The sequence below is a fragment of the Bacteroides sp. ET225 genome (assembly GCF_024733745.1).
In the GTDB taxonomy this organism is placed as follows: domain Bacteria; phylum Bacteroidota; class Bacteroidia; order Bacteroidales; family Bacteroidaceae; genus Phocaeicola; species Phocaeicola excrementipullorum.
This window is the reverse complement of sequence record NZ_JANRHN010000011.1, coordinates 1-57671: the sequence shown is the minus strand read 5'-3', so window position 1 is coordinate 57671 and position 57671 is coordinate 1. Positions and strand designations below refer to the sequence as shown.

Genomic DNA, 57671 nt, shown 5'->3' with positions numbered 1-57671 from the left:
AGGGCGTTTTTCCTTTCCGCGAACTGATCATCTTTGGCTGCATTATGCATCCGTCGGGTCTGGAAGAAACACAGCGGCAAGTTATCAAGAAATTCTTTAACGTGCAAGCGGGAGCACGATTTTATAAGTTGTAAATCCATGCGCGGCATTGCGCCGTGGAAAGGCTTGGTTGGGGGGAAAATCCGGGATTTGTGCCGTTTTGCGTGATGCATTTGAGTATTTGTACATTTGAGTAAAAAGTCTTTATTCTGAATATCAATAAGTTGTCTGATAGCTCATGTACATCACGAAAAAGTGGGCGAATTCATCCCTGGTGTTAATTTTGCGCCAAAATAATTATGTTGTGATATATGATAAAAAAGTATTTCTTAAGATTTACGTTGTCGGGAGTTATTTTGATGCTGGCACCTTCCTTGTCGGCTCAGAACCTGGCCGTGAAGACCAACTTGCTTTACGATGCTACGGCTACCATTAATGCCGGATTTGAAACGGGGCTCAGTCCCAAATGGACGCTTGACGTTTCGGGCAATTATAATGGATGGAACATGAGCAGTTGCGGGTGTCGTAAATGGAAGCACTGGATGGTGCAGCCTGAGGCCCGATATTGGTTCTGCGAACGTTTCAACGGTCATTTCCTGGCTATGCATGCATTGGGAGGGCAATACAATCTCGCTAAAGTACATTTGCCTTTCGGGCTTTATCCGGGACTCCGCAACAACCGTTACGAAGGCTGGTATGCCGGAGCGGGCGTGGGCTATGGTTATCAGTGGGTGCTTAACAAACGCTGGAACCTGGAAGCGGAAATCGGAGTAGGGTACGTTTATACGGACTATAAAACCTATCGTTGCTCTCAATGTCCCAAGCGGACGGATAAAGGGCACAAAAACTATCTGGGCCCTACAAAAGCAGCCCTGACACTCGTATATGTCATTAATTGATTTATCTAAAGAATAAGAAATACCTATGACAAATAGAATTATATTATCCGGAGTCTTATGGATAACGGCACTGGTCGCTGCCGCGCAGGTTTCTTATCTTGACCGCATAACGGTGGAAACAAAGGCGGTCAGGAAGGTTGATGATAACGTAACGGTAGATTTGCTCTGGCAGTTTGCCGGACTGAAGGTGAACACCCAGAATCAGGCAAAGTTTACGCCCGTATTGGTTGCTGCCGACGGAACGGCAGAAGCCGAACTGCCTCCCGTGTTTGTCGAAGGCCGTGTGCGCAGGTGGGTGAAAGAACGCCGTGAACTGTCTGCCGACTGGCTGCCGCGCAACGGAGAAGTAGTCCGTCGGCATAAAGGAAAATACATGCCGTTGGAATACCATGCCGAAATTCCATGGGAGCGTTGGATGCATGGCGCGCGCATCGAAATACGTGAATACGTGACGGGCTGTGCTAACTGTCTGAACGGATATGCCGCGACTACCGTGGTGCCTTCTGTATTGCCCTATCGCATTCCTGATGCATCCGCATTCCGCTTCGCCTCTTTGGTTACACCGGAGGAAGAGGATGTGAAAATGCGCTCCATCACTTTCCGCGGACGTTTCCAGTTCCGTCTTGACAAGTATGATATAGATCCTGCTTATAAAGACAATTACAAGAAGCTTGAAGAGGCGCGCGAGAAGATTGATGAAGTGGCTTCCAATCCCGACCTGAGTATCGTGAGCATTGAAGTGGCGGGATATACCTCGCCTGAAGCTACTGTCGCCTATAATGAACGTTTGGCACGCAATCGTTCGACGAGTCTTGTCAACTACATGAAGAAGCGTTTCCCGCAAGTGCCTGCCCAGAAGTGGTTTGCTTCTTGGCCTAATGAAGACTGGGGCGGATTGCGCGAGGCTGTAGAGAAAGACACTTTGCTTCCCGGGCGCGAACAGATACTGGATGTCATCGGCAAATATCCGGACAATCTTGACCTGCGCGAACAGAAGTTGAAGGAGCTGCGTCCTGCCACCATTTATGAAACGCTCTACCGCAAGCATTACCCGTATTTGCGCCACAACGATTACATCATCCGTTTTGCTGTGCGTTCTTTTACGGTTGAGGAAGCGAGAGCACAGCTCTTGAAGCAGCCGGAACATTTGAGTGCGGCCGAGATCTATCGCGTGGCAATGAGCTATCCGGAAAACTCTCCGGAAAGGATTGAGGCATTCCAGACTGCTGTGCGCCTTTATCCTTCTGACGACAAGGCTTTGCAGAACCTTGCTGTAGCATATCTGCAAGCGGGAGATCCGCTTAAGGCGCTTGCTCTGCTCGACGGAAAGGCACATACGGCTTCCTTGCAGAATATCGTAGGCGTTGCCTTTATCCATGCAAAGCGGTACGAAGAAGCGCGCCTGTGGTTTGAAAAGGCTGCTGGTGCAGGTGCGTCTGATGCACGTGCGAACTTGCAGCTGCTGAACGAATGGTTATCACATACCCGATGAAATGAGATACCGCAGTCTACAATATAGTATACGCATGGTCGTGGCGGCATGGGCAACTCTGTCTGTTGTGGCTTGCAGCAGCAAGGATGCCCTTGAATCCGCTGGCGCAGGGACGGACTTGATCGTCTGCTTTACAGGCTCTGAACGTCTGGACCGGATGTCTGGCGCTTTTACACGGGAGTCTGATGGAGGAGGTATTCCTTTAGAATACCGTCAGGTGAGCATTGAGTTGACTGACGCACACGGGGTGCGGACCTTCTCTACCATAGACGGTACGCTTCCGTCATCGGATATTCTGACATTGCCGGACAATCTCTCGCCGGAAGAAATGCTCGATGAGGGGTTTCGGATTACAGGTGTAGACAATCCTCAGAAACTGACAGTATCCATTAATGGAGGGATAGAAGCTCCTATGAGCCTCACCTCCACACTGGTGAACGCAGGACTTGCCGTTCCGCTTTATGCTGAGGTCACCCGTTTCGACTATACCGAAGACAACGACGGGCATCCCGTATGTGTGCTGATGGTGACGCCGAAGCATCGCATGGCACGGCTTGAATTTGCCGGAGTGAGCATTGAGGGCACAAATCCTTCTTATACCGGCCTGGTATTGCAGGGAGCGTTTCTGAACAATGTGTTGCCGGCCGAACAGCCTACCGTTCCCTTGCATTTCGACGGGTGGAACGAAGGGATGCTTACCGGTCTGCCTATGTCTGGCGGTGCGGCGGATCATTCAACAGGTTTTGCGTTTAATATCTTTCCGACTTATACGCAGACTCCCGAAGGATGGGCTGCGGATGTTGTGGAACGATGGAGGCAGAAAGAGGGTGCTGTAAGCCGTTGGGTACCTTCTTTGACGCTTGTGTTCAAGGCCAAGCGAACGGATACCGGCAAAGAGCAGGTGCTTTATGCAGTGGTAACCAGCTATACCGAGCGTAACGGAGAGCTGATTGACATGTTTGAGCCGGGATGCATTTACCGTTTCGGAACAGTCACGGTGGATGTTGCAAAGAATCTGCTGGTGCGGGTCGAACCGGTTTCGTCCGGGGGGTCGCGCGGCGTTGCGTTATCCGGAACTGACTTATGGATATGCAGGCGGTAACGGCGCATATTGATTATATAAACCAACCAAATATTAACTTAAAAGAACATTTATGAACTTGAAATCGAACAAATTTCTTACATTAGGAGTAGTTGCGCTTCTGTTGGGAGCGTGTCAGAAAAATGAAATGCAGCTTCAGGACGGTGATGTACTGTCGGGTGCCGGAACCCGGATGATGGTATATTTCGGAAATCCGGTGGGCGGCGCTTCACGCGGCGATGTCTTGGCGGATAAAACGCCCGGAAAAGTCGGTGAGAATGTTATGGAGGTGACATACAATAAGGTAGAGTTTACATTGATTGATCAGTACGGGGGACGTGAACGCACGATAACGTTGCAAAACGGTGAGGCGGACAAGGCGAAATTACCCTTAGGCTCTACAGTTGCTGATGCAGATGAGTTAACCGGCCAGATCAACGGAAAAGAGGGGGTCGTATTCGAGGATGTTATTGATCCCAAGAAACTCACCGTGTCTATCAATGGCGGAAAAGCTGCACCTATGGTGTTGACCGCTGAGCGTGTTGCTTCCGGCTATGCTGAACCCCTTTACGCCGAAACTACTGATTTCTCTAAAATAAGTACTGACGGTTCAAAGATAACTGTGGTGCTAAGTCCGGAACACCGCATGGCGCGTTTGGAATTTAGTGATATAAGTTTTAAAAACTATGATTGCGGATCTGACTACGAAGCAGCGGAAGCCAGAGTAATGTCAAGAAAGGAAGAGGGAGGCGATGATTATACCGGATTGGCAAGTTATTGCGATGGTGATTTCTATTTAACTTATACCAACCTTACTCTGAAAGGAATATTTCTGAATAACTTGTTGCTTGAAGAGGGACGGGAAGTGCCGGTGCATTACGATGGATGGACAGAGGAGAGCGGAAACAACTCGGTTGATCCCGGAAAGGTGAAAGCCTCAGCGCCGATATATGTGAATAAATCCTATGAGTATAAATACGAAACAGGAGAAAATGGACTGAAAGGTTCGTCTTACAATCTGAAGAACAATGCACAATACACATTCAGCAATGCTGAAACGTATGGTGCCGACGGATTGAAAATATCCTTCAATGAACCGAACCTGCCGGGTTATATTCCGTATTGGGACGAGAGCAACACTGAATGGGCAAGTACTCAGCAAGATAAGGGCAAAGCATATACCTTTAACATTTTCCCCAGTTATAAGGAAACGGATGAAAGCTATAAGAAATGGGATGCCGACGTACAGGCACGCTATTCGAAGAATGCGGATAACGTCAGCCGATGGGTCCCCAATCTGACTTTCGTGTTCTACGATGCTTCCTATGCCAAGAATTATGACGAAGCTTCGTCCAATGAGGACGAAGACAACCACATTCTTCCTGAGGGTAAGGAGGTAGGACATCAGGTCTTTGCCGTGGTAACAAAATATATCGACAATGCTACCGGAAACAAGATTGACAGCTTCAAACCCGGCTATATTTATCGCTTTACCGGAATGACGATTGATACAAAGAAACATATCGGTACGGATGTAGACGGTCCTCAGAAAGTTGGACTGATCGCCTATGTGAAAGTATTGAAGTGGTCGATCGTGGATGGAACGGTATCTTTTGCCGAATAAGCCTTGCCAGGTCTGTTAAGTGATTTTTCATACAGCTGATAAAAAACAAACCGAAACCGCACAATGAACAAATCTTTCTTTGCGCTATGGACAAAGTTCCTTCCGGTCGTTATTGGACTTCTTCTGACGGGGGCTGTTGCAAGCTGCGTATATGACGATAAAGCGTCAGACTGCGACAATGTGATACTTCGGTTTATATATTATGCCGACGGAGAAGAAAATGTCATTCAGGACTACCTGCATGGCATAGATGTCTATATTTTCGACGGGAAGGGCAAACTGGCAGCCAAAGCTCACCTGACGGAACAGGAGATACGAGCCGGTATGCCTCTGGAGTTGGACTTGCCCGACGGGATTTACCATGCAGTGGCTTTCGGAAATGACTTTGACAATACTTCGCTTGAGAATGTACTCACTCCCGTCGATCTTGAACGTATCTCGATGTATAATCCGAACAGTGAGAAGCAGACAAACGACCGCAATTATTTTGGAAAGCACACTTTTGAAGTGACTTCGAGTGAGGAATATTTCCGTCCGGTAGTGGAGGAGACTGTGGAAATGAAAAGCGCGCACACCGAGTTGCGTATAGGAGTGAAGGGGCTGCCCGGGCCGGAGAATCCGGAGCGGATGCCTTACTATATAGAACTCTCCGGAGCTGTTCCTGCCATGGATATCAATGGGAATCCCACAGGCAGCGGGACCAACGACTATCGGCCAGTGCTGCGATGGAACCCGAATACGGGCACTTACATTTCCGAACTCTCTTTCTTCCGCCGAAACGGACATGGTGAAGACGGGCGGAATCCCGAAGCCGAGCTTGAGCAGACTACGCGGAATATATATGTCCGTGTATATGCTGCGGACGGCACACCGATGACTGAACCCATTTCGTTGTGGGAGTTTTTGAAGAGGAATCTGTCCGGAAAGGAAATCCGTGAAGTGGGTACGCTGCAAGAGCAGCAGCTCGATATGCGAATAGAGTTTTCCTCGCCTGATGAAAAGAACCCGGAAATGCTCACCTATGTGGTGCTTCTTAAATGGAGCATTACGGACGGAAGCATCGGGTTCGGTGATGATTGAGAAAGTAAACAAGGAAAGCTCGCGGGGGTCGGCAATCTGTTGCCGGCCTTCGTTTTTTTTATTCGTCCTGCAGGCTGGATAATTTAGGCTGTCAGGTGCTGGTGGAGTATAAGCGGAGAACAAGCCGGAGTAGATAAAATGGAACGGAAAGAATGTCTTGGGAAAACTTAGAAACTGTTTTGAATTTATCGTGTATGCTTTGGACCAAAAAATGACCCAAAGCACATACGAAAACAAACTTTTTGGAGAAATTCAAAACAGTTTCTAAACGGCTCTTAACGGGTGAAGATAAATAGTCTGGTATTTTAAGCCTTCGCTAATCTAAAAGAGATTCATCTTCTAAGATAAAAGATACTTTTGTTTTAATGTCGGTTGCCGAAGCAGCGATGATAGCTTCAAACTTGCCGGGTTCAGCTATCCATGCGTGACGTTTGTCATCGAAGAAACTTAGTGCTTTTTCGTCGATAGTGAAAGTCACTTCCTGAGTTTCGCCAGGTGTCAGTTTTACTTTGTAGAATCCTTTCAATTCTTTTACAGGGCGGGGGAGAGAAGACTTCTCATCCCGTATGTACAACTGCACTACTTCCGCACCTTCGCGCTTGCCGGTGTTGGTTATCGGTACAGTGACAGTCAATGTTTCTCCGGCCTGCATCTCTTTTTTGTTTATTTTTGCCTTTCCGTACTTAAAGGTGGTATAGCTCATTCCGTGTCCGAAAGGGAAAAGCAGTTTGGCTTTTTCTTTGTCTGTCCAACGGTAGCCTACGAAGATGCTTTCATTGTATTTTTCGTCCCAGATGCCGCTTTCGTCCATACGTTTCACGCCCGGATATTCTCCCAGCTTGTGTGCGCCTACGTCTTCCAGTGATGCCGGAAAAGTAAAGGGGAGCTTGCCTGACGGATTTATTTCGCCTGTCAATATGGAGGCGAGGGAATTGCCGGCTTCCGAGCCTAAGAACCAAGCCTGAATGATGGCAGGAACTTCATCTTTCCACGGCATGGCGACAGCATTGCCCGAAATATTGACTACAATAAGGTTCGGGTTGGCTTTCGCCAGTGCCATAATTACTTCGTCTTGTCCGTAGGAAAGGTTCAGCGCTTTGCGGTCGGCATCTTCGCAATCTTGTCCAGCGCTTTTGTTTAATCCTCCGATAAAAATGACGTAATCGGCATCTTTTGCCACTTTCACGGCTTCTGCTATCAGTTCTTCCGGTGTGCGTTTGTCTGTCAGGTCCTGTCCTGATTTCACTCCATTATATTCTCCGCTGGAGTCGCCGACGTAGCCACGGGCGTATACCACTTCAGCCTTGTTGCCCACTTTGTTGCGGATGCCGTCTAAGGGTGAGATTTCGTGTTTGACTTTCAGTGACGAGCTTCCTCCGCCCACAGTCATCATTTTCAAGGCATTCTCACCGATTACGGCGATTCGTTTCGCTTTGTCCAGATTGATGGGCAGCAGATTGTTTTCGTTTTGCAGCAGTACGATGCCTTCTTCTCCGATTTGGCGGGCAGCATTGAAATGAGCTTCCGAGGCAAACGAACCGTAAGGTCTGTTGCGGTTCATCGTGGTTCGGAACGCAAGTCGTAAGATGCGCCGTACTTTGTCGTCTAACTCTTTCGTGCTTATTTTTCCTTCTTTTATCAGTTTCAGATAAGGGGTTGCAAGGTAATAGTTGTCGTATGCGTTGCTGGCTCCGTTGGTCAGTCCGTTTGTCCAGCTTCCGAACTCCATGTCCAACCCGTTGTGAATGGCTTCTTCTGTGTCATGCACTCCTCCCCAGTCTGATACGACTGCACCGTCGAAATTCCATTCGCCTTTCAGAATGTCGTTCAGCAGGTATTGGTTGTGGCATCCGTGCTGGTTCTTGTACAGGTTGTACGACCCCATAATGGTCCACGCCTTTCCTTCCTGCACGGCGGCTTTGAATGCCGGCAGGTAGATTTCGTATAAGGCACGGTCGTCCACGATCACATTGGTTGTATGGCGGTTCATTTCTTGATTATTGAGCGCGAAATGTTTCACGCATGCAGCTACGCCATTTTGCTGTACACCCTGGACATAAGGAACTACCATTTGGCTTGTCAGGTAAGGGTCTTCGCCCATATATTCGAAGTTGCGTCCATTCAGCGGTGTACGGTAGATGTTGATGCCGGGTCCCAGCAGTACATCCTTCTTGCGATAGCGCGCTTCTTCGCCGATGCTTTTTCCGTAGAGTAAAGACATCTCCGGATTCCATGTGGCAGCCAGACAGGTGAGGGCCGGGAATGCCACACACGAGTCGTTGGTCCATCCTGCCTGTTCCCATTCATCCCAAAGCACTTCGGGGCGGATTCCGTGGGGGCCGTCTGTCATCCAAAACTCCGGAATGCCCAGGCGGGCAACGCCGGGAGAAGAGAACTTGGACTGTGCATGGGTCATGGCTACCTTTTCTTCTACAGTCATGCGACTCAAGGCGTCTTCGATTCTTTCTTCGATGGTTTTTGTTTCGTCTAAGTAAACGGGAATATCCTGTGCGTGCAGCATTGCGTTTCCGAAAGCCAATAGCATCATTCCCGAGATAATTAATTTTTTCATGGTTCTGTTCATTTTTGTGATTGAAGTCCTAAAGAACGGATGTAGCCTTCTTGAGGTACACAGTTCTCGCATTTGCTGTTTTCAATGAAAGCATTCATGATTTGTTTCATTTCCGTCTGGTCGGGGCGTGCGTCACGTATTTCCTTGTAGGTGTTTCGTGCACTTTCTGCAAACCTGACAATCTTGTCCCATCCTTCCGGCCGCTGGATGCTCATAAACGAAGAACCGTCCAGCTTTTTGTAAGGCCAGAAAGTATATCCGATGTTATTTTCCTCCATGACCTTGCAGAAAGCAGCCTGCCATTCGTCGGTGTTATGCCCTATTTCGCCCATATACATCGGAAGGTTCACGCTGTCGCGGAAGCTGATGATTTCCTGAATCGCTTCCTTTGTTGGTTCTCCGCCATATCTGTGGCAGGTGTACATCAGTTTGTCGTCATATCTTGAGTCCTTGAAAGGCTTGAAGTTGCCGTTCCATTGCGGGCCTCCTATCAGTATGATGTGATTCTTGTCCACCTCGCGGATAGCCTGTACGGCCCGTTTGTGCAAAGGCTCCAGTTTGGCGTTCAGTTCATCCATGTTCTTGAAGTAAGGAGCAATCGGTTCGTTTATCAGTTCGTAGCCCAGGATGACGGTTTCATTTTTGTAATAATCGGCAATCTTGCGCCAGATATCGCAGAACAGTTTTTGGCTTGCTTCACTTTCGAACAGCCATGGATAGCCGTAACTGTCATCTATGTTGTCACCTGTTTGTCCTCCCGGTGCATCGTGCATGTCCAGAATCAGGTACAGGTGATTGTCACGGCACCAGTTGACTACACTGTCTATACGGGCAAATCCGTCCTGTGCCGCGGTTAAGCCCATATAGTCTTCATCGGTAAACATCTTATAATGAAAAGGTAGCCGGATAGTGTTCGCTCCCGTAGATGCGATAAACTCGATGTCCTTTCGGGTGATGTAGTTGTCTTTGAACTTTTTCCAGAAATCGGAAGTGAAGTCGGGACCGACTAATTGGCAGAACATTTCGTTGATGAAACGTCCGGAATTGGTTTTGTTGAATCCGAACATGTAACCTTCGGGATTCAGCCAGTTGCCTAAATTGGTGCCCTTGATAAACAGCTTGCTTCCGTCCGGCTGGATAAGGTCTTGCCCGGATATGCGGACAAAATCTTCGGAAGCAGGCGTTTCGTTTTCTTTTGTCTGTGAAGAGTTGGACTGGCAACCGGCCAGCAGTCCGGCAAAGAGCAGTGAATAAAAAGCTTTTCTCATAATTGTTTGTTCTTGTTATATAATGATTTACCTATTGAATGGAGTTTATTTGCCAATGACTTCAAAATCCGCAGACAGGCCTTCTTCACTGTTTGTACCTATCCATAAGGTGAACTCTCCCGGTTCTACTGCACGCTTCATGTCAATGTTCCAGAAAGCCAAATCGCTGACAGGCAAATTGAAGGTGACGGTTTTGGTTTCGCCCGGCTGGAGGAAGATGCGTTCGAAGCCTTTCAGTTCTTTGACCGGACGGGTGACGGAACCAACCTTGTCGCGGATGTATAGCTGCGCGACTTCTGCTCCGGCATATTTTCCTGTATTGGTAACATTCACGCTGGCTGTTAGCGTGCCGTTCATGTCTAATTTTTGGGCCGAAAGTTGCAGCCGGTCGTAAGCGAACGTGGTGTAAGAGAGTCCGTAGCCGAAAGGAAACAGCGGACCGAAACCAGCGTCCATGTAGAAGGAACTGCAGCCTAACGATGTCTGTCCGGCTTCCAGGGGAATGTTGTCAATCAGCGTTTCATTGCCGCTCGGAGCACGTCCGGTGTGGTTATGCGCATAGTAAATCGGCAGCTGGCCTACCATTTTTGGGAAGGTGACCGGAGTCTTTCCGCAAGGAACTTTCTTTCCGAAGAGGAGGTCGGCAATGGCAGGACCACCCATTGTGCCCGGATGGAATGAGTAAAGTACGGCGTCTGATTCTTCAACTTGTCTGCCGATGGTCAGTGGGCGTCCTGCGATGAAAATGGTGACCAGCGGTTTGCCTGTTGCAGCCAACGCCGAAATAAGCTCGGGCTGTGCACCGCGCAGGCTGATGTCTGCCAAGGAATGAGCTTCGCCCGACAGGATTGCCTCTTCACCGACAAAGGCGAGTACGACATCGGCTTTGCGGGCTGCAGATACGGCGCGTGCTATTCCTGTGGTACGTTTGTCGCGGCTGTAGGCCACTCCCGGTTCGTAGAGGATGCGCACTTTGCCGCCATACATCTGTTGCAAGGCTTTCAGAGGTGTTTGCGTGTGTGCTTTTTCTCCGTCGAAGCACCACGTGCCAAGCTGGTCGTAGGGAGCATCTGCCATCGGGCCTACTACAGCAATGGTATGTATCTTTTCGCTGAGGGGTAATACCTGTCTGTCGTTTTTCAGCAAGATGGCCGACTGTTCGGCTGTTTCTTTAGCCTTTGCCAAGTGTTCGGGAGCGTATTTGACCTTTTGGCTGGTGGTGATGTAGGGATTGTCGAACAGTCCTAGCCGGAACTTCAGGCGCAGGATGTTGCGGACGGCATCATCAATGGCCGTTTCCGGCACTTTGTTTTCTTTCACCAGCGTTTCCAGGTGTTCTGCAAAAGTTCCGCTTACCATTTCCATATCTACTCCGGCATTTACGGCTTTCTCTGCCACTTCTTTGCGGTCTTTGCAGAATCCGTGCGGAATCATCTCGGCGGCAGACCCCCAGTCGGTCACTACCATACCGTCGTATTTCCATTCCTTGCGCAATACGTCTTTCAAGATAAAGCTGTTGCCGGTAGACGGGATTCCGTCGTTGTCATTGAAAGAAGTCATAAAGGTGGCACATCCGGCTTTTGCCGCCGCTTCGAAGGGCGGCAAGTACACGTTCCGCAATTGGCGTTCGGGGATAAACGTCGAATTGTAGTCTTTGCCGGCTTCTGATGCCCCATAGCCTGCGAAGTGTTTGGCACAGGCAGCTATCGAAGTAGGAGCGTTCAGCGAGTCGCCTTGGAATCCTTTTACCATTGCTACGCCCATCACAGCGTTTAGGTAGGGATCTTCTCCGCAACTTTCTGCCATTCGTCCCCAGCGTGCATCGCGGGATACGTCTATCATCGGGGCGAAGGTCCAGCGGATGCCGTCGCTTGACGCTTCGACGGCTGCTATATGCGCGCCGTCTTCTACCAGCCGGGGATTGAATGTCGCTGCTTGTCCCAGCGGAATAGGGAATATGGTCTTATACCCGTGAATAACATCGCGCGACATCAGGATAGGGATGCCCAGCCGCGACTCTTCCACAGCAATCTTTTGCACTTTGTTTACCATAACCGGGTCGGTGACGTTTAGGAACGAACCGACTTTCCCTTCTTTTACCAGTCCGGCTATTTCGTCGATGTTTCCGCTCGGACTTATCTGATTCATTTGACCTATTTTCTCTTGCAAGGTCATTTGCTCTAACAGAGCTTCCACTTTTGCCTCTACATTGTCTTTCTCCCTCTGCGGAGAGCAGGCGAGAAAAGGCAGTGCCAGCAGGCAGGCAGAAAACGCTTTCCAATGTTTCATGGCATTCTTTTATTTTTCGGATGTTTTTTATAGAATTACACTACTACAAAGGTAAATTGAAATGCCTTTTCTGCCATAGGGCGGTAAATGAAACAAGTAAACGGATAGAATCTCTAATCGTCTGTTTTCTTGTTTCTTACAGGTAGATGAAAGTATATGAAAGTAAGGTCAGAGAAAGAAAAAGGGAGAGTGTTGCAGCATGTTGAGGGCCGTGCCCTGCTTTCATTGCTGCATCTTTCCCAGCGATTTCACCCGTTCGGCAAATTCTTCTTTCGGGATGATGGCACGGTTGCGCATCTTTAGCCGGTTGTTGTATACGGTTTGTGGAGAGCAGTGCAGAAACTCGGCTATCTTTACGCTGTCGTTGATGCCTAAACGCACCAGGGCGTAGATGCGCAGATCGGTGTTGAGCAATTCTCCTTCTTTCATGACGATGCGTTCTTCGGGACGCAATAAGGTGTTGAAGTCATTCACAAAGTCGGGATAGACATGCAGGAAAATGGCGTCGAAGTTGTGATAGAATTCTTTCAGTTCGTTCTTGACCACAGGCTGGTCTGTCAGTTGTTTTATTTCTTCCAATTGTCCGGTTCTCAGCTTGCGGTTCACGTTTTTGCGGAAGTCGTCCAGCTTGCTGATATAGGAAGAGCAGATGGAGAATACGTAGCCGATGTATTCCTCCTTGATATAATTCGATTCTCGCAGGCGTCCGTTGGCATCGCGCAAGGCCTCGTTAAGCGACAGGAGGCTTTCGTTGGCTTCTTTCAGCTTGAGATGCGCTTCCGACAGCTGTTCCACATGCTCGTTCAGCAGCAGATTGGTTTCGTCCAGTTTTTTCCTTGACTCGGAGATGTGCTTCATTTGTCTGTATATGTATACGATGGCGATGAGCAGGACCAGCGACAGAATGCTTACGGCGATTAGCGACTTCGACAGGTGCCCCTGCTGGATGCGGTTGCGTTTCAGATAGGCTTTGTGTATTTCATCCAGTACCTTCAGGATACCCGACACGCGGATACGGTTATGGAATGCCTGTCCTATCTGGAAACAATAATTTGCATACGTATAAGAACGGTCGATGTCGCCCCATTCAAACAAGACTCTCGATAATTCCTCCAGCGAGGCGATGTCACGGTTTGAAATGCGCACGTCTGCCTGTGCCGAAAGGATGATGTATTTCAGGTAGTTCTCTTTGTCACCTTTCTTCTGATACAGTTGGGCAAGGATATAGGCATTCATTGCATCCCGGTTCTTGTCCAGACGCGAGGCGTCTACGTCTTGCTTCAGTTCGGCTATTATCCCCTCTGTTTCCGCTACGTATTTCAGCTTTCCGCCTTTGTACCACAGATAGTCAGGATGTGTCTGGGTTACTGCGGCATATACCGAGTCGGCATACCGCTTTTCAAGCATATCGTATTCGGGGCGGCTGGAAGCCTCATCTCCAATGTATTGCCCGAAGTGAGAGTAAAGATACATCATCTGTCCGTAATACTCTACCTGCAGTTTCTGCGGAAGTCCGTAGCCTGATATCCCTTGCACTGCGTCTGCTGCTTCTTTCAGCAGTCCGGTAGCTGCCAGCACGTGCGATTTCTTTATTTTCCATTCCGCCACCTGGTCTTTCCAGCCCATTTCTTCAGCTATCTGCATATTGCGGTTGATATAGAAAAACGCAGAGTCTGCATCGTAGGTGAAAAATTCCTGATAGAACTTCCGGTTCAGTTCATATTCTTCTTTTACTGTAGATACAAATTTTCGTTCTTGCCTCAGCTCTTCTATCTGCAGTTTCTTCAGCTTTTCCAGCGATTCTTTTTTGGCGACCAGCGAGTCCAGCCGTTCCAGATGCTTTTGGATCTCGTGGCTGTATTTGGCACTTTTGAGAGGCAATGCTGATATGAGCATCAGCAGGCACACTATGTTTTTCATGCGTTGTTTTTTTGTTTATCGGTTTATGTGCGCAAAGATAGGCATTGTCGGCGAAATGTTTCGGATGTTTGCAGGATAAACTTAGAGCCTGTCGTTTGAATTTTCCAATAAAGTAATATGCCGTCAGGTTCTTTTGCGTTTGTATCCGGTCTGTTTTCCCGATTTTATTTGTCAGACAGCCCGCTGTCTTCCTCATCACACGAGCGGAAATGCCTTAAAAGCTCATCCCAAATCAGCACGCGGTCAATTCAAAACAGTTTCTTAATTGTCGTCCAGCTTTTGCAGGAAACCGGCAAGGTTCTCTCCCTCTTCCAGTCCCAGCTTTTTGCGCAGGCGGTAGCGTGCTATCTCTACGCCTCGTAACGAAATGTTCAGCAGCGGAGCGATTTCTTTCGACATCAGGTTCATCTTGATGTAAGCGCACATCATCTTTTCCTTTTGGTTGAGGTTGGGATAACGGTGGTCCAGCCGTTTGAAGAAATCGTGATGCACCGAGTCGAAAGCGGTTTCAAATGTCTGTATGTCATCGTCATGTTCCAGGTTCGTGTCGATATTTCCTATCAGCCGCAAAGTGCTGCGCCGGATGTTCACCAGGTTCTCTTCCTTCACCGCCTTGGAGATATTCAGTGCTTCTTTCTTGATATCCTGCAAAATCTCGTTCTTGCGCACGATGTTGAGCGTAGTTCGCACCAGTTCATCGGTCTTGTGTTTCAGTTCAGCTTGCAGATTTTCTTCTTCCAGTGACACGATGCGCTGGTCTTTCAGTTGGGTTTCCTTCTCAAACTCTCGTTCCTGGCGTTCCAGCTCGCATTGCTGGCGTTGTATGATGGCCTGCTGCTTGCGGCTGGCATACCTGTATGAGAGATAGAGTATGCCTGCGGAAAGCAAGGCATACACTCCGTACATTGCCCATGAGCGGTACCACGGGGGGAGGATGGTGAAGGTGAAGGCAGCGACGGTTTCTTCAGAAGTGCCTTTTTCAAGCAGGCGTGCCTGAAAGGTGTAGGTGCCTTCGCGCAGGTCGGTATATTCTTTCATATTGTTTTCGCTGTATTCGCTCCAGGGAGTGTCCTCTTTTCCTGTCAGGCGGTATGAATAGAAGTTATGGTCGGAGCAGAGATAATTGTCGGCGCTGCACACGATGCGGATGGAGTTGTTTCCGTAAGGGATGACCAGCGGGCGTTTGTCGTATCGGAAGCTCCTGCCGTAGGCCAGCGAATCGCGTATGCCGGTAAAGAACACTTTCCGCACCTGCAAGTGCAGCGGGCGCGACGGTATTTCTTTATACGGGACATGCAGCAGTGTAAATCCGTCTTCCGTTCCTGCCAGCAGGTGGTTGCTGTCCAGCTTGTTGATATGCGGAAATCCTTCGATCAAGGCATTGCGCAACAGCAGCCCGTTCTCTTCTTCCGAAGCGAGATACAGGTCGTTTCCCCGGACAAACCAGAGGGATTGGTCGGGAGCCTGGTAAACCAGCCGGAATCCCTTTTTCCCTTTCAGCCGTTTTTCCAGCTTCTCGAAAGATTCCAGCTTTCCGTTTTTGGGGTTATACTTGAAAAGGCCGTTGCTGTTTCCTATGACGGGTTGGTTGTCGGTGCGCAAGAAGAACACCCCCTGGTCTTTCGGTATGTCCGGACTGTTGCAGTTGGTTGCCTTGATCACTTGTTTCAGGTCGTCCGACAACGTCAGGCGGTACAGGCCGTCCCCTTTGTTGGCTGCCCATACGGTATGGTCGTTTTCTACATCGATGTTCTTGCACGAATAAGAATACCCTTCTATCTGGCAGTCCGTTTCCCACTTGCCTTTTTCTTTTTTCAGCAGATACAATCCGCTGTAAGTTCCGGCAAGCAGCCGGTCGGGACGGGAAAGGCCGGCCACTGACCACACTCCCCGTATGCCTTTAATGCGGTGTATGCCTTCGGGCGAAAAGACGAAGATGCCTACGTCTGCACAGCAGAACATTTGCCCGCCGTGTATGGAAAGGTTCCATACTTGTCCGCCTACTTGCTCGATGCGCCGGATGTGGAGATTGGCATTGGGACTGGTGTTCAGGTCGGCGGCATACAGTCCTTGGTTTGTTCCCAGATACAGTTTGCCTTGGTACACGCACGAAGCATAGCCTGAACCCAGCACCGGTTTGTTTCCATACAAGGAGAAGACCGGCGAGTTGAGCCGTATGCAGTCTATGCCGTTGTCCAGCCCCAGCCATAGGTTGGAATTGTCATCAAAGGCCATCGACAGTACCGTATTGTTCTGCAGGCCGTTGCCGGTGGACAGGTGTTCCGTCCGGTTTTGCGAAAGGTAGACCAGCAGCACCCCTTCCTGTATGGAGCCTAATGCCAGCGTATCTCCTTTGATGGCGGCGCAAAACAAATGGTTGTTGGCTATGAAACGGTCGGCGGCGGTCTTGTAAGGTGCCAGCGTGTGTCCGTCGTATACATATAATCCTTTGTCGCGGGTCACTATCATCACTTGGTCTTTGAATGGGAGCAGGGCTACCACCTTGAATGCGGCGATGCCTTGTGTTTGTGGAAGCGTCCGGATTCTGTTTCCGTTGATGACATACAGCTCTTTCTCATCGGCTACATACAGCTTGCCGTTTATCAGTGCAGACTGTTGGATGGCATTCGGAGCGTGGATCGTATGTATTGCGTTTCCTTCCGCACAATAGATTGCCCCGTTCGAGAAGAAGTATGTGCGGTTTTCTGCCGAATGGATGTCCCATATCACATTGATGGAAGTGTTGCGGGGAAGCCGGTCCGAAAGGCAGTGATAGTCCAGCCCTCCCAGACGGTTGGGGGTGAAATATCCGAACTGGCTCATGCCTCCGATGTAGATGCACGTATCGTTGCTGATGCAGATGGCGCGTGTCTTGTAGCCGTCCATGGAGTAGCTGTTCCATGTAGATCCGTCAAATTCCAGCAGCCCCTTGTTGTTGGCGAAATACATCCATCCGTTGGGATGCTGCCTGATTTTCCAGTTCTGGCTGCCCGAAGCATACGTGCGGCGCGAGTAGTTGGCGATGTTCCGTTGCCATTCGGCGTGCAGAGGCAGGAAAAACCCGAATAGCAGAAAAAAGATGGCTATATGTATCTTCATAGTTTGCTTTTAGATTTTATAAATGCAAAGTTATAACATTTTTTTCGAAAAACTTTAGAAACTGTTTTGAATTTATCGTGCGCTGATTTGGGACGAGTCCTTGAGATGTTTGCTGCAGATGTGTGCGGATTGCGTTTTCCGGTAATTGAATGCCTGTTTTCATCCGTTTCCGATCTGTGTTCAGTGTGTCGGCTTTTGTATTCCACGGTGTGGAATGTATGTTCAGCATCGTGGAATGTACGTTCCACATTGTGGAATACATGTTCCACATCGTGGAATGTAGAATGAAGCCTGCTGAAGGAAGAAACCGTTCGGCTTGAGAAACAGATTCAATCGGACCGGCAATAAAATAAGGATTCTTTTGCCATATTCTTCTTATGAAAGATAAAGTGCATTATTTCAGCAGGTTGCTGTTCTACTGAGAAAGTGCTGATGTAGTACGGAAAGATCAGGTGTAAGGTTGTGTAGGGGTGAAAAAGAGCGAATGGTTGCTCTGGCGGCTTACTTTTGCTTCCGACTTTTTGTCGCGCATATTCTTAATTTGTTAAACTAATATTTATCGATTATGAAAAATGTACAGTTTCAAAAGGCGGCACGGTGGTTTCTCGCCTGTTGCATCTTGTTTTTAACCGATGTGGGTGTCTGCGCCCAGAACCTGAGGGAAGTACGCGGGCAGGTAGTTGATGCGGCTTCCAACGAGCCGCTGATCGGAGTTTCTGTTTTAGAGAAAGGGACGACGAACGGAAATATTACCGATCTTGACGGTAATTTTATCTTGCAGGCGCATCCCGAAGCTACGCTGGTCTTTTCGTATATCGGGTATATGCCCTGCGAGATGAAGGCTTCTCAAGTGCCTGCTGTCGTTAAGCTTAAAGAAGATTCGCAAACGCTGGACGAAGTGGTCGTGGTAGGATACGGCACGCAGAAGAAGGTGAATCTGAGCGGTGCCGTGACGGCTATCGACGGCGAAGAGATCAGTTCTAAGCCCTCTCCGAACGTGCTTTCGGCATTGCAGGGAGAGATGCCGGGAGTGACGGTGCTGCGTAGCGGAGGCGAACCGGGGGCGGAAACGTCGGGCTTGCGCATCCGTGGCTTCTCGTCAGCCAATTCCACTTCGGCTTTGGTGCTGATTGATGGTGTAGAAGGCGACATGACCTTGCTCAACACCAACGACATTGCGTCTATTTCGGTGCTGAAGGATGCGTCTGCCTGTGCCATTTACGGAGCGCGTGCTGCGGCGGGTGTAGTGTTGATTACAACCAAAAACGGTACCGAAGGCAAGCCTCGTGTATCTTATAACGGTTATTTCGGCTTCAATACGCCGGGCAATATGCCCGAACGTTTGCCCGCCTGGGAGGAGCAGGCGATGATAAACGAGTCGCGCATCCAGGCGAACGGCACTCCCGAGTGGAGTCCGGAACAGACTTCATGGGTAGGGAACCCGAACTTCAATTTCCGTCCGAACAACACCAACGGAAGATGGGACTTCTTCCAGGCAACCAACTGGGTGGAGGAAGGGACCAAGGACTTCACTACGCAACAGAACCATAGCGTATCGGTGACGGGTGGAAAGAAAGAGCTTACTTACCTGGTTTCGGCAGGCTATTACACAAAGAACGGCTTGCTGAAGTATGGGCCCGACGGAAACGACCGCTACAATATAAGGGTGAAAATCAATTCGGAGCTGAACAAGCACATCAGCCTGAATGTTCTGGCAAGCTATGAAGGAACGTTCAAGGAAACGAATCCGTATGGAGTGAAGAATATCTTGGGCCGTCTGTACCGTGTGCGCGGACGCCAGCCTATCTTCAATCCGGAAGAAGATGTCAATGAGAACCCTTATAACGGTGACCTGCAGGTGAACGCCATCGACCTGATGAAGAACGGAGGCGTGACGGAAAACCAGTATGAAGCCTTTACAGGCAGGGGAGAACTGGTTATCAAGGATTACGTGAAGGGACTGCAGCTGAAACTTACGGCAAGCCGTAAGGCGGATTATTACAGCCAGACGGTGAAAAGACGCACGCTGCAATGGTATGACCGTCTGGGCAACACCATCCGTTTTCAGGCAAACAACCCGAACGAGATGAGCCGGCAGAAGAACAATGCTTATCACGATACGTTTGATGCCGTGCTGACTTACGACCTGAATGTAAACAAGCATACGTTGAACGTTCTTGCCGGCACTTCATACGAGCGTTACCGGAAAGACGAGTTCAGCGGCACGGTGAAAGACTTGATTTCTAATGATTTCTTCTCGTTCAATTATTATGATAACTCGGTCATTACCAACACCGGCGTGAGCGACAATATCGAAACGTGGGCGATGATGTCTTATTTCGGACGTATCAATTACAACTACGACGAACGCTATCTGCTGGAAGCCAATATCCGTTACGACGGAAGCTCGCGCCTTGCACCGGAAAAGCGCTGGAAAGCTTTCCCTTCTTTTTCTGCCGCATGGCGTGTGAACGAAGAAAAATGGTTTGACGTGCCTGTCATCTCCAATCTCAAGGTGCGTGCTTCATGGGGGCAGCTGGGCAACGGCGCCGTATTGGGCTTGTATGATTATCTGGCGCAAATATCTTCTAACAAGAACCAAGGCGAGAACAATTTCTACCAAGGACAGATGGCAAGCGTCAACAAAACGTGGGAAATCATCTCAACTACCAACATCGGTCTGGATTTAGGGCTGTTCGACAACAGGCTGAACCTGACTGCCGACTATTACTGGAAGAAGAACGACAACATGCTTGCCAACCTGGAATTGCCTCACATTGCGGGCATTACGGTGCCGCCTACTAATATAGGAACATTGAAGACATGGGGATGGGAATTTGAAGTTTCTTACCGCAACCGTTTCAAGGACTTGTTTTATCAGGTGAGCTTCAATTTGAGCGACAGCGATAACAAAGTGGTGCGCTACGATGGCAAGAACAGTATTTGGGCCGGTGCTGTAGGCATATTGGAAGGTTATCCGTTGAACACCATCTGGGGCTATAAGACCGATGGCTTCTGGAGCAGCCGCGAAGAATACCTGGCTTATAAGGAAGCCAATCCCGGCTATCAGTCGTTCAACGATGCCAACGTTTCGGGCGGCGATGTGAAATACGTGGCGCAAGGCAAGGCTGACCATACCATCGGTGCCGGCGGGGGTACGCCGGAAGATCCGGGCGATTTGGTATGTCTGGGCAACTCCAACGCCCGCTATTGTTATGGATTCAATGTAAACCTGCAATGGCGCAACTTTGACCTGTCTGTCATGTTCCAGGGTGTGGGCAAACGTTCGGTACTGATTGAAGGGGGCACGATGGCTCCGTTTGCGGCTACATCGGATATGCCGTGGACCATTCATCGCGACTACTGGACACCGGAAAACCAGGATGCCTACTGGCCTCGCCTGTATAGCGGAAATGACTTCAACTTCCGCCCTTCCGACCGCTGGATACAGGATGCTTCCTACATCCGGTTGAAGAATTTCCAGTTGGGATACAACTTCCAATTGAAGAAGTTCCATATCGAGAAACTCCGCCTGTATGTTTCGGGAGAAGACCTCTGGGAACATTCCAACATGCTGGAAGTGTTCGACCCCGAGGTTGGAAACAAACCGAACTCGAACAACACTTACCCGTTCTTCAGGACATGGGCCATCGGACTGAATATCACACTTTAAACCAATGCACTTATGAAAAAGCTCTATACATATATCGCTGCCAGCACCCTTATGCTGGGCGTGGCAAGCTGCAATCTTGACATGATGCCGGAAACGACCATGACTGATGCCGCTTTTTGGAATACAGAAACCGACCTGCGGGGCGCATGCAACCGTTTTTATCAGCAGATGACCGGAGAACTGGGAGGTTTCTCTCATGATTACCGCTCGGATGAACTGAGAGGAAATTCTGCCAATTCCACTTCTGACGGAAGCTGGACGGTTCCTTCCACGTCAGGAAGCTGGACCGACCCTTACTGGCGCATCTTTATATCCAACAATATCCTGGAAAAGGCGCAACGGGCAAATGTGACCGAGGAGGTGCGTAACAAGTATCTGGCTGAGGCCCGTTTTTTCCGTGCCTTTCATTATTTTGAACTGGTGAAGAAGTATGGCGATGTGCCGATGATCATGAAGGCAGTGAATGATACGCAAGACCCCATACTGGAAATGCCGCGCACATCGCGTGAAGAAGTGATCCAACAATGCTATTCCGATCTGGACTTTGCCGTGGAATGGTTGCCCGACATCGATCATGTGGATACATGGGGGCATGTTTCCCGTTCGGCTGCCCTTGCCCTGCTTGTACGTATCGGACTGTATGAGGGTACTTATATCAAATACCACAGCTTGGAGGAAGGTGATTACCGTGCGCATCTGAAGAAGGCTATCGATGCTGCCGACATTATGATGCATGTGGACAAGAAGCACGACCTTTATCCCGATTTCGAGGCGTTGTTCACTTATGACGGCGAAGGACGGCAGAATCGGGAGAACGTCTTTGTGCGGATATATGGACCGAATGAGGCGCCTGTGAATACCAATAACCAGACGCATAGCAACAGCCGACAGATGGAAAATACGGTGACGGTGACACGCAACATGGTGGATTATTTTCTATATACCGACGGCCTTCCCCGCGAAAAGTCGCCTTTGCGCATCTCTCCCGAACAGGGATTCGACGATGTGTTTGAAAACCGTGACCCGCGTTTGGGCATGACGGTCTATCGGACAGGTGAAGAGGGATATAAAGGGGCGTATATCCCGTTCAGTTTCCGCAACGGTTATAACCTGAAGAAAGGCTTCATAATGAAAGACTGGTCGAATCTGAACGCTGAGGCTGTCGACAAGATGGTTATCCGTTATGCTGAGGTGCTCATTTCGTATGCCGAAGCCTTGTATGAATACAATGGAAACATTACCGATGGCCAGCTTGACGAAACGGTCAATGCCTTGCGCCGGCGAGCTGGTATGCCTGCCATGCTGACCAACGCCTTTGTTGCAGCAAACGGTTTGGACATGTTGGAGGAGATACGTCGCGAGCGGACAGTAGAGTTTATCGACGAGAACAAACGTTATGACGATATCATCCGTTGGAAGATAGCCGAGAAAGTGCTGCCTGCGTATCTGTTGGGAGCCCGTCTGTCGGCAAAAGAGGTGGAAAGCGGCAAGGTAGATGAACTGAAGAACCGCATCACCCTGAACGGCGGCATGTATAACGGGAAGAAGGTGTGTGATGAAGACAGTATCTACGTATTGGAGCTGGCGGAAGACCGTCGTTTCGATCCGGACAAAGACTATCTGTATCCGGTACCTTTGCAAGAGATCACACTATCCGGAAATAATGTAACCCAGAATCCGGGCTGGGAATAATCACAAATAAAAAACTGAATGTATCATGAAAAAGCTATATTATCTGTTACTGGCAATTTGCTGCACGCTCTTTGTTTCTTGCAAGGACGACGCGTGGGGAAATGGTGATCCCGCGATGGAGAACATCTATTACGTGGGTTTTGAGGACTGGGGACAATTCAAGAATGATGTCACCTTCGAAGTGAAACAAGGTGAAACGGTAGGCATTCCCGTGCAGTTCTGGTGCGAGTTCATCCGTCCGTATGATGTGGTTACCTATTATTATGTGTCGGGCAACTTGGTGCGTGGTACCGATTATGAGGTGGTCGATGCAGAAGGAAATGTGCTGTCACCTGATGCCGGCGGCGCTTTCTCGTTGACTTGGGAACAGGCAAAGAAGGGAGTGCAGAATGTGTATATCAAGGCATTGAACGGGAATACAGGTTCGTTTTACGTGCAAACGTTTGATCCGGATTCGGACGTCGAACTGACTAATCAGGATGTGTCAACTACGGTCAACCATGCGACTGCTGATTATGAGGTTCGTGTATTCACGCAAAATTATCGGGTTACCGTCAACGTTGTGAATTGATAGACAGACATGATTGATGCAGGGGCCGAAGACACCAGGGTTGGGGACGTATATCCGTAAAACAGTTGTGTTTTCGTGTCCCTGCGTTTTTTGGAAACTGTTTTGGATTTATCGTGTGCTGATATGGGATGAGTTTTTGAGGCATTTCCGCTTGTGTGATGGGGAAGACAGCGGGCTGTCTGACGAAGAACAGAAACGGAAAGGACCAAATGTTCGTCCAAAGCGCACACGGAAACGAATGCATCAAGCCAAGAAAAATTTTCAGGAGAAATTCAAAACAGTATCTTAGATATACGGAAACATGAAAAAACGGAGATATTTATTATGCGACGCCTTGAAGCGTCTATGGCTGGCGGCTTTGCTGGGTAGCATGCAGTTCCCGCTTTGTGCCCAGCGGGAGTATAAGACCTTGAATGACGGATGGAAGTTTCTGAAAGGTGAATGCATCGAGGCATCTGACAGTGCTTTCAATGACAGCGGATGGGAAAGCGTAAATCTGCCCCATACGTGGAATGCGGATGCTTATGCTGCAAAAAATTATTACCGTGGTCCCGGCTGGTACAGAAAGTCTGTGGTCATTCCCCAGGTATGGGCAGGGAAACAGGTCTTTCTGAAAATAGATGCTGCCAGCAAGGCTTCTGTCTTGTATGTGAACGGCAGGAAGGTGGGCGGACATGCCGGAGGCTATACGGCAAGCACGTTCAATATCACATCTTTTCTATCGGTCGGCAAAGATAATTCAATCGCGGTTCGGGTGGACAATGCCCGCCAGGACATACCGCCCATATCGGGTGACTTTACATTTTTCGGTGGCATTTATCGTGATGTATGGCTGATAGCTGCCGCGCCCCAGCACTTTCATCTCTCGGATGGGGAGAGTGTCTTTATCACGACTCCCGAAGTATCCGAAGAAACCGGACGCATTGCCGTGCGGGGCAAGATAAAAAACGATGCTCCGAAGAGAGCGACGGTAGAGCTGCTTACGTCCATTTATGATCCTGACGGTGCATTGGTGCAGCGCCGGGAAGAGCGGTTGCATTTGGATGCCGGAGAAATCCTTTCATTCGCCCAGGAAAGTAATCTGATCCGCCGTCCGCGTTTGTGGACGCCGGAAACTCCTTGTTTATACAAGGTGGAAACGATGCTGAAAGATTCGCGCACCGGCAAGATGCTGGACTATAGCGAACATCATGCCGGCTTTCGCTGGTATCATTTTGATGGGAAGCAAGGATTTTTCTTGAACGGCAAACCTTATAAGTTGCGGGGCGTTTGCCGGCATCAGGACCAAAAGCCGATAGGTGTGGCTTTGAGCGACGAAATGCACAGACGTGACTTTCGCCTGATGAAGGAAATGGGGGCGAACTTTATCCGTATCGCCCATTATCCGCAAGACGACGCCCTGCTGGAGCAGTGTGACAAACAGGGTATGCTGGTATGGGAGGAAATTCCGGTCATTGACATTGTGCCCGACACACCGGGATATGGAGATTGCTGTGAACGGAACCTGCGTGAGATGATACGGCAGCACCGCAATCACCCTTCGATTATTCTGTGGGGGTATATGAATGAAATCCTGCTGGTTGCCCAACGCCGTTACAGGACGGAGGCTGAACTTCGCCCGGTGTTGGAACGTACACGCGCCTTGGCAGAAAGACTCGAAAAGGCGCTGAAAGAAGAAGATGCTTCCCGTCCCAGCGTAATGGCGTTTCACGGCAGCAATGTATATAACGAAACCGGACTCAGTAAAATCACGGATGTGGTGGGCTGGAACCTGTATGCGGGCTGGTATGGCGGAGATCTGAAAGGATTCGACCGCTTTCTGGCAGGACAGCAGCGCGATTATCCAAGTCATCCGTTGATCGTCAGCGAATATGGAGCTGGTGCGGACAGGCGTTTGCACTCGCTGTGTCCGCGCCCATTTGATTTCAGCAGCGAATATCAGCAGTTGTATGTAGAACATTACTTGCCTGTTCTGGAGCATACTCCTTATGTGTGCGGAGGTACGTATTGGAATCTCATTGACTTTTCATCGGCGTTGCGCGATGAGTCGATGCCTCGCATCAATAACAAAGGTTTGCTGTATGCCGACCGCACGCCAAAAGACGTGTATTACTATTATCAGGCGGCATGGCGAAGTGATATTCCGGTGCTTCACATAGCCAGCCGTGACTGGAATTGCCGAAGTGGCGTGCAGCAGGAAGAGGGCTTGCCGGTATACCTCCCGGTTAAGGTTTATACGAATCTGCCTGAAGTGGAACTTTTTATTGATGGAAAATCGCTGGGGAAGAAAACGGCAGGCAATCATTGTGTTACCTTTGATGTACCGTTCTGCAAGGCATCTCCTTTTTTGCTTGCGCAAGGCATGTATCAGGGAAAGATGGTGCAAGACGGGGTGCGTGTATCATTCCGTCCGGTACCTGAATGCCTGAACCGGAAGAATCTGACGCAATTGGAACTTGCCGTAAATGTTGGAAGCAACTGTTTCTTCACTTCTGATGAAAGCCGGCTGACGTGGGTGCCTGACCGGGCTTATGAAGCCGGAAGCTGGGGCTATATAGGCGGAAAGGAACAAAGTACGCAGACGGAAATCGCACTGACAGCCGACGGTCCGCTTTACCAGACTCTGCGGGAAGATTTGCAGGCGTATCGTTTCGACGTGCCGCAGGGGGTGTACGAAGTGGAGCTGTTGTTTGCCGACATTTATCGCACTGCCGAGCAGGCTGCCTATTTGTTGGGCAAAGAGGAGGAGGCGACCGGAGGGGGAGAAAATTGTTTTGACATCCTCATCAACGGTGCGGAAGTAGAAACCGCTTTCGCTCCCTCCCGTGAAAACGGATATTTCCAGGCGGTGAAAAAACGTTATGTCGTACGAAACGAAGAAGATGCGTTGCGGATAACATTCGTTCCACGTCAGGGGAAGCCTTTTCTTTCTGGCGTCAAATTGCGCAAACTGTAATTAGAAACATGTAAATATTCAAGTATGATGAAAAAACTGACTTATTCCCTGCTTGCTCTGCTTTTTTGTCTGCCGGGCAATGTGCATGCACAATCAATCTGGGACGCCGATCATTTGGCAGATGTGAAACAATCGTTGGACCGTCCTTATTATACTGTTGCTTATCAGCAATTGAAGGCGGAAGCAGACAGATTGTTGCCGGTGGAACCTCTTTCGGTAATGATGAAGGACAAATTGCCGGCCAGTGGAGATAAACACGATTACATGAGCCAGGCGCGTTACTTCTGGCCTGACCCGACCAAACCCGGCGGCTTGCCTTACATTAACCGTGACGGAGTGTCGAATCCGGAACTGGAAAGACTGGACCGTAACCGGTTGGGAGAAACGGCTGACCGGGTGACGACCCTTTCGTTGGCATGGTATTTCTCTGGGGATGAGAAGTATGCACAGAAAGCCACAGAACTGATTCGCGTGTGGTTTTTCGATAAAGACACCCGCATGAACCCAAATCTGGAATATGCCCAGATGATTCCTGGGATAAACGGCGGGAAAGGACGCTGTTACGGTGTGCTGGACAGTTATTCGTTTGTGGAAATGCTGGATGCGGTAGCTTTGCTGGAGCAGTCGGAAGCTTTTACGGCAAAAGATTCTAAGCGGTTGAAGAATTGGTTCAGGCAGCTGTTGGACTGGATATTGACTAGTCCGCAGGGACAGGAGGAGGCCCGTCAGGCAAACAATCATAGCACGGCGTATGATGCGCAGGTTATCGCTTTTGCCCTTTATACGGGCAATATTCAGGTGGCGGAAGAAGTGATTTCCGCATTGCCGGAAAAACGGATTTTTGCTCAAATAGAGCCCGACGGCAGGCAGACGCATGAATTGCGCCGTACGCTGGCTTTCGGCTACTCGCAATACAACTTGACGCATCTGATTGATATCTTTCAGATGGCGCAGAAGGCAGGCGTCAAGGTGGACGACGCCGCCTCTGCAGACGGACGCAGCTTCTATAAGGCAATGGATTTTCTGGCCGGATATGTAGGCAAGGATGTCCAGACATGGCCTTATCAGCAGATCAGTGGCTGGGAGGAAAAACAGCAGGAACTTTGCAAAGACCTGTACCGCACCTATTTGCTGAATCCGGAGCGGAAGGATTATCTCCGGCTGTATAAGGAATACCGGATCCTTGACTTTGCCGACCGTTTCAATCTGCTTTATGTGCGTGCTACGGATGTAGACCATGCGTATGCTTTTGCTGCCGGGCAGATGAAGTATGCCATGCGATGTACAGACAAGGCGAAAAAAGAGGAGAAGAATGCAGCCCGCAGGCGTGTCAGCCCTCGGAGCGTCAATAAAGACGGTTCGTTGGCTTTGGTTCATCCCAACGACTGGTGTTCGGGGTTCTTTCCCGGCAGCCTGTGGCAGATGTATGCCTATACGAACAATCCTTATTGGCGCAGGCAGGCCGTCAGTTTTACCTGGCCCATCGAGGAAGCCAAATGGCACAAAGGTACGCATGATCTGGGCTTTATCATCTGCAACAGCTTCGGCAAGGCATACGCCGAAACAGGAGAACGCTCGTATTTAGATGTCGTTTTGCAAAGTGCGCGCACGTTGATCGGCCGTTACAACAGCAAGGTTGGATGTATTCGTTCGTGGGACCACAATCCGAAGGTGTGGAAGTTTCCGGTCATTATCGACAACATGATGAATCTGGAGATGCTTTTCCGTGCCACTCAGCTTACCGGCGATTCCATCTACTGGCGGATAGCTGTCAGTCATGCCAATACGACCATGAAGAATCATTTTCGGCCTGACTATTCTTCGTTTCATGTGGTAGACTATGATCCGGAAACAGGAGATGTGCGCATGCGGTGTACGGCGCAAGGTTATGCCGATGATTCATTTTGGAGCAGGGGGCAGGCCTGGGGACTTTACGGCTATACGATGTGCTACCGGTTTACGAAGAATCCTGCTTATTTGAGTCAGGCGGAACATATAGCCGATTTTTTCCTGAATCTGCCCAATATGCCCGAGGATCTGGTGCCTTACTGGGATATGAAAGCTCCCGAGGTGGCGAAACTGCATACGGCGGTACCGGTGGACAGTGTGCCTCGTGATGCTTCGGCAGCAGCTGTAGTGGCATCAGGACTGTATGAGCTTTCTACATATATGGATTCCGGGAAGGGAGTGCATTATAGGGAGATGGCCGACAGAATCGTAGATAGTCTTAACCGGCATTATCAGGCGGCTCCCGGCACGGTATATGGTTTCTTGCTGCTGCATTCCACCGGACATTTTCCGGCGGGCAGTGAAATTGATGTGCCTTTGTCGTATGCTGACTATTATTATTTGGAAGCGTTGGCGCGTCAGGATGCCTTGAAGGATAACTGAGCGGGACAGCGTTTCAGACATCAACAGAATATATTTTACGTATGAAAAGATTTTATGGTATTTTGGCGTGTGTGGTCTGGTCGCTTCTGATGTGTACGCTTCATGCCGGGACTCCGGAGAACTGTAAAGTGTTGGTATTGACCGAGCGTGGAGGGCAGCATGGGGAATTTACAGATGCGGCGCTGAAATGGCTGGATGGATTCGCCCGGGTTCACGGATTTGCCGTGACGGAAGTGCACAATACCGAACTGATTGACCGGGAATTTCTGGCACAATACAAGGTCTTTGTCCAGTTGGATTATCCGCCTTACAACTGGACAGACAAGGCGAAAGCGGCTTTCGAGCAGGCGATATTCGACGGGACAGTCGGCTGGGTCGGTTTTCACCATGCTGCCTTGTTGGGTGATTTTGACGGTTTCCCGATGTGGCATTGGTTTTCTGACTATATGGGCGGCATCCGGTTCCGCAATTACATCGCTTCTACCGCATCGGGCAAAGTGATGGTAGAGCGTCCCGAACATCCGGTGATGAAAGGCGTGTCTGGCTCTTTCGTGGTGACGCATGATGAATGGTACACTTTCGACAAGAGTCCCCGGCCAAACGTGCAGGTATTGGCGCACGTTGACGAGAGCAGTTATGTGCCGGCTTCAGATGTGCGAATGGGTGACCATCCTGTCGTGTGGACAAATCCTAAAGTGAAGGCACGCAACGTGTATTTTCTGATGGGGCATCATAAAGAGTTGCTGGAAAACAGCGATTTTACTGCAATGCTTGGCAATGCTATCCTTTGGGCGGCAGGTCCGGCAAACTGGTTTCCCCGTTTCAGGGTATTGGTTCACTATAATAAGGAGGTAGAAGAGGCACACCGCGAGTTTGCTTATGACGGCATCCGCTTCTTTCAGGAGATGACGATAGGGGATGGGCTGGCGGTGGATACAACCAGCAATCTGGCAGACTTCAACGATGAGAAGCTGCGTTCATATCATTTGGTCGTTTCGCTGAATGACAATCCCGGACGTACTCCGGAACAGCGGGAAGCGTTCAGGAAGTATATGGAACAGGGCGGTAGCTGGATGGGATTCCATGCTGCCGCTTACAACGATGGCCATACTGATTGGCAATGGTTTGTTGATTTCTTGGGCGGAGCCGTATTCAGCAGAAACAATTGGCCGCCCCAGCCGGCAAAGCTGGTGATAAATGATGCGTCCCATCCTGTTGCCAAGGCTATGCCCGCTTCGTTTATTTCGCCTATGAACGAATGGTATCAGTGGAAGCCCAGTCCGCGCGAACGTAAAAATGTCAAGGTGTTGGTTTCCTTGTCGCCCGACAATTATCCGATCGGGTTCAAGGACACGGTGACGGAGGGCGACTTTCCTGTGGTCTGGACCAATACCGACTATAATATGATTTACCTGAACATGGGACATGGAGGGCGCATCTTTACCGATGCTACGCAGAACTATTTGTTTTATAACGCTCTTCGTTGGCTGATGCGCGACAGGTTCTAGGGTCATATCAGAATGTGTATGGACGTATATGGCGGTGCGTCTGCATGTGTTGTTGGTTTTAGCAGGCAACATGTGCAGGCGCACCGTTTTCTGTTGAGCGGCAGAGGGTGCGTTGCAGGCTGGTCAAGGTGATGGAAATGTCCGTATTTTAGCAATTTTTTTCCTTTGAAAATGTTCCTTGTCGGTGCCTTAATGTTTACTTTTTACTGGTGAAAAGTTTTGTTGTTTACTGATTGTCAGTTAGTTTGTCTTTTCTTCCGTTTACTTCTTCTTTTTACTTGCCTGTCGTGGGCTTTTATCTGTTTTATACATTTGCAATACAAAAGTCGAAAGACACAAAACCTTAATTTTAATGATAATTTATAGTTTATGAAAAAGGATTCTAAAAGGAATCGGGCACTTCTGTTAATCGGGTGCTTGATGTTCTTCTTTTCACTCGGGGCATTCGCCCAGCAACTGACAGTGAAAGGAATCGTGAAAGATGTTTCCGGTGAACCGATTATCGGTGCCAGTGTAGTTGTGAAAGGTACGTCTAACGGTGTCATTACGGATTTTGACGGAAATTTTACAATCCCCAAGGTGCCGGAAGGTTCTGTTGTTGACATTTCCTTTATCGGATATGTCACTCAAAGTGTAAAAGCTTCTCCTCAGATGAATATTATATTGAAGGAAGACAGCAAGACGTTGGACGAAGTGGTCGTGATAGGTTACGGCGTACAGAAAAAAAGCGTTGTTACGGCTTCAATCGCCAAAGTCGGAGAAAACGAACTGGCACAGACTGCCCCAACGCGTGTGGATAATGCGTTGAAGGGGTTGGCTGCCGGCGTACAGGTTACTACCCAAAACGGGCAGCCTGGTTCAAGTTCGGTGGTGAGGGTGCGCGGTACAGGAACTATTAACAACTCTGACCCGCTTTATATTGTTGACGGAATGCCTATAGGAGGTGGAATCGACAATATCAATCCGGCAGATATCGCTTCTATAGAAGTGTTGAAAGATGCCGCCTCGGCTGCCGTGTACGGTGCGCGTGCTGCCAACGGCGTTGTGCTGGTGACCACCAAGAAAGGCGCTCTAGGAAAGGTAAAGGTGAACTATGATTTTTCTTTCGGTTGGCAAAGTCCGTGGAAGCAGCGCGAGATGCTGAACGCTACGCAATATGCCACATTGATGAACGAGGCGGCTGTTTATAATGGAAGCGAGCCGAAGTTCTCCGATCCCTCTTCGTTGGGTGTAGGCACAAACTGGCAGGATGCTTTGTTTAATGACGGTGCTCCGGTGCAGAATCATCAGTTAAGCATCAGCGGCGCTTCAGAGAAAATCAATTATTATTTCTCTGCCGGATATTATAACCAGAAAGGCATTGTGGGAGGCAACTACGACCACTCTAACTACGAGCGTCTTTCGTTCCGGAGCAATACCCAATACAAAGTGTTCGACGAGTCGAAGACACGTAATTGGTTGAGAAGCCTGACAGTAGGTGTAAACTTGAGCTATTCGCGTATCAATAGCCGTGGCATCAATGCCGGAAACTTGACAGGGTCGGCTTTGGCAGATGCCTTGTTTATGGATCCTACGATGGACGTTTATGCTGATAGTGAGGATGAGCTGAGAGCCATTGCCGGAAGCAATTACAATCCGGATGAAAATGGGGAGTTTATCCGAGATAAGGTAAGCGGCAAGCTGCTGAACCTGCCAAGTCCGGACTTCAATGAATTGGCAAACCCGCTGGCACGTCTTTCGTTGCCTGTGCAGAAAAACAATTCGGATAAGGTTATAGCCAATCTGACTGCAGAACTGGGCATCTGGGATAATTTGAAATATAAATTCTCATGGGGGTCTGACCTGGCTTTCTGGGGAAACGACAGTTATTCAATCCCTTATTACCTGAACCGTAACGCCAAAAACAACCAGTCGAACGTATCATCCCAGATGAATCGGGGATATACGTGGCAGATTGAAAACGTTTTGACTTACGACAAGACCTTTGGGCAACACTCTTTCTCTGTTGTGTTGGGACAATCGGCACAACGGTATACCAGCCGTCAGTTGGGCGGCACGGCATACGACTTGCTGGCTTATCTGGAAGACAAGGCGAACATTGATTTTACTACCGGACTGGCTTCCGACGGTAAAGAAACAGTTTATGGCGGAGCAGGCGATCCGAACTCGCTGGCATCGTATTTCGGACGTTTGAGCTATAACTTTGCAGAGCGTTATATGTTTCAGTTTACGGTGCGCAGGGATGGGTCTTCGCGTTTTGGCCCTAACAACAAATGGGCTACCTTTCCCTCGGTATCTGTAGGTTGGAATATTACAAACGAACCTTGGTTGCAGAAGCGTCCGGAGTGGTGGACAAGTACAAAGTTTCGTCTGTCTTGGGGTAAGAACGGTAATGAGAATATCGGTAATTTCCGTTATACGGCTAATGTGGCTTTGAATAATAATTATGTATTCGGAGGCTATGGAAAAGGACAGTCACTGGTATTGGGTTCGAAACCAAGCGGTACGCCTAATGCTGACTTGAAATGGGAAGAGTCGGAGCAATATGATGTTGGTCTGGATTTTGGATTCTTCAATAACGCGTTGACTTTTACCGTAGACTATTTTTATAAAAAGACTAACGGCATGCTGAAGGAAATGGCTATCCCGTCTTATCTGGGTGAATCGAAACCTTGGGGTAACGTTGGTTCGATGAAGAACGAAGGTGTGGAATTTGAGTTGGGATACAAGCTGGTGAAGAATGACTGGAGCTTCAGCGTACAAGCCAACTTGAGCTATCTGAAGAATGAATTGATAGACTTGGGTAATGCCGACGGATATGAAACCATGGACAATGTTCATCAGATTGGCAACATTTCGCGTGCCGAGAACGGGCAGCCTTATCCTTTCTTCTGGGGGTACAAAACTGACGGTATCTTCCAGAATCAAGCGGAAATCGATGTTTATACAAAAGACGGCAAGCTGATTCAGCCTAATGCCGTACCGGGAGATGTGCGTTTCGTCGATTTGGATGGAAATGGTTCGATTGATGATAAAGACAAAACGAATATCGGTAAGGGAACTCCTGACTGGACTTTCGGCCTCAACTTCAACTTTGCTTACAAGAATATTGATTTCAGCATGCTGGTATCCGGCCAGTGGGGTAACCAGATAGCTGATGTCACCCGCCGTTTGGACTGCCAATGGGTGAACCTGCCTGCCGAATTTATGGATCGCTGGCACGGTGAAGGCACGTCGAATACGATGCCGCGCTTCTGCTGGAACGGCGATGATGCCAATAAGAACTGGGGTAACTTTTCCGATCTGTATATCAAGAACGGTGCTTTTGCACGCATCAAGAATATCCAGATTGGTTATACATTGCCGAAGAGCCTGACCCACAAATTCTTTGTAGAAAGGCTTCGCTTCTATGTTGCGGCTGAGAACCTGTTGACCTTGACCGGCTACAAGGGTTTTGATCCGGAACTGAATAATGACAAATCGAATGGTATCGACCGTGGCTATTATCCGCAGGCACGTACCTTTACGGTGGGATTGAATCTTAATTTCTAAATGCTTAAATTCAAGGTAAAGATGAAAAATATAAAATTATACGGTTTGGTCGCAGCTTCTTTCTTGTTCGGCTTGACCTCTTGCGGTGAGGATTTCTTGACGGAGGAACCGGCAAGTTCTATCTCTATCGATGAGTATTACAAGACTTATAGCCAGATATTGGAATCGGCAGTGGCTGCATACGACCCGATGCATTGGTACGATTATTTTGCCGGATGGGCACCGTTGAATCTGGTATGGGACTGCATGGGCGACGATATCTATGTAGGAGGTTCTTCTACTTCTGACCAGGCGGAGATACACCTCATCTCGCAATACCGTTCGGATGCGACGATGACGATTGGAGGAGCCTGGACGACAAGCTATTCGGGCATCAATCGCTCCATTCGTCTGATAGATAATGCCAGTAATTCTACGCAGATCACAGAAGACCAGCGCAATGTGTTTGTCGCAGAAGGACGTGTCTTGCGTGCATGGTATTATTTGGTGTTGTGGAAAACGTGGGGCAACATTCCTTATTATGAACAAAACCTGACTGCACCTTACCTGGCCCGCCAGTATAAGGCAAATGAAGTTTATGATGCGGTGGTATCCGACCTGGAAGAGGTGTTGGACAGTAAGGTGCTGCCAATGGATCAGCCAGCCGAATGGAAGGGGCGCATGACGCAGGCTGCTGCTGCCATGATTTACACCGATTACGTTATGTATCAGTCCGATGAAAGCCGTTATGCAAAGGCGTTGGGCTATATGAAGGACATTATCAGCTCGGGCGAATATCGCCTGATTCCGGCAGAGGAGTTATGGGACGTAACGAACGAATGGAACGATGAAATCATTCTTGATGTAAACTACATTGCGGCCGGCGGAGAGCGTACGTGGGGGAGTGCAAACAAACCGGGCGGAACTGTATTGCCGGTGATGATTGGTGTGGACGGTTTCTCCAGCAATGAACCTTCTCCCGAGTTTTCAAGCGGATGGGGCTTCTGTGTCGTGTCTAAGGAAGTATATGATACATACGAGGAAAGCGATACTCGCCGCGATCTGGGCATTTTGAACATGGATAAGTATATCAAGGCTAAGGCTGCCGAAGGGTATACTGTAAGCTACGGAGGGCGTTATCAGAATACAGGCTATTTCTTGCGCAAGTATCTTCCGCGTCCGGGTGGAAACGAAGGTGCTTTGGGCGATGCTGACCTGAACTGGGACTACAACTTGCATCTCTACCGTTATGCGGAAACTTTGCTGAACGCAGCCGAGCTTGCATTGGCTACAGGCGATATGACTTCGGCGCAGGCCTATTATGATGAAGTCCGTAGCCGCGCCCAGGTTTCTCATCGTACGGTATCTTTGGATAACTTGATAGAAGAACGCCGTTTGGAGTTCGTTGGTGAAGGAAAACGTTATTTTGATCTGGTGCGTACGGGAAAGGCGCCGACTGTACTGAAAGCTGGCGGAGGCGTTATACTTCAGGATAAAGCCAATATGGTATGGGGAGGAACCGCCATTCCAGAACGTCCGGACTGGAATGAAAACAAGAAGTATATCCAGATACCTCAATCGGAAATCGAGGCGACCGGATCGAAAGGTGAAGAGTTTGCTATCGTACAAAACCCTCAATAAATGTAGCCTATGAAAGCCTTTATCAAACATTGGATGTATGTCTTGGGCTGTATGATGGGGATGAATAGCTGTATCGGCGGAAGTGAGGGAGCAGGCGTAAGCTTGCTCCTTACCGATGTCACTCGTATGTATGATCTGACGCCAGACAGCATTCGTTTTGGAGGAGAGGAGCTTCCTGATGCTATTTCAATACGGATAGACCCCAGCCGGCGATTTCAGCATATCGATGGGTTTGGAGCCGCCGTTACAGGTTCGACAGCGTATAATCTTTCTTTGATGCCTTCCGAACGGCGCAGGCAGTTCTTGAATGAAACATTCTCTCCCGATAAATACGGGTTCGGGTATGTCCGTGTTTCCATCGGCTGTTCCGATTTCTCGTTGAGCGACTATACGTGTTGCGACACGATGGGCATTGAGCATTTTGCCTTGACTGTCGAAGAAACGAAGTATGTGATACCTGCCTTGAAGGAAATTCTTGCTGTCAATCCGGCGCTTAAGATAATGGCTACGCCTTGGACTGCTCCCAGATGGATGAAAGTTGAAGACCTTAAAAGCAGGCGTCCGCACAATGCATGGACGGGAGGGCATCTGAATCCTGCCCATTATCAGGACTATGCGACTTATTTTGTGAAATGGATTCAGGCGTTTGAACAAGCCGGAATACCGATCTATAGTGTTACGCCTCAAAACGAGCCGCTGAATCCGGGCAATTCGGCTTCAATGCTGATGTATTGGGATGAGGAGCGTGATTTCGTGAAGAAGGCATTGGGTCCGGCGTTGAAGAAAGCCGGGCTGGGGCGGGTGAAAATTTACGCTTTTGACCATAATTATAATTATGACAATAAGGAAGATCAGAAGCAATATCCTTTGCGGATTCACGAAGACGCAGAGGCTGCGGCCTATTTTGCCGGCGCCGCTTACCATAATTATGGTGGATACCGTAGCGAGATGCAGAAGATACATGAGGCTGTTCCCGATAAAGAACTGATTTTTTCGGAAGCATCAATAGGAGAATGGAATGACGGGCGTGATTTGTCGAAATCGTTGTTGAGAGATGTGGAAGATTTGGCTGTCGGCACGGTCAACAATTGGTGTGTAGGAGCTATCGTATGGAATTTGATGTTGGATAACGATCAAGGACCTCACGGCGGGATGGGGGCATGTGCCACCTGCTATGGGGCGGTAGATGTGGACAACAAGGATTATTCTGTCGTTACCCGTAATTCTCATTATTACGCAATGGCGCACATGGGCGCAGTGGTAAAGCCTGGTGCTGTACGTATCGGCGTAACAGTTTCTGCAAACGAAGGTTTCTCGTGTGCGGCTTTTGAGAATACCGATGGAAGCCATGCTTTGGTGGTTGTTAACAATTGTCCGGACAAACAGAACCTTACGGTGAACGATGAGGATAGAAGATTCTGTTACACTGTCCCGGCGAATGCCGTTGCTTCGTTCAAATGGTAAAGCCCTTTCAAGATATCATTCGCTAATGGGCGATTAGTTGGAGCCAAATCAACTTTGCGTTTGCAGTTACAGTAAATCTGACAGGGTATCTGTTGAAAATTGAGTGATGTTCAGGTGTAGACGGATACCCTGTTTCAATATGCACATGCCAATGGCGAGAATCTATATGTCAGTATCTTGAAGGATGATGCTAACAAATGCGGCTGAAATCTTTTGTTCATATAAAGTTTTCAGTAATTTTGGCAGTGGTATGCAATATGTCCTGAAATTACGGGTTTGATTACAGCAATCACCTCTATTGGATGGGGCTGCTTTTAGAAACTGTTTTGAATTTATCGTGCGCTGATTTGGGATGAGTTTTTGAGGCATTTCCGTTTGTGTGATGAGGAAGATAACGGGCTATCTGACGAAGAACAGAAGCGGAAAAGACCAAAAAATAGCCCAAAGCACACACGAAAACGAATACATCAAGCCAAGAAAAACTTTTTGGAGAAATTCAAAACAGTTTCTTAATATGATTTCCCGGCGTGCTATTGTTATGGGCATTGACTGTTGTTTTATCAGTTTCAGTATCGGAATGAGTAAATAGTAAATAAATGAAAAAGGTAATATTGATTATGATGGCAATGCTGGTATGCGGCATCGCCTTTGCTGAAGAGTTAAAGTATGCTGCTATGTATGATATTCCTTATAGAGAAATGGAAAACGCATATGCGTCTGAACGTTGTAAGTTGGATATTTACTATCCGGAAGATACGACGGGGTGTCCGGTTGTTGTATGGTTTCACGGTGGCGGACTGACACAAGGAAGCAAGTCATTTCCTTGGAAACTGAAAGAGAAGCAGATGGTGCTGGTGGCGGTCAACTACCGTTTGTTGCCTGAAGTAGAGATTGGAGAGTGCATTGATGATGCAGCAGCTGCCGTGGCATGGGTATTCCGCGAGATTGGGAAATATGGAGGAGATAAGAAGAAGATTTTCATATCGGGACATTCGGCCGGAGGTTATCTCACAGCTATGATAGGACTGGACAAGAGATGGCTCGCCGAATACGGGACTGACGCTGATAGCATTGCGGGGCTGATACCTTTCAGCGGGCAAATGATCAGTCATTTTGCGTATCGTGAAATGAAAGGTATCGGAAACTTGCAGCCGTTAATTGACGAGTATGCCCCGCTTTTCCATGTCCGTAAAGATGCGCCTCCCTTAATACTGATTACAGGTGACCGCAACATCGAACTTTTCGGACGCTATGAAGAAAATGCCTACATGTGGAGGATGATGAAGCTGACCGGACATGCAGAAACTTGCCTGTACGAGATTGACGGACATGGACATGGCTCAATGGTTGAGCCGGCTTATCACATACTGGAATATCATATAAAGAAAATTTTAGGTATGCCTGTAAGTGACAATTGATTTTATTTACGCTTGCTTGCCCAGTCGGTCTGACCTTTCTTTGCGGATATGGGGAGTTTATAAATCATTTGTCACGAAAATGAGGCAAAAAATGGGGTTGCAGAAGAGAACGTTGTTTATGCTGACTGCCTCCACGAAGTGCCATGCAAGATAATATCCCTAGAAATAGGTATTGCCTGACAATTTCAGGCCCTGTATCTTTGCAAAACCTAAAAACAGATATTGTTTTTTATAAATGCAGGTGCTCAAGGAAGACATACGGGATCGTGTATTGGCTGTCGCCAAACAGCAGTTCGGGCAGAAAGGGTATTCTAAAACCTCTATGCGCGAAATAGCCGGACTGGCAGGGATCGGCGTAGGGAATATCTACAACTATTTCGCGAATAAAGACGAACTCTTCTGTGAAGTAGTCCGTCCGGTCTTGTATGCTTTGGAGGCCATGTTGCAGGAACATCACGGCATACGGGGTGAGGATGTCATGATGATGCGGTCGGAAAAATATCTGAAATCCTGCATCGACGAATATGTTTCACTTATGGAGAAGCATCGTCCGCTAATGGAAATTCTGCTGTTTCGTGCGCAAGGCTCTTCACTGGAACATTTCCGCGAAAACTATACCGACCGTTCTACTGAACTGGTCAAGGCATGGTTTACGTCCATGCAGCGGAAGCACCCCGAAATCAATACGGATGTATCTGATTTTATCATCCATTTGCATACGGTATGGATGTTCACCCTATTTGAGGAATTGTTGATGCATTCAGTGCCCCGACCGGAAATGGAAGCCATCTTGCACGACTATATTCTTTTTGAAATTCAAGGATGGAGGGCAATCATCAGGATATGAGAAACAGACAAAGGACATACAGGCAAACAGTCGCCGCAGGACGGCTGGCAAGGAGGAGATCTTCACGGGGGTTTCCTCCTTTTTTTATGAACATTTCTGAATATCGTTCACTATTACGCGCCTTCTCACGTTCACCATTAAATAACAATATATACAATGAAACAGAAGCATGAATTTAAGAACGTTGTGGCAGAAACACTGCTCATCCCTCTTTATATGAGGGCGAAAGAAAGCCGTCGTGAGCATCCCATTCTGGACGACAAGGTTGCGGAACGGCTGGCGGACAGTCTGGAATACGATTACTCCCAATTCGACGGAGCAAAGCTGAGCGAAGTGGGCTGTGTGGTGCGGGGCTGGTACTTTGACTGTGCCGTGAAACGCTTCATTGACACACATCCCCATCCGGTAGTCGTGAATGTGGGATGCGGGCTGGACACCCGTTTCCAGCGTATCGGCAACCGGAAAGCGGTTTTTTATGACATGGACTTGCCGGAAGTCATTGCGCTGCGCCGCAAACTGATACCCGAAGAGCCGGGTAATGTCTGTATCGAGGCTTCCTTGCTGGAAACCGATTGGATGGACGATTTGCGTAGGAAACATCCCGATGCGGATTTTGTATTTATAGTGGAAGGCGTACTGATGTATTTTTACGAGAAGCAGGTAAAAGCCTTTCTGCATCACGTGGCAGACCGTTTCGGGGGAGGTGAACTGTGGTTCGATGTGTGCGGCACGATGATGAGCCGGCACGGTGTGAAGCCCGATTCACTCCGAAAGCACGAGGCGCAAATCCGGTCCGGGCTGAGTGACGGACATCTGGTAGAACGATGGGAGCCGAAGTTGCAACTCATCGAGCAAGCCAATTACATGAAGTTCTTCCGTCCGCGCTGGGGATTCTTCTTCGGGCAGATATTGGGGCGTATGCCCTGGCTGTGCTATAAATTCAGCTCGCTTCTCGGATATAAAGTCTTGTCAAAATAGCGTAATATGATGAAGAAGTCAAAAAAGAAAGAAGGCTTGTCCCGTCTGTTCGAGATAGCGGGACAGAAGAAAGGGCTGCTTGTATTGGCAGGCTTGTTGTCTGCCGGCAGTGCGGTATGCATGCTTGTGCCCTATTGGGCGGTTTATGAAGTTTTGAAAGAATTGCTGACGCATGGAGGGAATCCTGCAGCTTCGGACGGAGCGGGCATGATTCGCTGGGGATGGATCGCATTTGGAGGGCTTGTCGGCGGATTGGTATTGTTATATGCCGCTCTGATGTCCTCGCATGTGGCCGCATTCCGCATTTTGTACGGGCTGCGTGTCCGTCTGTCCGAACACATCGGCAGACTTCCGTTAGGGTATCTGAACAGCACTTCCACCGGAGCCATCAAGAAAACGATGGACCAGAACATCGAAAAGATAGAAGGTTTCATCGCCCATACCATTCCGGATTTGGTGAATGTGGTGGTTACGGTTGTGGTAATGCTTGTCATCTTTTCCTCTTTGGATGTGTGGCTGACGGTTATATGTCTGGCTGTCGTGGCGATTAGCTTATTTCTTCAGTTCTCCAATTTTATGGGGAAAAGGGCGAGAGCGTTCATGGCCATTTATTATGATGCACAGGAAAAGATGAGCGCATCTGCCGTGCAGTATGTGCGGGGAATGCCTGTAGTTAAGATTTTCGGTCAGAGCGTCCGTTCGTTCCGTCAGTTCAATGCTGAAATTCAGGCATACAAGACATTCGCCTTGAAGTGCTGTGACACCTATCAGAACGGCATGATAGCGTTTACCGTCCTGCTCAATTCGATGGTGACATTTATACTCCCGATGGGCATCCTGCTGTTGCAAGCCAATCCGCAATCGCTCTCATTGGCGGTGGTATGGCTGTTTTTCATCATCATGGGTCCGGGTATGGCTTCTCCCGTCTATAAACTAACATTCTTGGGAGGCAACACGCGCGACATCGATGAGGGTGTAAAACGCATCGACCGCATCTTGGGAAAAAAGCCTGTACCGGAAGCGGAGCACCCGCAGGTGCCTACATCCTACGATGTGGAGTTCCGCCATGTATCATTCTCCTACGAAAACACGGAACAGGGCACGCGGACGGAAGCCTTGCGCGATGTCAGCTTCACGGCACCGCAAGGAGAGATAACGGCGCTTGTGGGCCCGTCGGGAAGCGGCAAGTCTACGATAGCCAATCTGATTCCCCGCTTTTGGGATGTGGAACAGGGAGAGATACGCATAGGCGGCGTGGACATCCGCCAGATAGCCACGGAGAAGCTGATGGACATGGTGTCTTTCGTTTTCCAGGACACGTTCCTGTTTTATGACACGCTCTATGAGAACATTGCCGTCGGCTCTCCTGATGCAACCAAAGAAGAGGTGGTAGCCGCCGCTAAAGCCGCCCAATGCCACGGTTTCATAGAACGTTTGCCGCAGGGCTACGAAACACGGATAGGTGACAAAGGCGTGTTCCTGTCGGGTGGCGAAGCCCAACGGATATGTGTGGCGCGGGCCATACTGAAAAATGCACCGATACTGGTACTGGACGAAGCTACTGCCTTTGCTGATCCGGAAAACGAGTATAAGATGCAGATCGCTTTGCAGTCACTGATAAAGGGAAAGACGGTTATCGTGATAGCGCACCGCCTCTCTTCCGTTGTTTCCGCAAGTCAGATTGTCGTCATGAAAGAAGGAAGGATTGTGCAATGCGGAAGGCATGAAGTCTTGTCTGTGGCAGACGGCACATATAAGAAGATGTGGGATGCTTATACGAGTGCTTGCCACTGGACGTTGAATAAAAAAATAAAAGAAAAAAACAGGATATGAATGCAATCAAGAACATTACAATAGGACATGTCGAACGGCTTTACAAGCCTGTGGGCTGTACCATGCTTGCCAACTTGGTCAACATCGTGCCTTTTTGCCTCTCCATCGAGGCGATACGCATCATTTTCAATGCTTTTGACGGAAGCGGACAACCGCTCGACACGACCCGTATATGGTGGATATTCGGCATTATGGTTGTTTATATGCTGGTGATGGCTTTGGCGGAACGGGCATCTTATCGCGCCAATTTCAGGGGAGCATACGAAATGAGTGCTTCGGGACGCCTGTCGCTGGCAGAACATCTGCGGAAACTGTCGTTGGGATTTTTGTCAAGGCGCGATCCCGGTGATTTGTCTTCCATGCTTATTACGGATTTCATGATGGCGGAAACCGGTATTTCGCACCACTTGCCCCAATTGATGGGTGCGGTGGTCATGCCCGTACTGGCTTTTGCCTCATTAGTCTGGACAGACTGGAGGATGGCGGTCAGCATGTTTGCCTCGCTTCCGCTTGCCATGCTTGTTCTGTGGGCAAGTACTGGCGTGCAGAGGAAGTTGAGCGGCAGGCAGATACAGGCGAAAATAAATGCAGGGAACAGACTGGAAGAATACCTGCAGGGCATCCGGGTGATGAAAGCCTACAATCTGTTGGGTGACCGTTTTGTCCGGTTGCGCGATGCGTTTGCCCAGCTTCGCCGCGCCTGCATCCGTCAGGAGGCTCTGTTGGGGCCGTTCGTCTTGTTGAGCATTACCCTGGTACGTGCCGGGCTGACAATCATGGTCTTGTGCGGTACCTACCTTCTGCTGGGAGGAGAGCTTTCGCTGCTTGTATTCGTACTGTTCCTTGTGGTCGGCTCCCGTGTGTTCGATCCGCTGACTTCCGCTCTGACCAATTTTACTGAGTTCCGGTATTTTTCCATTGCCGGAGGGCGCATCCTTTCATTGATGAATGAGCCGGAGATGAAAGGAGAACGGAAATCCCCGGCGGCGGGCGACATTCGGTTTGAACACGTATCGTTTGCCTATCAGGACAAGGAAGTGTTGCACGATATGACCGTTACTTTTCCGAAAAATTCATTAACGGCTCTTGTAGGTCCTTCGGGAAGCGGGAAAAGCACGGTGATGAAGCTTTGCGCCCGTTTTTATGATCCGCAGAAAGGGCGCATCTGCTTCAACGGCGTTCCGATGGATGAAATAGCACCCGAAAGTCTGATGAGTCATATCTCCATGGTGTTTCAAGATGTCTATCTGTTTCAAGGCACGATACGCAACAACATCCGTTTCGGCAAGACAGACGCGACGGACGAGGAAATCATTTCCGCCGCCAAGAAAGCCTGTTGCCACGATTTTATCATGCGTTTGCCGCAAGGGTATGACACGATGGTGGGCGAAGGGGGCTGTACTTTGTCCGGAGGCGAAAAACAGCGCATATCCATTGCGCGTGCCATGCTGAAAGATGCGCAAATTATTCTGCTGGACGAAGCTACAGCCTCGCTTGACCCTGAAAATGAAGTGGAGGTGCAGAAAGCCATTGACATGCTTGTCAAGGGACGTACCGTCATTGTTATTGCCCATAGGCTCAAGACCATCAAGGATGCCGACCGTATAATCGTCTTGAATAACGGAGAGATACAGGAAGAAGGAACACACGATGAACTCATCCGGAGTCAAGGGCTTTATTCTCATTTATGGGAAATACAGGAACGTATTTCTGGCTGGAAGCTATGAAACTATTGAAAAGGATAAAACCGGGCTGACTTCATTTGCGAGGTCAGCCCGGTTGTATGCCTCCTTAGAGCCATGTAGCTTTAGATTCACTTCTTCGTCCTCTATCAATCTTCCAAACAGATCAACCTTCTGCAACATCGCCAACCTCATTGAGTGTGGGCGATGTTTGATTTCATTGCAAGTGTTCTACATAGTTTCTTAAATAAGAAAAAACACCCAGTTTTACATTCTTGAGTGCAAAACTGGGTGTTTGTTTTATAATCCCTTGATTTTCAATGTTTATTGCGGAGAGACAGGGATTCGAACCCCGGGTACCTCGCGGTACAACGGTTTTCAAGACCGCCGCAATCGACCACTCTGCCACCTCTCCAAAACTCTTTTCAGGAGTGCTTCCTTTCAAAAGCGATGCAAAGGTAAGCATCTTTTTTGAATATGCAAAATGTTTTGGCAAAAAAATGATCGTTTTTTATCTCTTTTCCTTGTTTCCAGGCCTTCCTTCTTCACCGTGGTGTGCGCTTTTGAGCAGTTCGCGGTGGAAGCGCATCTCAGCTTTCTGGATGTCATAGATCTTTTTTGCGGAAAGAAACTTTTTATATTTCCTCACGTATTCCAGATCCAGCTTGTCGTTGGTGATGCGCGCCTGGATCATGTCTTCCACAATCCGGGCATATTCCGCTTCCGTTGTATTGGGGTCTTTGCCCTGCCGCATATTCTGCCATGCCTCCCGATTGAGTTTTCCTTTCTTGTCCTGAAGCTCAAAGTAGAGCGGAAAGAATTTCTGGGCCTCCTCTTGAGTCAGTCCGGCACGGCGGGTAATGAATTCCTGTTGGCGGCTGCGGAATTCCTCCTTGCTCATTGGCGGCTGCTGCGCCCGCAGGTCTGGAAGAAAAAACACCGGAAACAGAATCAGAAATATAGAAAGTACTTTTTTCATTGATGTAGTTTGTTTATTTATAGATTTCAGAATCAGCATCCGTAAGATACTGGTAAAGCGTATAGTCATCCATCATGGTCTGGTTCACTATCGGGTCGATCACTTCGTCTGGAAGTTCCGAAAGATTTATGCTGGGCACATCAGCCGCCTGCGCGTTTTTTTCTCCTACGAACGTCCGCACCATCAGCATGATTCCGCAGAACATGGCTGCCATATACACCCATGGCCTTATGCGCATCCACAAGGTGATGTCTGGAGCTTCAACGGGAGCCTTTTCCGGAAGTTTGTCCATCAACTGCTCGGCAAAGTTCTCGAAGTATCCTTCGGGTACCTTGAACGGATTTTCCTTGCCGCACCGGTTAAGTAAGTTGGTTTCTTCCTTTTTCATGTTACATCTCTTTTATTTCTTTAGACAATTTTGTGGCGGGAAGGTTTAATCGTTCGCTTTAAAAAATTCTTCAATTTTCTTCACCGCATGGAAATAGGAGGCCTTGAGCGCCCCTATGCTGGTTCCAGCTATTTCGGCTATCTGCTCGTACTTCATTTCCTGAAAGTACTTTAGGTTGAATACGATCCGCTGCTTTTCGGGCAGAGTCATGATGGCTTTCTGGAGCATGAGCTGGGTTTTGTCCCCGTCGAAGTAGGGGTCGCTTTCCAGCTTGTTGACGAGTGCCGCCTCTTCGTCGTCTATCGAGAGCTGCCTTTCCGCCCGTTGCCTGTTCAGGAAGTTGATGCATTCGTTGATGGCGATGCGGTAGAGCCAGGTTGAGAGTTTGGCTTCGCCTCTGAAGTAGTCCAGATTGTCCCAGGCCTTCATGAACGTGTTCTGGAGCAGGTCGTTTGCGTCCTCGTGCGAAAAGACCATGCGCCTTATCTGCCAGTATAGCTGTTCGCTGTAGGCGCGTACAACCTCGCCGAATGCGTCACGCCGTGTTTCGGGATCCTGCAGGCGGTATATGGTTTCTTTTTCGTTGTATTTGTTCATGCTTTGGAGTTCATACTGTCTGGTATGACATTGTTCGGGATGTCGGGTTTAAACGGGTTAGTTTTCTTTAACTGTTCAGATGGAGATGGTCAGGTTTTCGTTGGCCAGCATCGTATGGGGGAAAATGGCTTTTGCTTCTTCAAGCAGCACCTTTTCGTCTTCATACCTTGCCGAGAAATGGCCGATGACCAGCCGCTTCACCTTTGCTTCGAGGGCTATCCGTGCCGCCTGCGCCGCCGTTGAGTGCTGGGTTTTCCGTGCCCGCGCGGCATTGTCTTCTCCGAAGGTCGCCTCATGGAAAAGCAGGTCGACTCCCTCTATCTGTTCCGTGATCCGGGGGAGGTAGACCGTGTCGGAGCAGTAGGCGTATGAGCGCGGAGGGTCGGCCGGAAAGGTGAGCTTTTCGTTGGGAATCACCTTGCCGTCTGCCGTAACGTAGTCTTCCCCGTTCTTTATGCGGTTGATCATATATAGAGGGATTTCGTAGCAGTCGATCATGTCCCGCCGGATGTGGTTGGCGGTCGGCTTTTCGCGGAAGAGGAACCCGCAGGTAGGCATGCGGTGCTTCAGCGGGATGGTTTCCACGCTTGCCGACCGGTCGTCGTAGATGATTTCGCGCTTTGCCGGGTCGATGGGGTGGAAGACGACATCGAAGGGCAGTCCGTTGCAGAAGAAGGCGAGCTGCGGTTTGAGAATCCGCTCCAGCTCCGGATGCGCGTGGATGTGAAGCTGTGCCGTGCGTTCCAGCATTCCGAATGTTGAGATAAGGCCCATCAGCCCGAAGCAGTGGTCCCCGTGCAAGTGGGAGATGAAGATGTGGTTCAGCCGGTTGAACCGGAGCCGCGAGCGGCGGAGGTGTACCTGCGTTCCTTCTCCGCAGTCAATCATGAAGAGCTTTTCGCGCACGTTGACTATTTGCGAGCTGGCGTTGTGCCTGAGTGTGGGCAGGGCCGAACCGCATCCCAATATGTGTATGTCGAATTTTTCCATGGGGGACAAAGATAGGCGTTTTTTTTGATGTAGCGGGAAATCACTCGAACTTTGTGTTCCTCATGTCGCCTGTTTCCGCAAAGGCGATGTGCATCTTGAACGCGTTTTTCAGCGACATCGGCGTATGGCACGAGTGTCCTTCCGAAAGTTTCAGGTAATCCCACAGCAGTTGTCTGTAGTCGGGATGGGCGCAGTTCTCGATGATGCAGCGCGCGCGTTGCGAAGGCGATTTCCCGCGCAGGTCGGCCACGCCCTGTTCGGTTACGAGGATGCGCACGTCGTGTTCCGTACTGTCCACATGCGACACTTGGGGCACGATTGAAGAAATCAGTCCGCCTTTTGCCGTAGACGGTGTGGTGAAGATGGAAAGGAAAGCGTTGCGTGCGAAGTCGCCCGAACCTCCGATTCCGTTCATCATCTTGCATCCCGAAACATGGGTGCTGTTTACATTGCCGAAGATGTCTGCCTCGAGTGCGGTGTTTACGGCGATGATGCCCATCCGCCGGATCAGTTCCGGGTGGTTGGTGATTTCCTGCGGGCGGAGCAGCACGCGGCTGCGGAAGGTGTCGATGTCGTCGTACATCATGTCCAGGTGGTCGTCCGAAAGTGTCAGCGAGCTTCCTGCCACAAAGCGGATGCGTCCTTTTGCCATAAGGTCGATGACCGAGTTCTGGATGACTTCGGTGAACATCGAGAAGGCCGGAAGCGCGGGGTTGTCGCCCAGTGCGCCCAATACGGCGTTGGCGATGTTGCCCACACCCGACTGCAGGGGCAGGAACTCCTGCGGGATGGCTCCGCGTTTCCATTCGCTGCATAGGAATTCGGCCACGTTATGCCCGATCCGCACGGTCGTTTCGTTGAGCGGAGTGAATGCGGCTATGCGGTCGCGTTCGTTCGTGCGCACCACGCCCACCACCTTGCTCGGGTCGATTTTCACGCTTGGGGTTCCGATGCGGTCGTTCACCTTATATATAGGTATCTCGGTGCGGTGGGGAGGCATGGCCGGAACGTAGATGTCGTGCATGCCGGCGAGCTTTCCCGAATGGGCCTCGTTTAGCTCGATGATGATCTTGTCGGCCACCTGGAGCAGGGTAGGTGTGATGCCCACTGAGGTGCTGGGAATGATTTCTCCTTCGTCGGTGATGTCGGAGGCTTCTGCGATGGCCACGTTGACTTTCCCCAGAAAGCCGTAGCGCACGTCTTGGCCGATCTGCGAAAGATGAAGGTCGAAGTACTGCACTTCGCCTGCGTTGATCGAGTTGCGCATGTCTTTGTTCGACTGGAAGGGGGTGCGGAACGAAACTGCATCGGCAAGAGCCAGCGCGCTGTCCACCTGGTTTCCTGTGGCGCCTCCTGTTATCAGGCCAACCTTGAATTCTTTTCCTTCCCGGTGCATGGCTTCGGCATGTTCGGCCAGTGCGGCGGGAACGGCTTTCGGTGTTCCTACGGAAGAGAATCCTCCGATTCCTACGGTATCTCCGTGCCGGATGGATGAGGCCGCTTCCGCGGCGGATATGAACGGATATTTCATGATATAAATTAAGCTGAAAAAGTTAGTTGTTGTAAAAAGTATCGGCAAAATTAGTGTTTTTATTCCAAATTATCAATGCGGACTGATGTTTTTCTTGCTTTTTGATATGGAGGGCTTTGGCAGGCGGCGCGGAAGATGCCGGCGTGATTCATCGTTTGTGCTTTTGCCTGGCATTTTTTGAGGAGCTTTGCCTTGCGGTTTCTGGCAGAATGCCTCATCCTTGTATAAGGGGTTGAATGCCTGCGCTTTCCGTCCATCTCTGAAGCCTCGAAAAGATGACGGGACATTTTGATCAGGATGACGGGACATTTTACTTTGAATGACGGGTTATTTTACTTGCGATGACGGGTTATTTTTTCAGGCTGGTTCCGGAGGGACATTGGCGCAACGTTTCTTGTCTGTCAGTGTGTTTGTGTTTATGACTTTTTTGCAGAAATATGCGCCTTGTTTTCGCAGAATATGTTTAACTTCGCAAAGTCTAACAACGAAACACTAACAAACTTTTGTGGATATGCTAATGAAAAGACTCAGGCAGATATCGGCCGCCGTCTATTTCACGCTCGTCACATTGCTGTTTCTTGACTTTACGGGCGCGATTCATCTCTGGCTTGGCTGGTTGGCCAAGATTCAGTTCCTTCCGGCAGTGCTTGCCCTCAATGCCGGTGTCATTGTCTTTCTTGTTTTGCTTACGCTGGTTTTCGGGCGCGTATACTGTTCGGTCATCTGTCCGCTGGGCGTGTTCCAGGATCTGGCGGCGCGTTTCGGACACCGCAGAAAGAAGCTCCCCTATGCGTTTTCCGAATCGAAAAGCTGGCTGCGCTATGGCGTGCTGGCCGTATTTCTTGTGCTGGCCGCCGTCTTTCATGCTTCGGCGTGGCTCGATCCGTATGCCATCTACGGGCGTGCGGCCAATGCCTTGCTCCAGCCTTTGTGGATGTGGGGAAACAATGTGCTGGCTTATTTCGCCGAGAGGATGAACAGCTATGCTTTTTATTCGGTGGAGGTCTGGATGAAGGGCGCGGCGGTTTTTGCCGTATCTTTTGTGATGATCCTTGCCGTGGCTGTACTGGCCTGGCGCGGCGGACGCACCTATTGCAATGCGGTTTGTCCGGTGGGCACAGTGCTGGGGATGCTTTCCCGGTTTTCGCTCTTCCGGATAACCGTCGATACCTCCAAATGCAACGGATGTACGCTTTGCGCCCGCAACTGCAAGGCGTCCTGCATCGACGCGAAAGCTCATCGGGTAGACGCAAGCCGCTGTGTGATGTGTTTCGATTGCCTGGACAAATGCTCGCGCGGAGCCATCGGCTACCGTTTCGCTTATGGAAAGAAGGCTGTCCGTACAGAGCCTGTATCTGCCGGCCGGCAGAAGACGGTGTCTGATGAAGGCAACGGCAGGAGGGCTTTCATTGCAGGTACGGCCGTGATGTTCGCTTCGGCGGTCAGCGCGCAGGTGGCAAAGAAGGTGGAGCCCGTCAAAATGGATGGGGGGCTGGCTGACATTATCGGCAAGAAAGAGCCGGTGCGCGCCACTCCGCTCACTCCTCCGGGTTCGGTGGGTGCGCGCCACATGCAGGCGCATTGCACCGCCTGCCAGCTTTGCGTGTCGGTCTGCCCGAACGAGGTGCTCCGCCCTTCGCGCCGGCTCGATACGTTTATGCAGCCTTATCTGTCGTACGAACGGGGCTATTGCCGTCCGGAGTGTACGAAATGTTCTGAAGTATGTCCCGCCGGCGCCATCCTGAAAATCAGCCGGGAGGACAAGTCGAGCATCCAGATCGGCCATGCGGTGTGGGTGAAAGACCGCTGCATTCCGCTTACCGACGGGCAGGAGTGCGGCAACTGTGCCCGGCACTGTCCGGCGGGAGCCATAACCATGATACCTTCTGATCCTTCCGATCCGGAGTCGCTGAAGATTCCGGCCGTGGATGCGGAGCGGTGTATCGGGTGCGGGGCGTGCGAGTATCTTTGCCCGGCACGCCCGTTGAGCGCCATCTATGTGGAAGGCCACGAAGTGCACCGGGTAATCTGATCCGGGTTGTCGGATAAAAAACAGTTTTTGCTATGGAAAAGAACGATATGTGTAAGAAAGATAAGATGAATCGCCGCAATTTCCTGAAAATCGTGGGAATCAGTACGGTGGCGGCTACGGCCGGAGTCTGCGGATGTGCTCCGAAGAAAGAAGCGGACGCTTCGGGAAACGCTGCTTCCGAGGTGCCCGAAGGCAAGATGACCTGCCGGAATTTTCCTCCTTCTCCCGACCGGGTTTCGCTGCTCGGCTATGGATGTATGCGCTGGCCGACTCTTCCTTCGCCGGCAGGCGACGGAAATGTGATTGACCAGGAGGAGGTGAACCGCCTTGTCGACTATGCCATCGGGCATGGAGTGAATTATTTTGATACGGCTCCTGTCTATGTGCAGGGGTGGTCGGAACGGTCTACGGGCATGGCCTTGAAGCGTCATCCGCGCGAGAAATACTTTATTGCCACGAAAATGTCGAATTTTGACCGGAGCGACTTCAAGTCGAGCGTGGAGATGTATCACGATTCGATGAAGCATTTGCAGGTTGACTATATCGACTATTACCTGCTCCATTCGCTGGGTTCTTCCGGCAAGAGGAGCTTCAAGGTGCGCTTCCTTGACAACGGGCTGCTCGATTATCTGTTGAAGGAGCGCGAAGCGGGGCGTATCAGGCACCTGGGCTGGTCGTTTCATGGCTCGAAAGAGGAGTTCGACTTTATTTTGTCGTTTCACGAGAAGGTGCATTGGGACTTCATCCAGATCCAGCTGAACTATTCAGACTGGAAGTATGCCACGGGCAACAACGTGAATGCCGACTACCTGTATGCCGAGATTTCCCGGCGGAACATTCCGATGGTCATCATGGAGCCTTTGCTGGGCGGCCGTCTGTCCAAGCTTCCGGAGCATATCTTTTCGCGCCTGAAAGCGCGCAATCCTGAAAGCAGCGTCGCGTCGTGGGCGTTCCGTTTTGCAGGGACTCCGCCCATGGTGCTCACGGTGCTGAGCGGAATGACGTACATGGAGCATCTTCAGGACAACATCCGCACCTATTCGCCTCTGGTTCCCCTCACCGCCGAGGAAAACCAGTTTCTGCTCGATACGGCCTTGCTGATGCGCGAGTATCCGACGGTGCCCTGCAACGACTGCAAGTATTGCATGCCTTGTCCTTACGGCATCGACATTCCGGGCGTGCTGCTGCATTACAATAAATGCGTGAATGAGGGAAACATTCCCCAAAGCCGTATGGACAAGAACTATGCCGAGGCGCGCAGGGCTTTTCTTGTGGGGTACGACCGGAGTGTTCCCAAGCTTCGCCAGGCAGACCATTGCGTGGGCTGTGGGCAATGCAATCCCCATTGTCCGCAGTCCATTGACATTCCGAAAGAGCTGAGGCGGATTGATGCGTATGCAGAAAAACTAAAGCAGGAAACATTATGAGAGAAGATTTGATCAGGCTGCTGCACGACGGAAACTATTCGTGTGTGGTGAGCAAAGACGGCGAAATCCGCACATTCACGCGGAGGGGAGTGGTTGACCTTTTCGAGCTTTACCGTTCGGATCCGGATTTTATGCGGGGAGCGAAGGTTGCCGACAAGGTGATCGGCAAGGGAGCCGCGGCTATGCTGGCTCTGGGAGGAGTTTCGGAGGTGTGGACCGATGTCATCAGCGAGCCGGCTTGCGAACTGCTGGAGAAGTGCGGCGTTGAACTGAGCTATGACGAGAAGGTTCCCTTCATCATCAACCGCACCCGTACCGGGCGCTGTCCGCTGGAAACCGTTTGCGACGTGTCGGACAATCCGGAAGTGCTTTATCCTGTCATCTGCGATTTCGTGAAGAAGATGCAGGAAAAGCCTTCGGCTGGATAATGGTCTTTGCGCCCGAATTTTGCAGGGAAAATTTTGTTCGTATTCAATAAAAGCATAGCTTTGCATCCGGATTTATAAAATTTACAGATATGTTTGGATTGGGAATGCCTGAGATTATAATTATTGTCGTGCTGATTCTGCTTCTCTTCGGCGGACGCAAGATTCCTGAACTGATGCGAGGAGTAGGAAAGGGAGTGCGCAGCTTCAAGGAAGGGCTGAACGAAGTGGAAAAAAGCGTGAACATTGACGAGCCTGCTCCCGAAAAGGAACAGAAGGAGAAGAAAAGCGAGTCGTGAGAGGCAAATAAAAAAGATTGTTGAAAAAAACAGGCAAATAGTTTTTGCATTTCCGAAAAAGTTGTATCTTTGCACACGTTTTCGGAAGGGAACAATGCCGAAATAACTCAGTTGGTAGAGTAACTCATTCGTAATGAGTAAGTCGCGGGTTCGAGTCCCGCTTTCGGCTCACTTTGATGTTTGTTGCAAGTGCTTGTATGCAGGGCGCTTGCAATTTTCTTTTTAGGCCGTATCACTCGTCTGGCGGATGAAAAGAACATGCGTTCCGTCCCTTTCTGGAAATATTTTGCAATTTATTTTGCAAAACAGCGCATTCTTTTGGCGGAAAATCCGTATATTTGCACTCCGAATTATGAATCAAACAAAGAAGCGACTCATGAATGACGGACTTATGTACAGTGCAGCAGCTATTCATACATTCGGGATTCCGCTCGGCTGGCGGACACCGGAAGAGCCTTTCTTTTTTCTCGGCACAATTTGTTTTATTTCTTCATATTCCCGGAATTGCTTTTCGGCAAGTCCGGGTTTTTTTTGGAGTGACGCTAAAAACAACAACTATAACGATACAGATAGATAAGGAATGAGAAACGTGACGTTAATCCTTGACGACGGGAGCCGCTTTCACGGCAAGTCGTTCGGTTATGAGAAGCCGGTAGCGGGCGAAGTGGTGTTCAATACGGCGATGACCGGTTATCCGGAGAGTCTGACCGACCCTTCGTATGCGGGGCAGCTGATGACGCTGACCTATCCGCTGGTAGGCAACTACGGGGTGCCTCCGTTCACTTTCGAGGCGAACGGTCTGCCCACTTTTATGGAGAGTGAGAGGATTCATGCGGAAGCTATCATCGTGAGCGATTACAGTGAAATGTACAGTCATTGGAATGCGGTGGAGAGTCTTGCCGAATGGTTGAAGCGTGAACAGATTCCCGGAATTACAGGCATCGACACGAGGGAACTGACGAAGGTGCTGCGCGAACATGGGGTGATGATGGGTAAAATCGTGTTTGACGATGAACCTGAAAATGTGCCCGAAGCACAGTATGCGGGCGTGAATTATGTGGACAAGGTATCGTGTGACGAGATAGTTGTTTACAAAGGAAATGAATGCTGCAAGCTGCCGGCAGATATGCCGAAAGGGGAAATCAATTCCCGGCTGGCTTCGTTCAATGCGGAAGGCAGCAAGCGCGTGCTTCTGGTTGACTGCGGAGTGAAGGCGAATATCATCCGCTGCCTCCTCAAGCGAGGCGTTGAAGTGATCCGTGTGCCCTGGGACTACGACTTTAACGGAATCGAGTTCGACGGACTTTTCATTTCCAACGGACCCGGTGATCCGGACACATGCGACGCTGCCGTGCAGAACATCCGCAAGGCGATGGAAAACGAGAAGCTTCCCATCTTCGGCATCTGTATGGGAAACCAGCTGCTCTCGAAGGCGGGAGGGGCGAAAATATACAAGCTGAAATATGGCCATCGCAGCCACAACCAGCCGGTCCGCATGGTGGGCACGGAACGCTGCTTCATCACTTCGCAGAACCACGGATATGCGGTGGACAACAATACGCTTGGCGCTGACTGGGAGCCGCTTTTCATCAACATGAACGACGGGTCGAACGAAGGAATCCGCCACAAGCGCAATCCCTGGTTCTCCGCGCAGTTCCATCCGGAAGCCGCCAGCGGACCTACAGACACGGAATTCCTCTTTGATGAGTTCGTGAAGCTGATCTAACAATAACCAACCATTAACTGAAAGAACATCAATGAAAGAAAATATAAAGAAAGTTTTGCTGCTGGGGTCAGGCGCATTGAAAATCGGTGAAGCGGGCGAATTTGACTATTCCGGTTCGCAGGCGCTTAAGGCACTGAAAGAAGAGGGCATCGAAACGGTGCTCATCAATCCGAACATCGCTACGGTGCAGACATCCGAAGGGGTGGCCGACAAAATCTACTTCCTTCCCGTCACTCCGTATTTTGTGGAAAAAGTCATCAGCAAGGAGCGGCCCGACGGCGTACTGCTCTCGTTCGGAGGGCAGACGGCACTGAACTGCGGCGTGGCTCTCTATCAGGGAGGCGTGTTCGAGAAATACGGTGTGCAGGTGCTGGGCACTCCCGTGCAGGCCATTATGGACACGGAAGACCGTGAACTGTTCGTGAAGAAGCTCGACGAGATCAACGTGAAGACCATCAAGAGTGAGGCGTGCGAGAACATTGAGCAGGCGCGCAAGGCTGCCAGCGACCTGGGCTATCCGGTTATCATCCGTGCGGCATATGCGCTGGGCGGTCTTGGATCGGGATTCTGCGACAACGAGGAAGAGCTGAATGTGCTGGCCGAGAAAGCCTTCTCGTTCTCTCCGCAGGTGCTCGTGGAAAAGAGTCTGAAAGGATGGAAGGAAGTGGAGTATGAAGTGGTGCGCGACCGTTTCGACAACTGCATCACGGTCTGCAACATGGAGAACTTCGACCCGCTGGGTATCCATACGGGAGAGTCTATTGTCATTGCGCCGAGCCAGACGCTGACCAACAGTGAATACCACAAGCTCCGTGAACTGGCTATCCGCATCATCCGCCACATCGGTATCGTGGGAGAATGCAACGTGCAGTATGCGTTCGATCCCGAATCGGAAGATTACCGTGTAATCGAGGTGAATGCGCGTCTGAGCCGTTCTTCGGCGCTGGCATCGAAGGCTACGGGTTATCCGCTGGCATTCGTGGCTGCCAAACTGGGACTGGGCTACGGACTGTTCGACCTGAAGAACTCGGTGACCAAAACCACTTCGGCTTTCTTTGAGCCGGCACTCGACTATGTGGTGTGCAAGATTCCGCGCTGGGACTTGGGCAAGTTCCATGGCGTAGACCGTGAGCTGGGCTCCAGCATGAAGTCGGTGGGTGAGGTGATGGCAATCGGACGCACGTTCGAAGAGGCCATCCAGAAAGGACTCCGCATGATCGGCCAGGGCATGCACGGATTCGTGGAGAACAAGGAACTGGTTATCGCCGACATCGACAAGGCTTTGCGCGAGCCGACCGACAAGCGTATCTTCGTCATCTCGAAGGCAATGCGCGCCGGATATACCGTCGACCAGATTCACGAGCTTACCAAAATCGACAAGTGGTTCCTCTACAAGCTCGAAAACATCATGCAGACCTCCAGGGAACTGCACGAGTGGGGAAACAACCATATACAGCTTTCCGAACTTCCGAAAGAGCTGCTCTGCAAGGCAAAGCGTCAGGGATTCTCTGACTTCCAGGTGGCCCGCGCCATCGGCTATCAGGGAGATATGGAAGACGGCATCCTTGCCGTGCGCGCTTACCGCAAGCAGACTGGCGTTCTTCCGGTGGTGAAGCAGATCGATACGCTGGCTGCCGAGTATCCTGCGCAGACCAACTACCTGTACCTCACTTACAGCGGCGTGGCAAACGATGTGCATTATCTGGGCGATCACAAGAGCATCGTGGTGCTCGGATCGGGAGCTTACCGTATCGGCTCGTCGGTGGAATTCGACTGGTGCGGCGTGCAGGCTCTCAACACAATCCGCAAGGAAGGCTACCGTTCGGTGATGATCAACTACAATCCCGAAACAGTATCTACCGACTATGACATGTGCGACCGCCTTTATTTCGACGAACTGACCTTTGAGCGTGTGATGGACATCCTTGACCTGGAGAACCCGCACGGTGTCATCGTGTCGACCGGCGGACAGATTCCGAACAATCTGGCCATGCGTCTTGACGCGCAGCAGGTGAACATTCTCGGAACGTCGGCCAAGAGCATCGACAATGCCGAAGACCGCGACAAGTTCTCGGCCATGCTCGACCGTATCGGGGTGGACCAGCCGGAATGGAGTGCGCTGACTTCGATGGACGACATCAACGCCTTCATCAAGAAGGTCGGATTCCCGGTGCTGGTGCGCCCGTCGTATGTGCTTTCGGGGGCTGCCATGAATGTCTGCTCCAACCAGGACGAGCTGGAGCGTTTCCTGCAGCTTGCGGCCAACGTGTCGAAGAAGCATCCGGTGGTGGTAAGCCAGTTCATCGAACATGCCAAGGAAGTGGAGATGGATGCAGTGGCTCAGAACGGTGAAATCATTGTCTATGCCATATCCGAGCATATCGAATTTGCGGGCGTGCATTCGGGCGATGCGACGATCCAGTTCCCGCCGCAGAAGCTGTATGTGGAAACGGTGCGCCGCATCAAGCGCATTTCACGCCAGATTGCCAAGGAACTGAACATCTCCGGGCCGTTCAACATCCAGTTCCTTGCCCGCGACAACGACATCAAGGTAATCGAATGCAACCTCCGTGCTTCACGCTCGTTCCCGTTCGTGAGCAAGGTGCTCAAGATAAACTTCATCGAGCTTGCCACCAAGGTGATGCTCGGACTGCCGGTTGAGAAACCTGAGAAGAATCTGTTCGAGCTTGACTATGTGGGCATCAAGGCCAGCCAGTTCTCGTTCAACCGCCTGCAGAAGGCCGACCCTGTGCTGGGTGTCGACATGGCTTCTACCGGCGAAGTGGGCTGTCTGGGCGATGATACCTCATGCGCTATTCTGAAGGCGATGCTTTCTGTGGGCTACCGTATTCCCGCGAAGAATATCCTGCTTTCTACGGGCAGCACAAAGCAGAAAGTCGACATGCTTCAGGCGTCGCGCGCATTGAAGGCAAAGGGATATAACCTGTATGCAACGGGAGGAACTTCGAAGTTCCTTTCCGAGAACGGTATCGAGAACACGCGTGTGTACTGGCCGAGTGAGGAAGGACATCCCCAGGCCCTTGAAATGCTTCACAACAAGGAGATTGACATGGTGGTGAACATTCCGCGCGACTTGTCGGTGGGCGAGCTTACCAACGGCTACAAGATCCGCCGTGCGGCTATCGACCTGAATATTCCGCTGATTACGAATGCCCGTCTGGCGAGCGCGTTCATCAATGCCTTCTGCTCGATGAGCATTGACGACATTGCCATCAAGAGCTGGGACGAATATAAATAACGCGAGTCAGATATATAAATCAAAACATGGAATGCTGCCCGTTTTTGACGAAACGTACGTCAATGGCGGGCAGTTTTTGTATGCAAATAGTAGGATTAAAAGCAAGTAAGAGCAAATTTGAGCAATCTCACTGACTGTCAGTTGATTTGGCTCTAATTGGCACAAAATGGCGCAAGGACAGAAAAACGGATTTGGGCGAATTGCAGCAAAAGATGCATTTCCAAATCATTACCCGACACCGAATGCACATTTAACACTAACGGTCTCTATTTCTGCGTTCTGCGTAGGTTTACATTCTGCCTTTACAACTCCCGTAAACTAATTTTGCACCAAACAAAAAGCAAGGATTATGAGGAGTACATTCAAGACCGTTTTTTATGTAAACGGAAGCAAGGAGAAGAACGGAATTGTCCCCATCATGGGACGGGTTACAATCAACGGGACTATCGCGCAGTTCAGTTGCAAACAAA

Annotated in this window: 36 protein-coding genes, 2 tRNA genes and 1 pseudogene; 28 read left to right on the top strand and 11 right to left on the bottom strand. The window is 49.9% G+C overall.

The genetic code is table 11. From position 1 onward, the window contains the following. Window positions 1-350 precede the first annotated feature (350 nt). The 5 genes from NW212_RS06855 (at window position 351) to NW212_RS06835 (ending at window position 6215) form a co-directional block, all read left to right on the top strand. Complete coding sequence (locus NW212_RS06855; protein WP_258337902.1) at window positions 351-938, top strand: DUF3575 domain-containing protein; 588 nt, start codon at window positions 351-353, stop codon at window positions 936-938. A gap of 25 nt (window positions 939-963) precedes the next feature. Further along, window positions 964-2430, top strand: coding sequence for a DUF3868 domain-containing protein (locus tag NW212_RS06850; RefSeq protein ID WP_258337901.1), 1467 nt, complete (start codon window positions 964-966; stop codon window positions 2428-2430). Between the two features lies 1 nt (window position 2431). Beyond that, window positions 2432-3532, top strand: a complete 1101-nt coding sequence (locus NW212_RS06845) for a hypothetical protein (RefSeq protein ID WP_258337900.1) — start codon at window positions 2432-2434, stop codon at window positions 3530-3532. A gap of 52 nt (window positions 3533-3584) precedes the next feature. After that, window positions 3585-5135: a hypothetical protein gene (locus NW212_RS06840; RefSeq protein ID WP_258337899.1), complete on the top strand. Its 1551-nt coding sequence runs from the start codon at window positions 3585-3587 to the stop codon at window positions 5133-5135. 63 nt (window positions 5136-5198) lie between these two features. After that, window positions 5199-6215: a FimB/Mfa2 family fimbrial subunit gene (locus tag NW212_RS06835; RefSeq protein ID WP_258337898.1), complete on the top strand. Its 1017-nt coding sequence runs from the start codon at window positions 5199-5201 to the stop codon at window positions 6213-6215. 316 nt (window positions 6216-6531) lie between these two features. Here NW212_RS06835 and NW212_RS06830 read toward each other — a convergent pair whose 3' ends face one another. The 5 genes from NW212_RS06830 to NW212_RS06810 all read right to left on the bottom strand — a co-directional run bounded on the left by NW212_RS06830 (window position 6532) and on the right by NW212_RS06810 (window position 17363). Next, window positions 6532-8787 carry a glycoside hydrolase family 3 C-terminal domain-containing protein gene (locus NW212_RS06830; protein ID WP_258337897.1) on the bottom strand — a complete coding sequence of 752 codons (2256 nt, stop codon included), beginning with the start codon at window positions 8785-8787 and terminating at the stop codon, window positions 6532-6534. 8 nt (window positions 8788-8795) lie between these two features. Then, entirely contained in the window at window positions 8796-10055 is a 1260-nt protein-coding gene (locus tag NW212_RS06825) for a glycoside hydrolase family 5 protein (RefSeq protein ID WP_258337896.1), read from the bottom strand. A gap of 45 nt (window positions 10056-10100) precedes the next feature. Continuing rightward, window positions 10101-12344 carry a beta-glucosidase BglX gene (gene bglX / locus NW212_RS06820; RefSeq protein WP_258337895.1) on the bottom strand — a complete coding sequence of 748 codons (2244 nt, stop codon included), beginning with the start codon at window positions 12342-12344 and terminating at the stop codon, window positions 10101-10103. A 222-nt stretch (window positions 12345-12566) separates the two neighbouring features. Next, on the bottom strand, window positions 12567-14264 hold the full coding sequence (locus NW212_RS06815) for a DUF6377 domain-containing protein (protein WP_258337894.1): 1698 nt from the start codon (window positions 14262-14264) through the stop codon (window positions 12567-12569). 261 nt (window positions 14265-14525) lie between these two features. After that, the gene (locus tag NW212_RS06810; RefSeq protein ID WP_258337893.1) at window positions 14526-17363 is read right to left on the bottom strand and encodes a triple tyrosine motif-containing protein; all 2838 of its coding nucleotides are present in this window, start codon (window positions 17361-17363) and stop codon (window positions 14526-14528) included. 149 nt (window positions 17364-17512) lie between these two features. On the opposite strand from NW212_RS06810, the gene NW212_RS06805 reads away from it, so the two are divergent. The 15 genes from NW212_RS06805 to NW212_RS06730 all read left to right on the top strand — a co-directional run bounded on the left by NW212_RS06805 (window position 17513) and on the right by NW212_RS06730 (window position 43593). After that, window positions 17513-17683: a hypothetical protein gene (locus tag NW212_RS06805; RefSeq protein WP_258337892.1), complete on the top strand. Its 171-nt coding sequence runs from the start codon at window positions 17513-17515 to the stop codon at window positions 17681-17683. Between the two features lie 245 nt (window positions 17684-17928). Then, entirely contained in the window at window positions 17929-21036 is a 3108-nt protein-coding gene (locus NW212_RS06800; protein ID WP_258337891.1) for a TonB-dependent receptor, read from the top strand. Window positions 21037-21048: 12 nt separating this feature from the next. Continuing rightward, window positions 21049-22728: a RagB/SusD family nutrient uptake outer membrane protein gene (locus NW212_RS06795; RefSeq protein ID WP_258337890.1), complete on the top strand. Its 1680-nt coding sequence runs from the start codon at window positions 21049-21051 to the stop codon at window positions 22726-22728. 25 nt (window positions 22729-22753) lie between these two features. Then, window positions 22754-23299 (top strand): hypothetical protein, encoded by a 546-nt coding sequence (locus NW212_RS06790; protein ID WP_258337889.1) that lies wholly within the window; start codon window positions 22754-22756, stop codon window positions 23297-23299. A gap of 301 nt (window positions 23300-23600) precedes the next feature. Beyond that, entirely contained in the window at window positions 23601-26255 is a 2655-nt protein-coding gene (locus NW212_RS06785; protein ID WP_258337888.1) for a glycoside hydrolase family 2 TIM barrel-domain containing protein, read from the top strand. 27 nt (window positions 26256-26282) lie between these two features. Further along, window positions 26283-28646, top strand: a complete 2364-nt coding sequence (locus tag NW212_RS06780; protein ID WP_375337960.1) for an alginate lyase family protein — start codon at window positions 26283-26285, stop codon at window positions 28644-28646. A 41-nt stretch (window positions 28647-28687) separates the two neighbouring features. Next, complete coding sequence (locus tag NW212_RS15285; RefSeq protein ID WP_309148242.1) at window positions 28688-30154, top strand: ThuA domain-containing protein; 1467 nt, start codon at window positions 28688-28690, stop codon at window positions 30152-30154. A gap of 420 nt (window positions 30155-30574) precedes the next feature. Beyond that, window positions 30575-33706 carry a TonB-dependent receptor gene (locus NW212_RS06765; protein WP_258337886.1) on the top strand — a complete coding sequence of 1044 codons (3132 nt, stop codon included), beginning with the start codon at window positions 30575-30577 and terminating at the stop codon, window positions 33704-33706. Window positions 33707-33727: 21 nt separating this feature from the next. Further along, complete coding sequence (locus NW212_RS06760) at window positions 33728-35326, top strand: RagB/SusD family nutrient uptake outer membrane protein (protein ID WP_258337885.1); 1599 nt, start codon at window positions 33728-33730, stop codon at window positions 35324-35326. A 9-nt stretch (window positions 35327-35335) separates the two neighbouring features. Then, window positions 35336-36790 (top strand): glycoside hydrolase family 30 beta sandwich domain-containing protein, encoded by a 1455-nt coding sequence (locus NW212_RS06755; protein ID WP_258337884.1) that lies wholly within the window; start codon window positions 35336-35338, stop codon window positions 36788-36790. A gap of 596 nt (window positions 36791-37386) precedes the next feature. Continuing rightward, window positions 37387-38208, top strand: a complete 822-nt coding sequence (locus NW212_RS06750; protein ID WP_258337883.1) for an alpha/beta hydrolase — start codon at window positions 37387-37389, stop codon at window positions 38206-38208. A 235-nt stretch (window positions 38209-38443) separates the two neighbouring features. Further along, window positions 38444-39055, top strand: coding sequence for a TetR/AcrR family transcriptional regulator (locus NW212_RS06745; protein ID WP_258337882.1), 612 nt, complete (start codon window positions 38444-38446; stop codon window positions 39053-39055). A gap of 156 nt (window positions 39056-39211) precedes the next feature. Continuing rightward, the gene (locus NW212_RS06740; RefSeq protein ID WP_258337881.1) at window positions 39212-40033 is read left to right on the top strand and encodes a class I SAM-dependent methyltransferase; all 822 of its coding nucleotides are present in this window, start codon (window positions 39212-39214) and stop codon (window positions 40031-40033) included. Between the two features lie 6 nt (window positions 40034-40039). After that, the gene (locus NW212_RS06735; RefSeq protein WP_258337880.1) at window positions 40040-41866 is read left to right on the top strand and encodes an ABC transporter ATP-binding protein; all 1827 of its coding nucleotides are present in this window, start codon (window positions 40040-40042) and stop codon (window positions 41864-41866) included. Continuing rightward, window positions 41863-43593 (top strand): ABC transporter ATP-binding protein, encoded by a 1731-nt coding sequence (locus tag NW212_RS06730; RefSeq protein WP_258337879.1) that lies wholly within the window; start codon window positions 41863-41865, stop codon window positions 43591-43593. Before NW212_RS06735 ends, NW212_RS06730 begins: the two co-directional genes overlap by 4 nt. Window positions 43594-43878: 285 nt before the next feature. On the opposite strand, the gene NW212_RS06725 is transcribed toward NW212_RS06730, so the two are convergent. The 6 genes from NW212_RS06725 to NW212_RS06700 form a co-directional block, all read right to left on the bottom strand. Then, a tRNA-Ser gene (locus NW212_RS06725) sits at window positions 43879-43963 on the bottom strand. A gap of 96 nt (window positions 43964-44059) precedes the next feature. Then, window positions 44060-44527, bottom strand: coding sequence for a hypothetical protein (locus NW212_RS06720; protein WP_258337878.1), 468 nt, complete (start codon window positions 44525-44527; stop codon window positions 44060-44062). Between the two features lie 13 nt (window positions 44528-44540). Further along, window positions 44541-44915 (bottom strand): hypothetical protein, encoded by a 375-nt coding sequence (locus NW212_RS06715; RefSeq protein ID WP_258337877.1) that lies wholly within the window; start codon window positions 44913-44915, stop codon window positions 44541-44543. A 45-nt stretch (window positions 44916-44960) separates the two neighbouring features. Then, window positions 44961-45512, bottom strand: coding sequence for an RNA polymerase sigma factor (locus NW212_RS06710; protein WP_258337876.1), 552 nt, complete (start codon window positions 45510-45512; stop codon window positions 44961-44963). 75 nt (window positions 45513-45587) lie between these two features. Continuing rightward, window positions 45588-46502: a ribonuclease Z gene (locus NW212_RS06705; RefSeq protein ID WP_258337875.1), complete on the bottom strand. Its 915-nt coding sequence runs from the start codon at window positions 46500-46502 to the stop codon at window positions 45588-45590. Between the two features lie 40 nt (window positions 46503-46542). Continuing rightward, complete coding sequence (locus NW212_RS06700; protein ID WP_258337874.1) at window positions 46543-48033, bottom strand: succinate CoA transferase; 1491 nt, start codon at window positions 48031-48033, stop codon at window positions 46543-46545. A gap of 511 nt (window positions 48034-48544) precedes the next feature. Here NW212_RS06700 and NW212_RS06695 point away from each other — a divergent pair. From NW212_RS06695 to NW212_RS06660, 8 genes and pseudogenes are all read left to right on the top strand, one after another. Then, window positions 48545-50065 carry a 4Fe-4S binding protein gene (locus NW212_RS06695; RefSeq protein WP_258337873.1) on the top strand — a complete coding sequence of 507 codons (1521 nt, stop codon included), beginning with the start codon at window positions 48545-48547 and terminating at the stop codon, window positions 50063-50065. 47 nt (window positions 50066-50112) lie between these two features. Beyond that, complete coding sequence (locus tag NW212_RS06690; protein ID WP_375337959.1) at window positions 50113-51492, top strand: aldo/keto reductase; 1380 nt, start codon at window positions 50113-50115, stop codon at window positions 51490-51492. Next, on the top strand, window positions 51489-51920 hold the full coding sequence (locus tag NW212_RS06685) for a DUF1893 domain-containing protein (RefSeq protein ID WP_258337871.1): 432 nt from the start codon (window positions 51489-51491) through the stop codon (window positions 51918-51920). The genes NW212_RS06690 and NW212_RS06685 overlap by 4 nt, the downstream gene beginning before the upstream one ends. A gap of 89 nt (window positions 51921-52009) precedes the next feature. After that, complete coding sequence (locus NW212_RS06680; protein WP_258337870.1) at window positions 52010-52216, top strand: twin-arginine translocase TatA/TatE family subunit; 207 nt, start codon at window positions 52010-52012, stop codon at window positions 52214-52216. 96 nt (window positions 52217-52312) lie between these two features. Continuing rightward, window positions 52313-52385: transfer RNA gene (locus NW212_RS06675), tRNA-Thr, on the top strand. A 411-nt stretch (window positions 52386-52796) separates the two neighbouring features. Beyond that, window positions 52797-53942 carry a glutamine-hydrolyzing carbamoyl-phosphate synthase small subunit gene (gene carA, locus NW212_RS06670; RefSeq protein ID WP_258337869.1) on the top strand — a complete coding sequence of 382 codons (1146 nt, stop codon included), beginning with the start codon at window positions 52797-52799 and terminating at the stop codon, window positions 53940-53942. 31 nt (window positions 53943-53973) lie between these two features. Next, window positions 53974-57201 carry a carbamoyl-phosphate synthase (glutamine-hydrolyzing) large subunit gene (carB, locus tag NW212_RS06665; RefSeq protein WP_258337868.1) on the top strand — a complete coding sequence of 1076 codons (3228 nt, stop codon included), beginning with the start codon at window positions 53974-53976 and terminating at the stop codon, window positions 57199-57201. 346 nt (window positions 57202-57547) lie between these two features. Further along, a pseudogene (locus tag NW212_RS06660) lies at window positions 57548-57671 on the top strand (site-specific integrase); the annotation flags it as partial.

Coding starts and splice junctions, on each gene's coding strand:
- NW212_RS06850 (WP_258337901.1), top strand. CDS start 964: ATGACAAATAGAATTATATTATCCGGAGTCTTATGGATAACGGCACTG.
- NW212_RS06825 (WP_258337896.1), bottom strand. CDS start 10,055: ATGAGAAAAGCTTTTTATTCACTGCTCTTTGCCGGACTGCTGGCCGGT.
- NW212_RS06680 (WP_258337870.1), top strand. CDS start 52,010: ATGTTTGGATTGGGAATGCCTGAGATTATAATTATTGTCGTGCTGATT.
- NW212_RS06685 (WP_258337871.1), top strand. CDS start 51,489: ATGAGAGAAGATTTGATCAGGCTGCTGCACGACGGAAACTATTCGTGT.
- carB (WP_258337868.1), top strand. CDS start 53,974: ATGAAAGAAAATATAAAGAAAGTTTTGCTGCTGGGGTCAGGCGCATTG.
- NW212_RS06765 (WP_258337886.1), top strand. CDS start 30,575: ATGTTCTTCTTTTCACTCGGGGCATTCGCCCAGCAACTGACAGTGAAA.
- NW212_RS06730 (WP_258337879.1), top strand. CDS start 41,863: ATGAATGCAATCAAGAACATTACAATAGGACATGTCGAACGGCTTTAC.
- NW212_RS06815 (WP_258337894.1), bottom strand. CDS start 14,264: ATGAAAAACATAGTGTGCCTGCTGATGCTCATATCAGCATTGCCTCTC.
- NW212_RS06795 (WP_258337890.1), top strand. CDS start 21,049: ATGAAAAAGCTCTATACATATATCGCTGCCAGCACCCTTATGCTGGGC.
- NW212_RS06845 (WP_258337900.1), top strand. CDS start 2,432: ATGAGATACCGCAGTCTACAATATAGTATACGCATGGTCGTGGCGGCA.
- NW212_RS06760 (WP_258337885.1), top strand. CDS start 33,728: ATGAAAAATATAAAATTATACGGTTTGGTCGCAGCTTCTTTCTTGTTC.
- bglX (WP_258337895.1), bottom strand. CDS start 12,344: ATGAAACATTGGAAAGCGTTTTCTGCCTGCCTGCTGGCACTGCCTTTT.
- NW212_RS06785 (WP_258337888.1), top strand. CDS start 23,601: ATGAAAAAACGGAGATATTTATTATGCGACGCCTTGAAGCGTCTATGG.
- NW212_RS06735 (WP_258337880.1), top strand. CDS start 40,040: ATGATGAAGAAGTCAAAAAAGAAAGAAGGCTTGTCCCGTCTGTTCGAG.
- NW212_RS06745 (WP_258337882.1), top strand. CDS start 38,444: ATGCAGGTGCTCAAGGAAGACATACGGGATCGTGTATTGGCTGTCGCC.
- NW212_RS06790 (WP_258337889.1), top strand. CDS start 22,754: ATGAAAAAGCTATATTATCTGTTACTGGCAATTTGCTGCACGCTCTTT.
- NW212_RS06780 (WP_375337960.1), top strand. CDS start 26,283: ATGAAAAAACTGACTTATTCCCTGCTTGCTCTGCTTTTTTGTCTGCCG.
- carA (WP_258337869.1), top strand. CDS start 52,797: ATGAGAAACGTGACGTTAATCCTTGACGACGGGAGCCGCTTTCACGGC.
- NW212_RS06855 (WP_258337902.1), top strand. CDS start 351: ATGATAAAAAAGTATTTCTTAAGATTTACGTTGTCGGGAGTTATTTTG.
- NW212_RS06830 (WP_258337897.1), bottom strand. CDS start 8,787: ATGAAAAAATTAATTATCTCGGGAATGATGCTATTGGCTTTCGGAAAC.
- NW212_RS06690 (WP_375337959.1), top strand. CDS start 50,113: ATGTGTAAGAAAGATAAGATGAATCGCCGCAATTTCCTGAAAATCGTG.
- NW212_RS06740 (WP_258337881.1), top strand. CDS start 39,212: ATGAAACAGAAGCATGAATTTAAGAACGTTGTGGCAGAAACACTGCTC.
- NW212_RS06750 (WP_258337883.1), top strand. CDS start 37,387: ATGAAAAAGGTAATATTGATTATGATGGCAATGCTGGTATGCGGCATC.
- NW212_RS06810 (WP_258337893.1), bottom strand. CDS start 17,363: ATGAAGATACATATAGCCATCTTTTTTCTGCTATTCGGGTTTTTCCTG.
- NW212_RS06840 (WP_258337899.1), top strand. CDS start 3,585: ATGAACTTGAAATCGAACAAATTTCTTACATTAGGAGTAGTTGCGCTT.
- NW212_RS06835 (WP_258337898.1), top strand. CDS start 5,199: ATGAACAAATCTTTCTTTGCGCTATGGACAAAGTTCCTTCCGGTCGTT.
- NW212_RS06720 (WP_258337878.1), bottom strand. CDS start 44,527: ATGAAAAAAGTACTTTCTATATTTCTGATTCTGTTTCCGGTGTTTTTT.
- NW212_RS06755 (WP_258337884.1), top strand. CDS start 35,336: ATGAAAGCCTTTATCAAACATTGGATGTATGTCTTGGGCTGTATGATG.
- NW212_RS06695 (WP_258337873.1), top strand. CDS start 48,545: ATGCTAATGAAAAGACTCAGGCAGATATCGGCCGCCGTCTATTTCACG.
- NW212_RS06715 (WP_258337877.1), bottom strand. CDS start 44,915: ATGAAAAAGGAAGAAACCAACTTACTTAACCGGTGCGGCAAGGAAAAT.
- NW212_RS15285 (WP_309148242.1), top strand. CDS start 28,688: ATGAAAAGATTTTATGGTATTTTGGCGTGTGTGGTCTGGTCGCTTCTG.
- NW212_RS06700 (WP_258337874.1), bottom strand. CDS start 48,033: ATGAAATATCCGTTCATATCCGCCGCGGAAGCGGCCTCATCCATCCGG.
- NW212_RS06705 (WP_258337875.1), bottom strand. CDS start 46,502: ATGGAAAAATTCGACATACACATATTGGGATGCGGTTCGGCCCTGCCC.
- NW212_RS06710 (WP_258337876.1), bottom strand. CDS start 45,512: ATGAACAAATACAACGAAAAAGAAACCATATACCGCCTGCAGGATCCC.
- NW212_RS06800 (WP_258337891.1), top strand. CDS start 17,929: ATGAAAAATGTACAGTTTCAAAAGGCGGCACGGTGGTTTCTCGCCTGT.
- NW212_RS06805 (WP_258337892.1), top strand. CDS start 17,513: ATGCCTGTTTTCATCCGTTTCCGATCTGTGTTCAGTGTGTCGGCTTTT.